The organism is Peptoniphilus sp. BV3C26, assembly GCF_000478985.1.
In the GTDB taxonomy this organism is placed as follows: Bacteria; Bacillota; Clostridia; order Tissierellales; family Peptoniphilaceae; genus Peptoniphilus_B; species Peptoniphilus_B koenoeneniae.
Genome location: NZ_AWXB01000041.1, coordinates 1 through 57,671 on the forward strand (window position 1 = coordinate 1; position 57,671 = coordinate 57,671).

Genomic DNA, 57,671 nt, shown 5'->3' on the forward strand with positions numbered 1-57,671 from the left:
TATTTTTTAATCTTCATTTGCTTCTATTTTATCCAGTTTATTTATAATATATTTTTTATATTCTATAAATTTTTTATTTTCAAAATAATTCTGTCCGAAGCCCTCTTCAATTTTAAGCTCCTCAATAATTTTCCCGGGATTTTTTCCCAAGATATAAATTCTGTTTGAAAGTTTTATGGCTTCTTCTATATCGTGAGTTATAAAAATTGTAGAAAGTCCTATATCTTTTATAATATTTTTATACCATTTATGAATCGATGATTTTGTTATGGCATCTAAGGCACTGAAAGGCTCATCAAGAAGGGCAACCTCATTGCTGAAGACATAGGTCCTTAAAAGTGCTGCACGCTGTGCCATGCCCCCAGAAAGCTCTGAGGGATAAAAATTTTCTGTGCCTTCAAGTCCGAATTCCTTAAAAAATTTTTTTACTTCTTCTCTTGCTTCTTTTTTATTTTTTCCCCTAAGTACAAGAGGAAGTCCTACATTGTCAATTATTGACATGTAAGGCAAAAGAAGGTCTTTTTGTAGCATATAAGAAACTTTTCCTGAAATACCCGTTATATCTTGTCCCTTTAAAAAAACTTTTCCCTTATCTGGTTTTAAAAGACCTGCAATAATATTAAATAAAGTTGTTTTTCCGCTTCCGGAAACTCCTACAAGGGAGATAAGCTCTCCCTTGTTTAAATATATATCTATATCTTCAAGAACTTTTTTCTCATCAAAAGACTTATCTACATTTTCAACCTTTAAAATTATATTTTCTTCACTCATTTTAATTTTTCAGGATTTACAAAATCATTTGTATAACCGAAATCTTTAGGAATTTCTTTATCAATTAATTTATTTTCCCAAAGCCAAGCATAAAAATTATTCCATCTTTGTCCGTTAATTTGTCCAAAATATTCAGCGTCTGCTTGATACTTATCAGCTATATATTCCATACCTTTTTTTGTAAGTTCTTTATCAAGTTCCGGATTTTGTTTTACAAGAATTTCTGCTGCTTCATCAGGATTTTTAATTGCAAATTCATATCCTTTTATTAAGGCACGCATAAATCTTTTAGCCACATCTTCTTTATTCTTTAAAAAGTCGTTATTGGCAATTAGAATAGGTGTATAGTAGTCAAATACTGGATTTATATCTTTAAAGGCAAAATAATTTATAGGGATATTGTTAACTTCAGCTGCTACACCGTCAACGGGATAAAAAATCCAAACGGTATCAATGTCTTTTCCTTGAATTGCTGCAAGAGTATTTGTTACATCTCCTGGAACTAAGTTTACTTTTGAAAAATCTCCTCCGTCATCTTCCACAACTTGTTTTAAAATTGCTTGTTCCACAGGAAGTCCCCAAGTTGAATGATTGTGATTTTCCATATCTTTAGGTGATTTTATGTTTTTATCTTTTACAGAAACAATTCCTGAAGTATTATGATTAATTATTGCAGCAACTGCTGTAACAGGAAGAGGTTTATCGCTGGCAAATGCCGGTGCTATTGTATCTTGAAAAGATATACCGAAGTCAGCTTTTCCTGAAGCTATTAAAGCTTCTGCTCCATTTGCAGGAGGTTGGTTAACTTCAACTTCAATTCCTTCTTCTGCAAAAAATCCCTTATCTATTGCTGCATAAAGTCCTGCATGATTTACATTAGGTTGCCAATCAAGAAGAAAGCTTACCTTTTCAACTTTTTGTTCTTGATTTTTTTCTCCTTCTTTTTTATTTTCTTGGGGTTTTGTGTTTGAACACCCCATTAAAGTAATTCCTGCTAAAGCAATTATTAATGCTTTTTTTAAATTTTTCATTTTTCCTCCTTAATCCAGGGCATCATTTTCTTTTGAAGTATACTTACAAGTTTCATAAGTATTAAAGAGATGCCTGATATCAAAAAAATAACCGCAAACATTTTGTCAAAAGAATAGTTTTTTTGAACTCTTATCATATAAACGCCAAGGCCCTTAAAGCCTCCAAGCCATTCAGCGATTACAGCTCCAACTACAGAATAAGAAACTGCAATTTTAAAAGCACTGAAAAAGTTTCCCATGCTTTCAGGAAGCTTAATATACCTGTAAATTTTAAATTTATCCGCTCCCATAGCCTTTAAAAGTTTTATTTTATCCACGTCAACTTGCTTAAATCCTTCAAGCAAGCTTATAGCAACTGGAAAAAATGTTACTATTACAATTAAAACAATTTTAGGCAAAATACCGTATCCCATCCAAAGAACCAAAAGAGGTGCAATGGCAACCGTAGGAACAGTTTGAGTAAGAACCAATATAGGATAAAGAGCATGATAGATTCCATCTGAAAAATCCATCATTAAAGCAGCTATAAATCCTAACAAAACTCCCAAAAAAAGTCCTAAAAAAGCTTCTGATAGAGTTGTCAAAAGATGAGATGAAATTGTAGGCATATCATAAATAAATGCCTTAACCACATCCAAGGGTTTAGGAAGTAAAAATGGACCTACAAGACCTGTTTGGGTTACAATTTGCCAAATTATTAAAATTACTATTATCAGAGAAGCAGCAGATAAATTATCCTTGATATTTGCCGATTTTTTCATCAATTGTCAGGATTCCTTGTTCAGAATAAAATATTTTGCTATAACATGCCACTTGCTCCGATAAATCTCCTGCAAGTTTTACGCAATTTTTTAAAATTTCAAAAGCTTTATTAAAATCATCTAATTCTATTACCGTTTCAAAAGGTGTTACTATATGATTTACTTTTTGACTTTCAATGTATTCAATGACTTTATCTACAACTTCAACAACAGATTTTGAGCTTGCTTCTTTAGTTGTAGGCAAAACTTGTATCGCAATAGAAATTTTCATAAAATTACCTCCTTATAAAATTACATAAAAAAAACCTCTACAAATAGAGGCAGACTTTTCCCAAACAGCATTACCTGTTCAGGTCCAAAGGGTTTAAGGAAATCCTAATCTCAGCAAAAGCTCCCCTGACACATTAATTATAGAGGTAAAAAAAATAATATACAAGAAAATATTTTTAAAGAGTTTTTATATTTTTTTAATAAAAATTTACAATTTAATTTTTATGTTTTTAAATAAAAAAATACCGCAAAATCACGGTATTTTTTATAAGTTATATTACTTAACTTCTACAGTTGCTCCAACTTCTTCAAGTTTAGCTTTAATTTGATCAGCTTCATCAGAAGAAACGCCTTCTTTTACAGCCTTAGGTGCTCCGTCTACAAGAGCTTTTGCTTCTTTAAGTCCAAGTCCTGTAATATCTTTAACTACTTTAATAACTTTAACTTTTTCTTGTCCTGCTTCTGTAATAACTACATCAAAGCTTGATTTTTCTTCTGCTGCTGGTGCTGCTGCTCCGCCTGCTGGTGCTGCTGCTGCAACTGCTACAGGTGCTGCTGCTGATACACCAAATTCTTCTTCTAATGCTTTTACTAGTTCTGATAATTCAAGAACTGTAAGTCCTTTAACTTCTTCAATTAATTTTTCTACTTTTTCTGACATTTTATTTCCTCCAATTTAATTAATAATTATGCTGCTTCAGATTCTTTCTTATCTCTGATAGCACCAAGGACTACTGCAAGTCCCTTTAAGTTTGCGTTTAATACGTTAGCAAATCCTTGTAGTGGAGCATTTAATCCACCAAGTACTTGTGCAATTAATACTTCCTTAGCTGGAAGTTTTGCAAGGGATTCAACTTCTTTAACATCGATAATCTTACCGTCTACATAACCTGACTTAATTTCCAGTGCTTCATGGCTTTCTGCAAATTTTGATGCAATTTTTGCTCCCGGAACCGGATCTTCCATTGAAAAAGCAATTGATGATGGTCCTTTTAAAAATTCATCAAATCCTGTGATTCCAAGATCATTAAAAGCTCTTCTCATCATAGTGTTTTTGTAAACCTTGTAATCTACATTAGATTCTCTAAATTGAGCTCTAAGTTCAGTTACTTCTTCTACATTAAGTCCATGATAATTCATAAGTACAATACTTTGTGCACCTTGAATCTTTTCTTTAATTTCGTCAACTAGGGCTTGTTTACCTTGAAGTTTCTCTTCTTTCATTGTTTCACCCCCATAAAATAAAAAATCCCACTAAAGCCAGTGAGATAGAATTTTCGTTTCTTTAATTCTTACCTCGGTAGGATATTTAAACATAAGTCCCTACTGTCTTTGGCTTTAACATGGATATTATACATAAGCCCTTTTAATTAGTCAAGACTTTTTTTATAAAAAAAGCAGGCAAAGCCTGCTAATTTAATTTCTTTTATTTTTTGCCTATTTAATCTCTTTCTTTTAAGAATTTAATTATTTTCGGACTTACTTCTCTTTGACTTCTTCCTGAAACGAAAAGTCCTATATGCCCTGTATCTATTTCCACAAGTTCACAATCTTTAGAACCTATAAGTTTAGGTATAGGTCTTGTAGCATCAGGCGGTACTTGATTATCTTTTTTACCTAACATAACAAGAACTGGGCAAGTTACATTTTTAAGGTCAACTTTTTTGCCTTCAAGAACAAGTTCACCCTTAGCTAAAGAATTGTTATGATACATTTCATTTTGGAATTCTTTATAGGCTTGTCCAACTTGGTCAGGTGAATCAAATATCCATTGTTCCATTCTAAGGAAGTTTGCCATCTTTTCTTCATCATCTAAAATATCAATAAGGCTTACATATTTATCAACCATTAAATCAAAAGGCTTTAATAATACAAATCCTGCATTCATAAAATCTCCTGGAACATTTCCAAAGGCTTCAACAATTTTATCTGCATTTAAATATGGACCCCATTTAAACAAAAGTCCGTCGTCAGTTGAAAAATCTATTGGAGTTACTAAAGATACAAGGTTCTTTACCTTTTCTTGATGAAGTGAAGTGTATATAAAGCTAAAAGTTCCGCCTTGGCAAATTCCCATTATATTGACTTTTTGAATTTTATGTTTTCTTCTTACAAATTCTACAGCTTCATCAATATATCCGTTAATATAATCTCCTAAAGTAAGATATCTGTCATCAGCTGTTGGATAACCCCAGTCTATAATATAAACATCTATTCCACCGTCAAGAAGTTTTCTCATCATAGATTTATCAGGTTGCAAATCCATCATATATTCCTTGTTGACAAGGGCATACACTACAATTAAAGGTGTTTTTGTTATGTCTTTAACTCTTGGCTCATAATGATAAAGTTTCATCTTATCCATTTGAAATACAAGTTCTTTTGGAGTTTGATTAGCTCCTGAATAGTCTACATTCATTAAAGTTTCCAAACCCTTTGCCATCTTTTTTTGAGTCTCCATCATTTGGGATAAGTTTTGAGCATAATCCATTTTAAACATATTGTCCATTAATAGCCTCCTTATTTATCAGCTTTTGGCTCTTTGTCAAGTTCACTTTCGTCTTTATGCTCTCTAAATTCTCTTCTCATTTTTCTAATTTCGGTTTTAAGTTCATGCACCGTTTTATAAAGTGAGTCCATATCCTTATTTGTAGGTACTGGCATATATTTTAAAGAATCTTCAATTACTTTATCCATTTGAATTTTAAGAGTTAAAACTGAATCTACAAAGTTTCCTAAAAATTTTGAAAATTCCGTTGAATAAAATACTTTGTCAAAATTATTTGAAAGAGAAGTTTTCCAAAAATCATAAAATTCATCAAAAGTCTTTGGAGCTTGTCCTTCTTCAAGAAGCTTAAAAGAATCCTTAATTACATTTTGAGTTGTTTCGTTTACAATTGTTTGAAGTTTTACTGTAAGTTCAGCTGTATAAGTTATAAATCTTATATATTTATCTAAAGTTTGAAGCCTTTCTTCTTGAGTTTTTCTTGAAATACCTACCATGGGCATATTCAAAAGTTTTCCGAAAGTTTTGTTATAGTTTTCTTTCCATTCATCAAAATATTTTAAAAATCCTTCAGGATCCTTAAAAGTACCTTCAACATAAGAATCTGTCATTTTTTTAATAGTGTCAGCCCAAGGTCCGTAAAAACTTGTCATAGTTTTTTCATAAGCATCTTTTATTTCATAGGCATTGTCAAACATTTCTTGAACTTCTTTAGGAAGATAAGCAGAAACGTAAGTTCCCATATAGTTTCTTACATTTTTTTCATAATCATTCAAAATTTTTTTCATTCTTTCTTGGGTGGGCTTAAAATTTTTGTCATAAATTTCTTTGTAAAGGTCATATATCTTATAGTAAACTTCAGATCCTTGTTTTATTTTATTTAAAACTTCTGACGGATCTCCCCTATAAGAAAAAAACGGACTGTCTTTCATAGAGCCGATAAACTTTTCATAGGTTTCCATAGGATTTTTTACATTAAAAGGAACTCCATAACTTCCCCCAAAATCCTGTAAAGTTTTAGACCAGCTATCAATCATTTCTTTTTGAGAAGCATATAATTGATCAAAAAAATTATAATCTTTTTCCATTTTATCTTCCTCCTTTTTTTTCTAAAACTTCTTCCATTTACATTATACCCCTATAAATTACTAAATTAAACTTTTTAAATAAAATTTTTTAAATTATTGTACTAAATTAGTAAAAAATAAAAAAATTTTTAATTTCGTATATTTTCCTTAATTTAAAAAGACTTATTTTTGTGTTAACATAAAAAAAGAATAATTGGAGGTAAATATGAAATTTAAAGAAATGCCCTATGAAAGACCGAACATTGATGAATATAAAAAAGTCTTTCATGAAAATTTTGATGATTTTAATAATTTAGATGTAAAAGAACAGTATAAAAGAATTTTAAATTTTGAAAAATATAAAGATGATTTTTCTACTAATTGCACTCTTGTTTCCATAAGACATTCCATTGATACAAGGGATAAGTTTTATGATGCAGAAAAGGAATTTATAGATGATTTATATCCCTTAGTTGCAAATATAGATGTGGAAGTCGCAAAAATTATTTTAAGTTCAAAAAATCTTAATGAACTTAAAAAACTTACTGGTGAACAATTTTTAAATTTATTGGATTGTTCTTTGGTTATGAAGGAAGAAGCTATTCCCTTTATGCAAGAGGAAAATAAACTTATTACAAAATATGATAAGCTTATAGCTTCCGCACAAATTGAATTTGATGGTAAGGTATTAAATCTTGCGCAAATGAAACCCTATCTTGAAAGTAAAGACAGGGATATAAGAATAGATGCCTATAAAAAACAAAATGAATTTTTTAAAGACCATGAAGAAGAATTTGATAAAATTTATGATGATTTAGTAAAAGTTCGTAACAATATGGCTAAGGCTTTAGGCTTTAAAAATTATGTTGATTTACAATATAAATTTTTATACAGAACTGATTACAATTCAAAAGATGTAAAAAAATATCGTGACTATATTTTAAAAACTTTTACCCCCTTTGGAGTTGAACTTAGAAAAATTCAAAAAGAAAGAATCGGAATAAAAGATTTTAAATATTATGATTGGACTATTGATTTTAACGAAGGAAATGCAAATCCCATTGGTGATGAAGGGTTTATTGTTGAAAATGCTAAAAAAATGTACAATGAGCTTTCTAAAGAAACCGGCGAATTTTTTAATCTTATGACCTCTATGGAACTTATGGATCTTGTGGCAAAGCCTGGAAAAGAAGCTGGCGGATATTGTACTGGCCTTGATAAGTATAAAGTGCCTTTCATTTTTTCAAATTTTAATGGCACTCAAGGTGATATTGAAGTTATAACTCATGAAGCTGGACATGCTTTTCAAATGTATATGTCAAGGGATTATGAAATTTCTCAATATAGATTTCCAACTTATGAAGCTTGTGAAATTCATTCTATGAGCATGGAATTTTTCACTTGGCCCTGGATGGAATTATTTTTCGGTAAGGGAGTAAATAGATTTAAATACAGACATTTAAAGGGTGCCATAGAGTTCTTGCCCTATGGTGCTACTGTTGATGAGTTTCAACATTTTGTCTATGAAAACCCTGATGTAAGTCCTGAAGAAAGAAAGAAAAAATATCATGAAATAGAAATGAAATATAGACCTGATCTTGATTATGATGATGAGTTTTTAAACAAGGGAACTTTCTGGTTTAGACAAGGTCATATTTTCGCAGTTCCTTTTTATTATATTGATTATACTCTTGCCCAAGTTTGTGCTTTTCAATATTTAATTAAGAATTTAGAGGATCACAAAAAAGCTTTTTCTGAATATTTAACTTTATGTAAAGCGGGAGGATCTCAATCTTTCTTTAAACTTATGGAAATTGGAAAAATTAAAAATCCTATGATTGATCGAACTCTTGAGGAAATTATTCCAAAGTTAAAAGAAATTTTAAATTCAATAGAATTTTTAAAAAAAATAAACCTGCAAATTTTAGCAGGTTTATTTTTTATTTATTTTTTAATGTTTAAGTCAAAGTGCATAGAAGTAAGAGCTTTTTTTATAGGATTTATTATTAAGGTTACAATAATTGATGCAAATAAAATTTGAACAATATTTCCAGGTATATTTGCAAGGGGTGCAGCCATACTCTTATACATAATGCATTCTCCTATATAATATCCACAAACTTTAATTATAAGAGCAAATATAAAGGCAGCCATTAGTTTCTTAAAAGAAAGTTTTTTATGAGTAATCTTTCCCATTCCTAGACCCATTATAATTCCTGTTATTATTGTTATAGGCGCCCAAGCTCCCCATCCTGATGTAATGTCAAAAAGTCCCATACCAACAGCTCCTGCTATGGCACCAGGTGTAGGTCCAAGTAAGATGCTTGTTATAAAAAATGGAACATTCCCAAGATGTACAAGACCTCCTGTAACAGGTCCTGGAACTCTAACTACCCAAGTAAATAAATAAGTAAGTGCAATGGAAATTGCACAAGTTGTTATAAAACGTGTATTTTTAGTATTCATTTTGTAATCCTCTTTAGTATATTTTTTAATTCTTCTTCTGTAAAATCATACTCCTTGTTGCAAAAATAACATTCAACATGAGCATGACCATCTTCTTCAATAATTTCCCTTAATTCTTTTTCTCCCAAAGACTCTAAAGAATCTTCAACTTTTTCTCTGGAGCAGTTGCATCTGTAACTTACTTCTTTTTCTTCTAAAATGGAATATTCAATTTCCCCGTAAATTTTATCTAAAATTTCTTTATGAGTAAAATTTTCCAATAAATAAGTAATATTGCCAAGAGATATAATTGAACTTTCAATTTTTTCTATAATTTCTTCTGGACAATCTGGCATAAGCTCGAGAATAAATCCTCCTGCATTTTTAACAGACAAGTCTTTATCTACTAAAACGCCAAGTCCAACAGCGGAAGGAATTTGCTGAGAGGTTAAAAGATAATTTGCAAAATCCTCTGCAATCTCTCCACTAACTAAGGGAACTTGTCCCACATAAGGTTCTTTCATCCCAAGGTCCATTGTAACTTTTAAAAGGCCCTTTCCCACAAAACCAGCAACATCAATTTTATTATCACTTTGTCTTATAGGTAAGTCAAAGTCAGGATTTTCCACATAACCTTTTACATAACCGTCATTTTGACAAGTTGCAACTATTCTTCCTCCCGGACCATCTCCTGCAATAATTACAGTAAGGGAATCTTCTTTGTTCTTTAAACCACTCACCATAATTGCTGCAGCAGTTAAAGTCCTACCAAGAGCTGCAGAAGCAGTTTTAGATAAATTATGAATTTTTCTTGCTTCTTCTACTAAATCTCCTGTATCTGCAAATTTTGCTTTTACAAGCCCATCTTTTGAAATTGTACTTATTATTTTTCCCATTTTTTACAAACAAAGGTCATCCTATGAGACCCTTTAACGTCACCCTCTCTATTGTAGTCATTATATTTTTTTATATCAAAGCCCGCTCTTTTTAAATAAGCTTCTATTTTTTTTAAATCGTGGGCTTTTTCAATATGTTCTTCAGTAACTCTCTTATACTTATCCTTATCCCTTATAAAAAAATTTACATAATAAGTATTGAGTCTTTTATCTTCATCATAGTAATCTTCCCAAACATAAAAAGCATTCTCCGATTCATCCACATAAATTTTTTCCATAGATAAAAACTTTTCATGGGTATTTAAATCAAAAATAAATTTGCCTTCATTGTTTAGGTGTTTATAAACATTTTTAAAAATATTTTCTAAGTCTTCTGTTTGTAAAATATAATTCAAACTGTCCGATAGACATAAAATTCCATCATAGGTCTTCATCATATTAAAATTCTTTATATCTAACTTATATAGGGGAGCTTTCACTTTATTTCTTGCAATAGCAAGCATATCTTCCGATAGATCAAAACCTTCCATCTCATACTTATCTTCAAGAAGCTCTATAATTGTTCCGGTTCCGCAAGCCATTTCAAGAATTGTCTTTCCCTCTATTTCTTCTTTAATAAAATTTGCAAGTTTTTTATAATCTAAGTCCCACATAAGTTCATCATAAACTTCAGCAAAAGAACCATAAATCATTTAAGAGCCTCTATAATTTTCTTTAAAGTTTTTCCCGCAGGTTCATGAATTACTACTTGTGCATAGGAATCAAAAGGCGTAGGATCATTGTTAATTATAATTAAATTTTTAACGTATCTGGGCAAATAATTTACAGGAGAAACTTGTAAGGACGATCCTATAACTATTAAAAGGTCTGCATCTTCCAAATCTTGTGCCGCCCTTGTAAAATCATCAGGCATCATGTCCCCAAACATTACAACATTTGGCCTTATTACTCCTCCACAATTACATTTAGGTGGAATTATATTTTTTTCCACTTGGTCTTTCATATAAGAAAAGGGATAAACTTTTCCACAAGACATGCATCTTACATCTCTTGTTTCACCATGAACTTCATAAATATTTGAGCTTCCTGCTTTTGTATGGAGATTATCTATGTTTTGTGTAATAATTCCCTGTAAATATCCAAGGTCTTCCAATTCTTTAAGAGCAATATGGCCTTGATTGGGAGATTTGTCATTTAAATCGGATAAAATAACATAGCCCTCAGAATAAAATCTTTTAGGATTTTTTAACAAAACATCCTTAGATAGAGCTGCCATAGGATCCATTTTTGAGTAATATCCTGTTTCAGATCTGAAATCAGGTATTCCAGATTCAGTGGATATTCCTGCTCCTGTCAAAGCAAAAATCTTTTTTGAATTTTTTATTAATTCAACTGCTTTTTCTATAGACATAACTACCTCCTAAAAATTTGAAAATTATAAACTAAATACAATATTATTTCAGCAAATATAGGAATAAAACTGAAAAGTTCAATGTTTCTAAGACTCCTGTATTTTTTACCTATTTCACTTACTTTTCTCTTTTTATTCATGTATTTAAAAATATATCTTATGGCAAAAAAACTTATAATACTTGCAAAAGTCAAAACAACTATTGTAAAAACTTCCACACTGCCTATTTCTCTTGAAAAATTAGTAGCAGATAAAAATTTAAAAAAGTAGTCATTCAAGTATTTTGCAAAGATAATTGCAATTATATTATTTGTAAAATGAGCAGTTATAGGAGCAAAAATTGAGCCTGTAAGCTCCATCATGTTTGAAAATAATATACCTAAAAGCAGGGGCGCAATAAAATTTTGTATGTCAAAATGGCTGATGGCAAAGACAAAAGAACTCATAAAAATAGCAAATTTTCTTCCGTAAATGTCATAAGAGCTTAAAACTGCCCCTCTGAAAAAAATTTCTTCACAAATAGAAGGTAAAAAACATACAAAAATAAAATATTTTTTAATTTCCGACTTGGTAAAAAGATCCATGGAAAAATTATTAAATTCCACAAACTTTGAAATTAAAGTCAAAAATATGCCGTTAAATAAAAGTATTATGGGGTAGGACAAAATAGTTACTAAGATAACTAAAAATAAATCTGTAAAGCTTATTTTGTTTATATTTAAAATACTTTTAGCCCTTCCACTTAAATTAACAACTATTAAAGAAGGGATAAGGAGGATAAAAACCTCAGTAATAAAAGTTCCCAGGAAAAAATTTTTGTCTTGTATAGAATTTCCTATGGTCAAAAAAAGTATGCCGAAGATAAGACAAAAGATATTAACGCTGAAAACATTAAGATATTTTCTATTTGTTCTCATAAGTAAAAATATAAGGAACGTTTCTCATATAGTCCCCGTAATTAAGACCATAGCCTACTATAAATACATCTTCAATGGTAAAAGCTACATAATCTGGTTCAACATCTACCTCTCTTCTTGAAGGTTTGTTTAAACAAACGCAAGATTTAAGACTTTTGGGACCCATCTTTTGAACTTTTTCTTTTACAGCCTTTAAAGTATTTCCTGAATCTACAATATCATCAACAATTAAAACATCTCTGTCTTTTACACTACTTCTAAGTCCACCTAGGAAATTTACAATACCGGAACTTTTTTCTTCATTTTCATAACTTGTAGTTGTTAAAAAATCAATTTCAAGTTTTAAATCAATATTTCTCACAAGATCAGCAGCAAAAATAAATGAACCTCTAAGAAGAGAAATAACTAAAAGATCCTTATCTTTATAGTCTTCAGTTAAAATCTTCCCAAGTTCAACTACTCTTTTATCTATGTCTTCCTTTGAAAAAAGAATAAGACGTTTTTTATTTTCCATGATTACCCCTTTTTATCTCCCTTATTTCTTTTTGTATGTCAATTAAACTCATTTGAATAGTAATTAAAATAATTATTATAATTATTAAGTAAATATCTCTCATAAATACCCCTTATAAAATTATAACATTAAAGACCACTTCTATAAATAAGCTATAAATAAGTTTAAAAAATACCGGCTCTTGCCGGCACTTAAATTTCTTGTCTATTGTTTAATGCAGTTGAAATAGTAACTTCATCATAATATTGAAGATCTCCTCCCACAGGAATGCCATATGCAATTCTTGTAGTTTTAATTCCAAGAGGACTTAAAAGTCTTTTTAAATACATAGCAGTAGTATCTCCGTCAGTTGTAGGATTAGTTGCAACAATAATTTCTTTAATTTCCGGATTAGATAATCTTTTTATAAGTTCACTTATAGTCAAATCATCTGGGGATACTCCCCTTAAAGGTTTTATGGTTCCGTGAAGAACATGATAAAGGCCATGATAAGCTCCGGTCCTTTCCATTGCTAAAACATCCTTTGGGTATTCTACAATACAAATAGTAGAAGAATCCCTATTTAAATCAGAGCATATGCTGCAAGGATCTCCATCAGTAAAATTACAACAAATTGAACATCTTTTTGTATTTAATTTTGCATTAATTATTGAATCCGATAATTTTTTTACATTTATTTCATCTAAATCCAAAATATAATAAGCAAGTCTTTGAGCTGTTTTTTCTCCAATACCTGGAAGACCTGAAAGCTCATTAATTAATTCTTCAATGGGTTTTTGACTCATAGGCCAAGACCCGGAATGTTTAAACCTCCGGTTAATTTTCCCATTTGTTTTGCAGCCTTTTCATCACTTTCCTTTAAAGCTCCATTTACAGCTGCAACAATTAAATCTTCAAGCATCTCTACATCATCTGGATCAACCACATCCTTATCAAGTTTAATACTTAAAAGTTCTTTTTGACCGTTAACTGTAGCTTCAACAGCTCCGCCACCTGATGTAAAACTTGTAGTTTCTTCTTTAAGGTTATCTTGCATTTCTTCCATTTGTTTTTGAAGCTTTTGCATTTGCTTCATCATGTTGTTCATGTTCCCACCACCGGGAAATCCTTGAAATTTTGCCATTTTTAATTCCTTTCTATATTTTCTTTTCCAAACAAATCATAAAGTTTGTCTATAGCTTTTTCCTTTTCAATATTTTTTTTAAGTTGAAATTTTATATTTATATCCCTATTAAATTCTTTTTTTAAAATTTTTTCAATAGCTTTAATATTATCTTCCCTATTAATAAGATCATACTGTAAGTTTTTTTCTTCCATAAAATCTATGGTAAGTCTATCCTTATCTAAATAGCAAGAAGAGGCTTCTTTTAAGTTTATGGACATTATAAGTAGATTGTTTTCTAATGCTAAACTTATGAGTTTATCTAAATCAAAATCTCCATCTTGTGTCAAAACTTCTTCCTGATTTTTTTCTTCCTTCAAATTCTCCTCGGATTCAATAAACATTCCCTCGGGAACTGAAATCTCGTCAAAATCTTCCTCTTGACCTTGAAAACTATCTTCTGCCATAGAATCAAGATAATCTTCATAAGATTTATCGTAAGATTTTTTTTGATTTTCAGTTTGAGCTTCAAAATTTGCACTTTGAACTTTTTTTAAATCTTTAGAAGACAAAAATTTTATCTTATTTTCCAAATTTTCAAGGCGACTTAAAAGAGAATCTCCACCGTTACAAAGCTCAATTAAAGAAAGCTCTAAAATAATTCTCTTATTAGTAGCAAATTTGCTTTTTTCCTTAGCTGTATTTAAAGAATTTATAATTTCAATAATAAAACCTAAAGAAAATTCTGAAGCTAAATTTAAATAACTTTCCAAATCGCTAACCCATAAAATTTCCTTGGGATCTTTAACTTCTTTTGCAATTAATATCCTTCTGAAAAAAGTGATAATTTCATCTAAAAGAACATTTAAATCCCTTCCCTCATCAGATAACTTTGCAACTTGCTTAATAATTTTATCAGAGTCCCTGTTTAAAATACCCCTTGCCAAAGCAAAAAGATTGTCCTCAGTTGTCATGCCTAAAATAGAAATGGCATCCTCATAGGAAATGTAATCTGGACTTGAAGCTACAAGTCTATCTAAAAGAGAAACCGCATCTCTCATGGAACCATCAGCAGCATTTGCAATAATCGTATAGACTCTTTCATCTATTTGTTTATTTTCCTTTTGTAAAATATCTTTTAAATTCTCAATTATTTTAGGAATAGAAATTCTAACAAAATTATATCTTTGAGTCCTTGATAAAATAGTTTGGGGAACTCTTTCCGGCTCCGTTGTAGCAAGAATAAAAATTAAATATTCCGGAGGTTCTTCCAAAACTTTTAAAAGAGCATTAAAAGCTCCCTTGCTCAGCATATGAACTTCATCAATAATATATACCTTATATTTTGATTGGGATGGGGGATAAACCACCTTTTCCTTTAATTCACGAATATCATCAACACCGTTATTACTTGCGGCATCCATTTCCACAACATCTAAGTTTGTTCCATTTAATATGGACTTGCAAACTTCACACTCATTACAAGGATTGCCATCAACAGGATGCAGACAATTTACAGCCCTTGATAAAATCTTTGCCATGGAAGTCTTTCCCGTTCCCCTTGTGCCTGAAAATAAATAAGCATGAGAAACTTCTTTATTTTTAACTTGATGCTTAATGGCATTTTTTATATGATCTTGACCTACAATTTCATCAAAATTTTTAGATCTGTATTTTCTATATAGTGCTTGATACATAATTCACCCTTTTTTAATTATAACATACGTATCTATGTATTAGGCACAAAGCTTCTCTCAAAAAATTTTTTAAAAAATTAAGATAATATTTTTTACGCTTCACGTGAAGCATTTTGTTTTTTGTTTTTTCTTATTTTTTCTTTATATTTTTCTTTTTCATTTTTTATCTTATTTAAGTCGCCTTACGGCGCCGGACCAATAAATTTGTTCCTACAAAACTTATGTAAGACTCTAGGGACCATTTTACCGGTCCGCGTGTATTGTGTGAGAAAACAAAATAAATTTTTTATAAAATATTTTTCAAATTAAAAAACCTTAACTTTTATTGTTAAGGTTTAATTTAAATATATAAAATTTTTAAATTACAAAATCGCCATTTTTAAAAATCTCTACTTCTTCTCCGTTTTCTTTTATACCTATAATTTCCGTTGATTCGTCTCCTACCATGAAGTCAACGTGAACTAAAGAGTCGTTTACTCCATTTTGTAAAAGTTCTTCTTCAGACATATTTTCACTTCCCTTTAAACAATTTGGATATGCTGCTCCAAGGGCAAAATGGCATGAAGCATTTTCATCATAAAGGGTGTTATAAAAAAGTACTCCCGTTTGAGAAATCGGTGAATGATATGGAACAAGGGCAACTTCTCCCAGCCTTTTTGCTCCTTCATCTGCTGTTAAAATATTTTCTAAGACTTCTTTTCCTTCTTTTGCTCCATATTCTACAACTTGACCATCTTTAAATTTAAACCAAAAATCTTTTACCAGGCTTCCGTTGTGATTTAAGGGTTTTGTTGCATATACTATTCCATCTACTCCTTGTCTATGAGGAAGGGAAAAAATTTCTTCTGTTGGAATATTTGCAACAAATTTTTGACCATCTTTATTTATTTCTTCTGCTCCTTCAAAAATATAATTTTCAGGAAGTTTTACTCTTAAATCTGTTCCAAGTTTTGATTTATAGTGAAGTTCTTTAAATTTACTTTGGGTCATATATTTTGCACGATTTTTTAAAGTTTTTATGTGTTCATTCCAATTTTCAATTGGATCTCCTTCTAAAACTCTTGCAGTTTTAAATATTAAATCCCAAAGTCTTTCTATTACCACATGATTTTCATATTCAGGAAATACAACTTTTCCCCATTTAAGAACTGGAGCTCCTATTACACACCAGGAAATATAGTCTGCCATCATTTTGTCATAATAATTTTTCATGGCTTTTGAAACTGCTATGTTTCTTATTTTTATTTTATTTTTATCTATATTTTCGAAGGCATAGGGGTCTTCTCCCGTTACTGAAAGTCTTTTCCATTTTTCTTTTATTTTAAGCTCAGATTTATCTATAAGATATTGAGGAACTTCAGCAAGACTTTCTTCATCTTGGTAAGTGTAGTCAAGCTTTGAAAGGTCTGTGTCCCTATAATCCACAAAAACTTTTTTTGCTCCCATTTCATAGGCTGTTTGACACAAAACTTTTGCAAAGTCTGCTCTTTCTACAGGAATATTTATTTCTAAAATATCACCTTTTTGAATATTCAAGCCCTTAACCATAACAAGTTTTGCATAAGCTTTTATTTTTTCTTTAAATTTCATTTAATCACCTCTAAAATATTATAGCATCTTGAAGATAAAGCTTCATTAATATAAAATACTCTTGAAAATAATATTAAAAGGAGTTTTTATGACTACACCACATATAAATGCAAAAGACAATGCTTTTGCAAAAACAGTTTTAATGCCGGGAGATCCTCTCAGGGCAAAATTTATTGCAGAAAACTTTTTGGAAAATGCTAAACTTGTTACTGATGTGAGAAATATGCTGGGCTTTACAGGTCTATATAAGGGCAAAAAAATTTCCGTTATGGGATCAGGCATGGGTATTCCTTCCATAGGTATTTATTCTTATGAGCTTATTAATTTTTATGGAGTTGAAAATATTATAAGAGTGGGATCTTGTGGAGCTATAAATGAAAATTTAAATTTATATGATATTGTCCTTGCACAGGGTGCCTGCACAAATTCAAATTTTGCAGATCAATATGATTTAAAGGGAACTTACAGTGCCATCTCTTCTTTTGATCTTTTGAAAAAAGCCTATGACCAATGTATTAATAAAAATTTACCTGTTCATGTGGGAAATGTTTTATCTGCGGATATTTTTTATAATGCCGATTCTCAAAATTGGAAAAAGTGGCAAGCCATGAATGTCCTTGCTATTGAAATGGAATCTTACGGCCTTTATTGCAACGCAAATAAAAATGGAGCAAAGGCTCTTTCTATCTTAACGGTTTCAGACAGCCTTGTGTCCGGAAAGGAAACTACAAGCGAAGAAAGAGAAAAGTCTTTTACAAATATGATGGAGATTGCACTTAATATAGGATGAAATTTTCAAAAGTTGAATTTATGATCTTGGGTCTGATAATTTTATTGACCCTTGGATTTTTTTATAAAAAATATGAAAATAAAAATTTAGAAATGTCACAGGATTCCGGAAAAGTTTTAAATTCCGGAACCTTTGACGAAAATAAAGATTCCTCAATTTATGTCCACATAAGCGGAAGAGTTAAAAATCCTGGTCTTTATGAAATTCAGGGAGATGAAAGACTAAAAGATTTGATTGAAAAAGCAGGAGGCCCTCTTGAAGATGCTGACCTTAATTCTTTAAATCTTGCTCAAAAACTTAAGGATGAAGAAAAAATTGTCGTCCCTTCTCTTATAAAAGAGGAAGGTGATGAAGGTGAAGAAAAGTTTATAGACATAAATAGGGCTGATGAGGAAGAGCTTCAAAACATTCCAGGCGTGGGGCCTAAGATGGCTAAAAAAATAATTAATTATAGAAAAAATAATTACTTCACAAAAATTGAAGACTTAAAAAATCTACCCGGTATAGGAGAAAAAAAGTTTGAAGAAATTAAGGCTTACATAATTGTAAAATAATCTTGAAAAAAACTTTTTCATTTGGTAAGATATAAAAGCATTCAAACTTTAGGGGTATAGTTCAGTTGGTAGAACATTGGTCTCCAAAACCAAGTGTCGTGGGTTCGAGTCCTGCTACCCCTGCCAATATAAAAACCGTTAGAAAAATCTAACGGTCTTTTTTTATTCTATTACTGTAATTCCTACAGGATCTAAAATTCTGAAATTTATTTTTCCTCCAAGTCCTCCATCTACATAAAGGAGGCTTTTATTTATTTTATATAGTCCCATGGAATATTTTGGAAAAAGTTTAAAGTTATTTCCTATTACTTGCCCTAATATGGGAAATCTCACCTGCCCTCCGTGGGTATGACCTGCTAATATTAAATTAAAATTTCTTCCGTCAATAGCCTTTTCTGGTGCGTGAGTTAATAAAATATTTTTCCCCTTTTCCAATTTTAAATTTTGGAAACTTTCAAAGTCTTCTCCATAAATTTTTACATTTTTATATTCTAAAGGATTTTTGTCTAATAGTATTATTTTATGTTTTCTTAAGATTTTTAAAAATTCTCCATATTTTCTATTGTCATATTCATGATTTCCCTTTACGAATAATATTTTTATATCTTCTCTTATTTTCAATGCTTTTATAAATTTTTCTGCCCTTTGAAAATTTTTTGTATCTCTTGAAATTATATCCCCTGTCAAAAATATTATTTGAGGATTTATTTTTTTTAATTTTTTATTTAAAAGCTTTAAATTTATAAAAGGGCTGTTGTGATAATCACTTATTTGCACAGCCCTAAATCCAAGTTTAATTTTTATTTTTTTTACTTTTATAAATGAAAGCTGATAAATTTCATAAATAAAAAATATAAGAATTAAAAAAAGAATTTTCATTCGAATCTTTTTCCCTCTACGAATACTCCCAGAAGAAGTCCTGTTAAAGCTCCTATTAAGGCTCCTAATTTTTTTTGTCCAAAAAGCCCGCCTATTAAGGTGCCTAATAGAATACAAATTAAAACACTTATTGTCAATTTATATTTGGGTTTTCTTGTAAAAATTTTCATATTCTTTTTCCTTTTGTTTTACTATTTTTTTTACTTTTTCTCTTAAATCTTCAAGGCTTCCTGAATTATCTATTATAAGGTCGCTAAGTTCTTTTTTCTTTTCTATGGACATTTGAGATCTTATTTTTTTAATGGCAAAATCCTTATCTATTTTATCTCTATTCATAAGTCTTTTTATTTGTATTTCTTCCGGTGTATAGGCAAGCCATATTTCATTAAATTTTAAACCGTAGCTTTTTCCTTCTTCATAAGTTTCAAATAAAAGAGGAATGTCCAAAAAATTTATGCCTGGAATTATGCTTTTTATTATTTCTTCATAAACTTTAGGGTGTATAATTCTATTTATTTTTTTAAATTTTCTTCGTTTCCGAAAACTTTCTTTCCTAAATATTCCCTGTTTATCTGTCCGTCTTTTATGGCTTCTTTTCCAAATTCTTTTTCAATTTGATCAAGTACTTCTTTTTTTTCCGATACCCTTCTTGCAATTTTATCTGAATCGATTATATAGTAGCCCAATTCTTTTAAGATTGATGTCAATGCTGATTTTCCCGTTGCTATTGACCCTGTAAGCCCTATTATTAAAGGTCCTTTATTATTTTGTGTCATACAAAGATTCTCCCACTTCCTGATCAACTGTTAAGGGAACTTTTAGTTCTTTCGCACTTTCCATAATTTCCACCATAAGTTTTTTTACTTGATCAAGTTCTTCTTTTTTTGCATCTACTACAAGTTCGTCATGGATTGTTAAAATTAATTTACTTTTCATTTTCTTGTCTTTTAAGGCTTTATAAACTTTTACCATGGCAATTTTTATTATGTCTGCTGCAGAGCCTTGTATAGGTGTATTTAGGGCTATTCTTTCTCCAAATTGTCTTATGTTGAAATTTTTTGCTTTTAGTTCTGGTATGTCACGTCTTCTGTTGAAAATTGTTTTTACAAAGCCCTTTTCTTTTCCATTTTTTATTTCTTCTTCCATATAGGCTTTTACTTTTGGAAACTTTTCCCAATAGCCGTCTATATATTCTTTAGCAAGATTTCTTGGAATATTTAATTGCCTTGAAAGTCCATAATCGGAAATTCCATAAACTATTCCGAAGTTTACAGCCTTTGCCCTTGAACGTTCTTCTCTTGTAACTTTTTCAATATCTACTCCAAAAACTTCAGAGGCGGTTTTACTGTGAATATCCATTCCATTTTTAAAAGCCTTTACCATGTTTTCATCTTCTGAAAGACTTGCAAGAATTCTAAGTTCTATTTGTGAATAGTCGCAGTCTACAAGAAGGCTATCCTTTGATGCTAAAAATGCCTTTCTTAAAAGTCTACCTTCTTCTGAACGTATTGGTATATTTTGTAAATTAGGTTCCGTTGATGAAAGTCTTCCTGTGGATGTTACTGTTTGATTAAAATGGGAATGAATTCTTCCAGTTTTTTTATTTATAAGCTCTATAAGGCCGTCGACATAAGTTGATTTTAATTTTGAAAGTTTTCTGTACTCTAAAACGTCTATTACAATATCCCCTTGGTCAACTAATTTTTCAAGAACTTCAGCTGATGTGGAATATCCTGTCTTGGTTTTTTTTATGACTGGAAATTTTAATTTATCAAACAAAATTTCTCCCAATTGTTTTGGAGAGTTTATATTAAATTCTTCTCCTGCTTCTTCATATATTTTTTCTTCAAGTTTTTTTAATTTTATCTCCAAATCTTTTCCGATTTCATTTAAAATGCTCTCTTCAGTTCTTATTCCTGTAAGCTCCATAGATGCAAGGACTTCTGTAAGGGGAAGCTCCATATTATAGTAAAGATCTGTCATTTTATAGTTTTCAATTTTTTCTATTTGAAGCTTATAGATTTTTTTTATGGTGTTTAAATAAAAGGCAAAATATTTTTCCAATTCTTCTAAGCTTAAATCTTCATATTTTTTTCTTAGTTTTCCCTTACCTAAAAGTTCTTCATCACTTTTATAGCCCTTTGAAAAATATTCCCCTGATATGGTGTTTATATCAAAATCTGTCTTGGTAGAATCTAAGATATATTCTGCTACAAGGCTGTCATGATAGATGTTTTTTATATCAATTTTGTTGTAAAGAAGGATTATTATGTCTTCTTTTATGTCGTAGCTTATTTTTTTAATTTTCCCATCTTCAAAAACTTTTTTTAAAAGATTTAAATTTTCTTTATTGTAGTCAATTATTATAGGCTTTAATTTTTCACTTCCTAAAACAAACTTAATTGGCTCTGTGCCTTCATATATTTTCCCGTCGGTGATTATCTTAAAGAATAAGATTTGCTCCTCTTGTGAAGCCTCTAGGAGCTTCTCAAGACCATAGTTTCCCCTTTCAAATATATCTTCATGAACAGTTTCAGTTTTTTCCTTTTGATATTCTTCCGGAAGTCTTTTTAAAAGAGTGTTAAAATCTAAATCCTTATAGAGTTTTAAAAGTTCTTCAAAATTGTAGTCTTTTTTTTCAAAATCTTCCAAATTTTTTTCAATAGGAACATTTCTTATAATTGTTCCCAATTTTTTGGACATAAAGGCTTGAGCTTTATTTTCTTCCAATTTTTCTTTTAATTTTTTTCCAGAAACTTGGTCTAAGTTTTCATATACTCCTTCAAGGTTTTCAAAGTCATATAAAAGTTTAAGGCCTGTTTTTTCTCCAACTCCTGGAACTCCAGGAATATTATCGGAACTGTCTCCCATAAGACCCTTTAAATCTATAAATTGATTTGCCCTTAAGTTATATTTTTCTTTTAAGTATTCTTCATCTACAATGTCAATATCACTTATGCCCTTTCTTGTTAAAAGGACTTTTGTATTTTTATCTACTAACTGAAAATAGTCCTTATCTCCTGTTAAAAGATAAACTTCAAAATTTTTTTCTGAAGCTTTTTGAGCAAGAGTGCCTGCAATATCATCAGCTTCATATACGGGAGAATCTATTGTAACTATGTTCATGTAATCTAAAATTTTTCTTACAAGGGGCCACTGTTGCTCTAGTTCTGAAGGAGTTTTTTGTCTTGTGCCCTTGTAATCTTTATAGATTTCATGGCGAAATGTCCTTCCTTTTTTATCAAAGCAAACTGCTATGTAAGCGGGATTTATTTTATCTATTGCATTTTCAACCATGGAAATAAATCCATAAATTGCATTTGTATACATTCCTTTTTTATTTTTTAAAAGGGGCAGAGCGTAAAAAGCTCTAAAAAATAAGGATGAACCATCTATTATTAATATTTTATTCAAACTAATCACCTCAAAACTTATTATATCATAGGAATATTTTTTAAATTATTTGCATTATTAAAAAAATATTGTTAAAATAAATCATAGTCTTGCCGGAGTGATGGAATTGGCAGACGTGCCAGACTCAAAATCTGGTGGTGGCAACACCGTGCGGGTTCGAGTCCCGCCTCCGGCACCATTTTTTTATAAGCAATTTAAAAGAGCCGAGATTTTATCTTGGCTCTTTCTTTGTATTTTTTTCTTTTTCTGCTTTTTCTTTTTTTTGGTCTATTACTTGTTTTTGCCCTTCTATTATTTTTTTAAGCCTTTTATCGTTTTTATAGTCCACTTTTTCTAATTCTTCTTTTGCTTTTTCAAATTCTTTTAAATTTAAAAGGGCTGTTGATAAATTAAAGTGATAGATATTTCTGCCATATTTTGTTTTAGGTTTGTTTTCTATGTTTAAAAGTTTATTATAAAAATCTTGAGGGTTTTTATTTTTTTTATATTTTCTTACATATTCATTTAATTCTTCAGTAATTTTTTTATCTTTTTGCATTTCTATAAGGGGCCTTATTATTAAAATAAATAATATTAAAAGTCCTATTATGCAAAGAAAAAATACTAAAGCGAAGGCTTCTTCATTTTTTTCTTTTAAAAATGATAAAAGTAAATATCCTATAAGACATAATAAAGCAAATAGAAATAGGGTAAAACCAACTGTTTTTTTATCTTTCATAATTTTTCACAAATAAAACCTGCTTAACTTATAAGCAGGTTTTTAATTTTAAATCTTTTATTTTTCTTCTTCCTTTAATTTTTTAGCTTCTTCAATTACCTTTTCAGCTATTTGTCCTGGAACTTCTTCATATCTTGCAAATTCCATTGAAAATGTTCCTCTTCCTTGAGTCATTGCACGAAGGTCTATTGAATATTCAAACATTTCTGCTTGAGGTGCTTCTGCGATTAAAAGTTGTGTTCCGTCTGCTTGTTGATCCATTCCAAGTATTCTTCCACGACGTTTGTTCATATCTCCCATTACATCTCCAAGATATGCATCTGGAATTGAAACTTCCACACTCATTATAGGTTCAAGAAGGGTTGGTTTTGCTTCTTGGATTCCCTTTTTGTATGCAAGGTTAGCTGCAAGTTTAAAACTCATTTCGTTTGAGTCTACATCGTGATAGGATCCATCGTATAAAGTTGCTTTGAAGTGGGTCATTGGATATCCTGCCAATACTCCATGTTCTTTTGATTCTATTATTCCTTTTTCAACTGCAGGGAAATAATTTTTAGGAACTGCTCCTCCAAATACTTCTTCTGCAAATACAAATTCTTCTTCTGAAGGTTCAAATCTAATCCAAACATCTCCATATTGTCCGGCGCCACCTGATTGTTTTTTATGTTTTCCTTGTACTGATGAAGTTCCTTTTATTGTTTCTCTGTAAGGGATAATAAATGGAACTATATTAACTTCAACTCCGAACATATTTTTAAGTTTTTGTAAAATTACATCTAATTGTACTTGGCCTTGTCCGCCAATGGTAAGTTGCTTTGTTTCTGTGTTTCTTTCAATAGTAAATGACGGATCTTCATCTCTAAGTCTTCTTAGGGAAGTTGAAAGTTTTTCTTCATCACCCTTTGTCTTTGGTTCTATTGCATAATATAAAACAGGATGTGGGTATTTCATTTCCTTGTATTTTACAGGATGATTTTTATCTATTAGAGCATCCCCTGTTTCAGTAAATTGTAATTTTGTTGTTGCTCCTATATCTCCTGCGTTAATTTCAGGAACTTCTATTTGAGTTTTTCCTCTCATAACAAAAAGTCCGCCTAATTTTTCATTTTCGCCTTTGTTTATGTTGAAAACAGGAGTGTCTTTTGTTATTTTTCCTGAAATTACTTTAAATATTGAAATTTTTCCAACAAATGGGTCTGTATTTGTTTTAAATACAACTGCTGAAAAAGGTTCTTTTGAGCTTACGCTACGTTTTTCCCCTTCTTCATATCTAAAGCCTATATGGGCTCTTTGATCGTTTGGAGCAGGCATATAATTAACTATGGTGTTTAATAAAATATCTATTCCTATTCCCTTTTCTGCACTTCCTACAAGTAAAGGAACGGCATCTCCTGAAAGTAAAGCTGATGTAACTCCCTTTAAAAGTTCTTCTCTTGTGAATTTTTCTCCACTGAAATATTTTTCCATTAAAACTTCATCAGATTCAGCAACTACTTCTGCAATTTCTTCATACATTCTTTCTGTTGCTTTTACTTGATCGTGAGTTAATTCTATTTCGGAAGGTCCTCCATTTGTGTATTTAAAACCCTTTTGGTAAATTACATCTGTAACTCCTATAAAATCTTCTCCGCTTCCAATAGGAACTGAGAATGGAATTACTTTTTTACCGAAATTTTCTTCCAGCTCTTCCATTAATTTTCTAAAGTTTACGTTTTCTCCATCAATTTTATTTATAAAAATAATTCTGGGCATTCCTATTTTTTCAGTGTATTTCCACATTCTTTCAGTGCCCACTTGGATTCCGCTTTGGCCATCAATAACCATAAGTACTGCCTCAGATGCTCTTAAGGCCCCTTGTGCTTCTCCTATAAAATCAAGATATCCGGGAGTGTCTATTATATTTACTTTATAATTTCTCCATTCAACGGGTATTATTGATGTACCAATAGAAGAACCTCTTTCTATTTCTTCTTTAGAAAAATCACTTACAGTATTTTTGTCAGAAACAGATCCCAATTTTTTAGTTGCTCCTGACTGAAACAGCATAGCTTCCGTAAGATTTGTCTTTCCACTTCCACTATGCCCAACCAGGGCTAAATTTCTCACCTGTTCAGTATTATAAACTTTCATATTAAATCCTCCTAAGTATTGAAATCGTTTGTAACAGTTTCATTATAACATTAAAATAAATTTTATACTATCTTGCCTTTACTCTTTAAATAATTAATTTTTGAACTTTTTTAAATTCAGGAGTTCCTGAAACTTCACAAAGATCAAATAAAATGCTTTCAATGTTTGTTACAACGCAGCCCAAGTCATTTAATTGCCTAAGGGCATTTTCTCTATTCTTTTTATTTCTTGAACCCACTGCATCTGATAGAATAAATACATTAAGGCCTGAATCAACCATATCTCTTGCCGTTTGGAAAACGCAAATGTGAGCTTCAATTCCGGCAATTACAACTTGTCTTTTCCCAAATTTTTTTATTTCTTCTAAAAATTTTTCATCTCTCATACAAGAAAAATATGCCTTGTCAATTTGAGGTGCATTTTTTATAAATTCATGGATTTCTTTATTTACTCCCCCAAGTCCCTTAGGATATTGAAGGGTTATTATTGAATCAATATTTAAAATTTCTGCAGTTTTTGCTAGGATTACTGAATTTTTTAAAATTTCATCCCTATTTTCAATAGCTTTTAAAAGAGAATCCTGTAAATCTAAAAATACAAAAAGGGTATCATCTCTGTTTATCTTATAATTTTTCATTTTAATCTCCTAATTTTTATGTCACTTGATAAGATTTTTATGTCGCTCATTTCAATTTCATAAATGGATTTTTTACTTAAAGAAATGGCAAGAGAAGTTGTGAGCATAAGTTGGTCTTTATAATTTCTGTTTAGAGAAAGAGCAAGCCCTCCCAAAAATCTATTCTTATCAATTTTTTTATCTTTAAAATCAAACTCTGCCTTGTAGGAATTTTCACCATCTGAATACAAAACTCCTCCATCACTTATTATGAAGGCTTTTTCTGCAAGTTTTTCAGTCATTGCCTTTGCAAGCTTTACTCCTTCACTTTCAAAATTTATTTTTAAATCAAAAAATTCTTCAACTTGGTTTTTGCTTGCAACAAGACCTGTAACCCTATCTTCTCTTAACAAAATTTTATCCTTAAAACTTGCCAAAACTTTTATTTTATTATTCCTACAAAGTTTTATTAAATTTAAAATAACTTCATCGGAAATATTTTTTTGATCATTGTCTGTAACTACAAAATAGTCCTCTTGCTTTAAATCTTTAGTGAGCATATACAAATCTCTTTCAGTTTGCCCTGTTATCCTGGGTAAATTTCCAAAAATTTTTGTAAGCCCCTCCTTATTTAAAATTCTAATTTCTTCCCTTGGATTGTCATTGATTTCCACATGGGAAAAATCTATTTTATTGTTTTCTAAAATTGAAGTTATGGTTTTTTTGTTTGCTCCGCCTAAAATTGTAAATAATTTTGAATCTTCTCCCAATTTTTTTAATAAAAGGGCATTTTCTATGCCATATCCATCTGCATATTCAAAAGAGGACTTGGCAAAATTATCTCTATTCTTTTCAAAATCATCAATTTCAAATTCTTTAACATATCTTGGATTTAGATCTGTAAAATAAATCATCCTACACCTACTTTACGGAATTTAACTTTTCTTCAATATCTTCTTTCAGTTTACTTAAAGTTTCTTCAGCAAGTTTTTCATTTTCATTTTTTGTATAAATATAAAATTTTATTTTCGGTTCTGTTCCAGAAGGTCTTAAAGCAAACCATGAACCATCGCTTAATCTGTAAATTAATACATTTGCCTTTAAATTTTCATCTTTTAACAAATCTTCTTGACTTTTAACAGGAATACCTGCAAATTTTTCATAGGATTTTTCTCTAAAATCCTTCATCATTCTCTTGATTCTATCAGAGCCTTCTATTCCTTCGAGAACTAAACTTGTAAGATGCTCTTTATAGTATCCATACTCCTTATATATATCATTCAGAAGCTCTACAAGGCTCTTAGAACGCTTTTTATAGTATGCTGCCATCTCAACTATCATCATAGTAGAAACAACGGCGTCCTTGTCCCTTACGTGGTCTCCATAAACATATCCAATGCTTTCCTCATATCCAAAAATAAAATTATGTTCTTTTGTCTTATCCCAAATATTTGGTAAGTTACAAATATTTTTAAAACCTGTTAAAGTTTCAAAAGTTTGTATACCAAAATCCATGGCAATTCTTTGTCCAAGTTTACCTGTTACTATGGATTTTACAATTGCTCCGTTATCTGGTAAATCTTCCGCTTCCCTAAGGCCGTGTAAAATATAATAAATTAACATAGCTCCCGTTTGATTTCCGTTAAAGGCATAGTAGGTTCCGTCTTTTTTTCTTCCAAGCATTGCAACTCTGTCACAATCAGGGTCAGTTGCTATTATAAGATCTGAATTATATTTTTTGCCATATTCTTCTGCCAATTTAAAAGCCTTAACGTCTTCTGGGTTGGGATATCCAACAGTTGCAAAGGTTGGATCTGGATTTTCCTGTTCTTTAACCACTCTTATATTTTTAAAGCCTCTTTCCTTTAAAACGTGTCTTACAGGATAATTGCCTGTTCCGTTAAGGGGCGAGTAAACAACTTCTATATCCTTATCAATGTCATTGGAAATTTGCTTTTTTAAAGTTTCTTTATAGTAACTTTCATCCAGGTCCTTTGAAATTATTTCAATAAGTCCCTTTTTAACAGCTTCCTCATAAGTAATAAGATCTTTTAAATCATAACTAGATTCTTTTATATTTTCTAAAATTTCATCAGCTATATCTGAAAGAATTTGTGAACCCTTATCCCAGTAAACTTTATATCCGTTATAAATCTTTGGATTGTGAGAAGCTGTTATTACAATTCCTGCCTGAGTATTTAAATATCTCACTGCATATGAAAGCATGGGAGTCGGTCTTATATCATCAAAAAGATAGGTTTTTATTCCCCTACTTGCAAAAACTCTTGCGGCAATTATGCTAAATTCATGGGAATTAAATCTAACATCATGGGCGATTACTATTCCTTTTTTTACTGCTTCCTTGCCATGATTTATAATTGTACGAGCAAGACCTTCCGATGCCCTTTTTATAACATAGGGGTTCATCCTGTTTGTGCCCACACCCATTATTCCTCTTAAGCCTGCTGTTCCGAATTCCAAATCCTTATAAAATCTGTCTTTTATTTCTTCTTCATTTTTTTCTATTGATTTAAGTTCATTTTTTGAATCCTCATCTAAAAAATCACTCTTTAACCAATCTTCATAAATTTTTCTATAATCCATAACTTCTCCTAATATTAATTTATAATATCTGCAAATGTTCCATCCACGACACTTATTAAGTCTTGTGGATTTATTTCCAGCTGCATCCCAACTTTGCCTGCACTTACAAAAAATTTATCAAAATTTTTTGCACTTTCATGTATGAAGGTTTTAAATTGCTTTTTCATTCCCACAGGACTGCAACCTCCATGAATGTAGCCTGTAGTTGGCAAGAGTTCCTTTAAGGGCAACATTTCAATTTTCTTTACCTGTGCAACCTGAGCAGCTTTTTTTAAATTCAGTTCCTCTCCTACAGGTATAACAAAGACAAAGTGGTCATCTTTTGATTTTGTGACAAGAGTTTTGAAAACTTTATTTGGATCTTGACCCAATTTTTTTGCTGCATCAAGCCCTGTTATGTTTTCATCCGGCTCATACACATTTAGTTTATAATTAACCTTTTCCCTATCTAAAATTCTCATGGCATTAGTTTTTTTCATTTAACATAAACTCCTTAGACCTATTGACATAAAATTTCCAGGTAAAATCTATCATTTTTAAATTTTTATCAGACACTTTTCTTAAAACTTTTGCAGGACTGCCCACAACTAAAGAAAAGGGTGGTATTTCCATTTTCCCAGTTACAAGACTCCCTGCTGCAACAAGGCTGTGATGACCTATGTGAGCTCCATCAAGAATAATAGATCCCATTCCTATTAAAGTATCATGCTCAATCTTACAGCTATGAAGCATAACTTTATGACCTATAGTAACCCTATCTCCTATAATTATATCTTCATCAAAAGCATTTACATGGAGCATACACATATCTTCAATTACTGAATTTTCTCCAATAAGGATCCTGTTTGAATCCCCTCTTAAAACAGAATTAAAATATACACTTGAATTTTGTCCGAGGACTACATCTCCGATTAAGGTTGCATTTTCAGCTATAAAGTTGCTTTCATTAAATTGAGGCATTTTTTTATTGAATGCTATAATCACTTTAACACCCCTTATTATTTAATACCCATTTTTTTATACTTAAAATAATAAGAAGACTAATAATTCCCATAAGAACTATTGTGCCTCCAGGTTTTAAACCAAGGTAAAAGGAAATAAAAAGGCCTGAAATAGTAAAGAAAATTCCAAACAAAGATGATAAAAAAGTGGTTTTTAAGTATCCCTTTTCAAATTGCATGGCACAGGCAACGGGAATCACCATAAGTGATGAAATAATTAAAATTCCAACTGTCCTTGCAGATACTGAAATTGTTACTGCAATTAAAATAATGAAAATATAATTTATTCTATCTACTTTTACTCCACTAAGTCTTGCAGAACTTTCATCAAAAGAAACATACAAAAGATCTCTGTAAAAATAAATGAAGGTCAAAAAAACAATAATTGATACTGCAATTATTAAATAAAATTCTCCATCTGTAATTGCAACTATGGACCCAAAAAGATAAGATTCAAAATTTTGAGCTTTTTTTTACAAATCCTGCTAAAATTGATGCAGCTCCAATGCCGACTGACATTATAATGGCAGTGGAAATTTCTTCATATCCAGGAAAGTTTTTTCTTATTAGTTCCAGAACAATTCCTGCAATTACACAGGTAATTATAGATGTGTAAATAGGAGTTACACTTAACATAAGTCCCAACATAACTCCTGCAAGGGATACATGAGATAAGGCATCTCCTATAACGGATATTTTTTTGTTGACCACAACAATTCCCATAAATGGAATTATAATTGAAAGGAGAAATCCTACAATTAAGGCTCTTATCATGTAATCATAGGTAAAAATACTCATAATTTTTTTATCAAGCTCCCTTCTTTTAATTCATAAATTTTATTTACATAGTCTTTTACACTGCTTATATCGTGGGTTATCATCAAAATACTGGTATTGTGAAATTTATTTAAGTGATACAAAAGTTGATATAATTTTTTAACAGTTTTTTCATCCACTCCGTTAGTAGGCTCATCTAAAAGTAAAATATCAGGACTGTTTGAAAGTGCCTTTGCCAGTAAAACCCTCTGTCTTTGCCCCCCTGAAAGTTTTGAATAAAGTCTATCTTTATAATCTTCCATTCCCACAAGACTTAAAGCATCTAAAACAAAGTCACTATTGTCCTTGCCAATGAATCTAAATCCTTTTAAATCCCTATATTTTCCAAGACTTATAAGTTCACTTACAGTAATGGGGAAATTTTTTGAAGAAACATTTTGAATCTGCGGAACATAGGCTATAGCCTTATAAAATTCCTCATCACTTTTAAAATAGCTTATCTTCCCTTCTCTTGGTTTTAATTCTCTTAATATAAGTTTTATTAAAGTTGACTTACCTGCACCGTTACTACCTAAAAGAGCTATAAAATCTCCTTTAAAAACTTTTAAATTAATATTTTTTAAAATATCTTCTTTGGTATAGCCAAAAAATAAATTTTCTATTTGTAATAATTCCATAAAATAAATGGGAAGTCTTTGACTTCCCCTCCTTTTTTTAATATTAAAAATCTCAAATTTTTATTTTACCGGAGCTTTAGTTATTTATACCTAATTTCGCTTTATTTTAAAGCTTCAAGTAAGTTAGATAAATTAGCTTTCATAATAGAAAAATAATCATCTTGATTTTTAACTTGTTCTTCACTTAATCCTTCAAGAGGAGAAAGGGTAAGAACTTTTGCTCCTGTTTCCTTGGCAATAGTTTCTGCAACTTTAGGATCTATTAATTCTTCGGAAAAAATAACCTTAATTCCCTTATTTTTTACAAGATCAATAATATTTGCAATAGTTTTTGCATCCGGTTCAGACTCTGCATTTATGCCTTCAATTGCAATTTGTTTTAAATTATAATCACGACAAAGATATCCAAAAGCTTGATGAGAAACTACAATTTCTCTATTTTCAAGACCCTCAAGATCAGTTTTAAATTCATTATCAAGAGCATCTAATTCTTTCAAATAATTTTCTAAATTTTCCTTGTAGTAAGTTTCATTTTCAGGATCAAGTTTTATAAGAGCCTGACAGATGTTTTGCATTTCAATCTTTGCATTTTTAGGGCTTATCCAAACATGGGGATCCATTCCGCCTTCGTGTTCATGGTCATGTTCTTCCCCTTCATGTTCATGATCGTGGTTTTCTCCTTCGTGATCATGATTATGGTCTTCTCCTTCGTGTTCATGATCATGGTCATGGTCTTCTTCATCATGTTCTTCTTCATCGTCATGATGATGGTGATGCCCTTCCATAAGTTCAACCCCTTGACTCGCTTCACAAAATTCAACTTTTCCTTTTAAAGTTTCTTGTAATTTGTCTATAAAGCTTTCAAGACCTGCGCCGTTATAAATAAATAAATTTCCTTCTCCAATGTTTTTAACATCATCGCTTGATAATTCATATCCGTGAGGTTCACTTCCATTTGGTACAAGGAGTTTCACATCTAATTTATCTCCTGCGATTTTTTTTGTAAAGTCATATATAGGATATATACTTGTGTAAACAACTTTTTTATCTTCTTTATTTTCTTTATTTTCTTCTTTATTACTGCTATTTTTTTGTCCGCTTGAACAAGCTGTTAAAATCATTGCTAAAGATAGAAAAATAGCAACTAATGATTTTTTCATTTTTTTCCTCCTGAAATTTTTTTGCGAAGAGTAACATGGATTAATTGAAAATCCATATTAATAATATTAACAAAGTGATAAAAAAAATTCAATATTATAAATTTTATTTGCCATACTTTGCTTTCTTGTGTTATAATAATTCCTGCTATTTAATGAATAACAAGGAGGTGTCATTGTGGCTAAAAAATGTGATATTTGCGGAAAGACAAAAGTTTTTGGAAATACGGTTTCATTCTCACATAAAAGAGGAAACAGAAGCTGGGCTCCTAATATAAGAAGAGTAAAAGCTATGGTTGACGGACATCCAAAGAGAATTAATGTTTGTACCAGATGCCTAAGAAGTAAAAAAGTTGAAAGAGCAATCTAATTAAGGCTTCAATGAAGCCTTTTTTGTTTGCTCTTTTTTATGTAATTTTGGTGAAATTTTTTCATTTTATATTTCTATATTTTACAATGTGCTAAAATTAAATCAGCTGTTTAAATGTTAGGAGGTATTATGAAAAACAGAAAACTCATTTTTATTTTAGCTCTATCACTTTTATTTATGTTCGGTTGTCAAAACACAAATAAAAAGGTTGAGCAAAAAGAAGAAGAAAAGCAAGCTTTTACAAGCAGCTTAACTGAAGTAAGTCAAAATAGTTTTAAGGAAAGTCTCGATTCTATTTTAGGTCAAAGCGACGAAGAAATTCCCCAGTCTGATGATGAAAGAATAAACATAATTATTACAGCTTTAGACAGAGCAGGATTTTTAAACATTGCTGATACCTATAGTGATGAAAAACTTCAAGATGCAGTTAAGGGTTTAAAAATTGAAGAAGCTAAAGATTTTGGAAAATATCTTGCAGTTGCAAAAGATGTTTTTGGTCTTGATGACAATGGAATTAATAGTTTTTTAGAAAAAAAAGATGAAAAATCCGATTTAGCTTTTGTGCAAAATCTTGAAGGGCAAGTTTTAAAATATCAAAACAAATTAGAAAATTTTATAGGTTTAACAAGTGATAAGGATATTTATCAAAAATTAAATCAAGCTTATAATGAATTTACATTTTTTAAGGGCAATCCTCTTGAAAAATTGGGAATGGAAGCAATTTTAGACAGCACTACAACAGGCTATAACGTTAAATATAAAGGTTATAAATCAAATTTTGACCCAAATCTTACAATAGTATACTCTCATGACAACATTAGACACGCTCAACAACTTATAAAATTATTAGCCGATGAAAATATAAAAGCAAAAGTTCAATTGGAACCTAAGACAAGTTCTTTTGAATATATGATTGATTGGGGTCCAGTTCCGGAACCTACTGATAAATATGAAGTTGTAAAGATCGGCGAAAACAGATATCTTGCAAATGCACTGGAATATGATCTTTTATTTGAATTTGAAAATGAAGAAGATTTAAATAAATTTGATGGTCTTATTTTACAATATGCAAAGAAAAATGAAGGCAATGAAGAAGGAAAAGGACTTTTATACAGTTCTTGGTGGCAACCTTTATACCATACTGCTAAAGAAATGAAAGAAGGCTATGAAGCTGTTACTGAAAATATAATTTCAAAGGGCAATTTTGAAATGTACTCCATTACAAAAAATGAAGATGCAAAAAAATTCTCAGATGGCTTATTAAGTAAAGATAACACTTTAAAAATTGAAAGTAATTTAATTTCAGTTGATCAAGCATTTTATAGATATTTAAACGGCGATTTTAAATAATATTTAAAAAATTTAAAAAAGATAAGGATTTTATTTTCCTTATCTTTTTTTATTTATATTATTTAAAATTTTAATTGTGCAAAAAAAGTTATGGCAACTACATTTATTATGTCAAGAGCAAAAGCGCCAACCATAGGAACTATAAAATATGCCTTTCTTGATGACCCGTACTCGCTTGTTATAGAATCCATATTTGCCATTGCATTATAGGTTGCCCCCATTCCAAAGCCACAAAGTCCACCTGCCAATACTGCCGCATCATAATTTTTTCCCATAATTCTAAATACTATAAAATAGGCAAATAAAATTATGGCAAAAGTTTGAGCAAATAAAATTATAAGCATAGGACCAAAAACTGATTTTAATTGAGTTAAATCCAAAGTTATAAGAGCAACTACCAAAAATATATTAAGTCCTATATCTCCGCAAATATCATTTGCTCTCTTGTCGATTTTATAGATTTTATTTTTACCTAAGGTATTTACATAAAGTCCCGCTATTATCATTGAAACTACGTATTCCGGTAAATTTAATGGTGTGCCTTCAATAAATATATTTTTTGCAATAATTTTATTTACTATCACACCTATGGAAATTGCTATAAACATTATAAGTAAAGTTTTTAGAAAATCTTCTCCCTTTAATTCTGATGGAATTTGACCTCTTTTTTCTCCTAAGGGGATTCTTAAAACACCATTTTCTTCCAAATCAATTTGATCTTTTTTCAAATCATTGCTTTTTAAATTATATCGTCTTATAAGACTTGAACCTAAAGGTCCTCCTATTAAAGAGCCCATTATTACTCCGAAAGTTGCAGCCGCCATAGAGATAACTTGACCTGATACTAAACCTAAGCTTTCAAGAGTTGGACCCCATGCTCCTGCTGTTCCATGTCCTCCTGCCATTGTTATTGATCCACAGGCAAGACCAAAGAGTACATTTTGTTTTAAAATTTTTGCTAAAAACATTCCAAGAAAATTTTGTAAAATTATCAAAAGTCCTGTTACTGCAGTAAAGACAAAAAATCCTTTGCCGCCTTTTTTTAATGTTTCAATATCTGCTCCAAGACCTATACTCGTAAAAAATACCATCATAAAAGGATCTTTTAAAGTTGTGTCCATCTCAAAACTTGCTAGGTTTTGAGTCTTTAAAATTAAATGTATTAACGAAAATAAAAATCCTCCTATTACCGGTGCTGGTATACAAAATCTTTGGAAAAATTTCACTTTTGTTCTTAAAAATTTCCCCAGGTATAACATTACAAGTCCTATTGCAACAGTGCTCATCATATTAATTTTTATAACTTTTTCAAACATTTTTCTCTCCTAAATAAAAATTTAAAAAATATTATAGCACTAATGATTTAATTTGTTAATAAGGAAAATTTTGCAAATAAAAAAAAGATGAAAGTTTTTCATCTTTTTAAATTAAATTTATTTAACAAAATTTGTAAGCTCACCTATATTTTCTATAAAACAAGTTACCTTATCGTTTTTCTTTAAATATTTAGGCGGATTAAAGCCTCCTCCAACACCCTTAGGGGTTCCTGTAAAAATTATGTCTCCGGCTTTTATGGTCATGCCCTTTGATAAATCTATTAATATTCTTTTTATATTAAAAATTAAATTTTTTGTGTTTGAATTTTGCCTAAGCTCTCCATTTACAAAACTTTTTATTTCTAAATTTTCAACTTGCAAATCTTTTGCGTCTACAATGTAGGGCCCAATTGCACAAAAATCATCTAAGCTCTTTCCCTTCATCCATTGGGAATAATCTTTTTGTAAATCTCTTGCTGAAAAATCATTTGCTATGGAATACCCGAAAATTACACTCTCAGCATTTTCTTCAGTTAAATTTTTACAATCACGTCCAATTATTAAGGCAAGTTCCGCTTCATAGTCTGGGCAAGTGCTGGGAGAATCACTTACATTTATGTAATCTCCGTCCCCTAAAATTCTGTTCATGTTTTTTGTAAAAAACACAGGATATTCAGGCTCTTTTTCCATCTGTAAATCTTTTATTTCACTAAGATGCTCTCTATAATTCATACCTACACAAAAAATTCCTCTTTGAGGAACTTCTATAGGGCTTATTATTCTAACATCGTTTTTTAATCTTGCCTTTGAATTTAAGATAACATTATTAGAAAGCCTAGGACCCTTAATATATTCTATTAGGGTCCCAGGCATATCATTAAAATTTTCTCTAATATCAAAAACATATTCTTCATTTAAAATGCCATAAGACTTTATGCCTTTTCTTTCAAAGCTGATATATTTAATCATATTTTCTTAAAATCTCCATAAATTCTTCCCCTGTTATAGTTTCTCTTGTAAGAAGATAGTTGGCAATTTCATGAAGAGCTTCATTGTTTTCTTTTAAAATATTTATAGCTTTTTCATGAGCTTTTTCAATTAAGTTTCTTACAGCAATGTCTATTTCATGGGCAGTTTTATCTGAAACTGTAAGATTTGCATCTGAGCCTAAATAACGATTATTAACTTCAGCCATTGCTACAAAACCAAAATCGTCGCTCATTCCATATCTTGTAATCATTGCCTTTGCAATTTTTGTCGCCTGTTCAATATCGTTACTTGCACCAGATGTTTTTGTTCCGAAAATTAATTCTTCAGCACTCCTTCCACCTGTTAAGGTAACTATTTTATTAAAGGCTTCATCTTTTGACATTAAGAATTTTTCTTCTTCGTCAACTTGCATTGTATAGCCAAGGGCACCTGAAGTTCTTGGAACTATAGTTATCTTATGAACTGGCGCTGAGTTTGTTTGTCTCGCAGCAACAAGGGCGTGACCAACTTCATGATATGCAATAATTTCTTTTTCTATTGGAGAAATAACTGCATTTTTTCTCTCATATCCTGCAAGAACAACTTCAACTGATTCTTCAATATCCCTTTGATTCATGGCATTTCTGCCTTCTCTTACTGCACGAAGAGCAGCTTCATTTATCATGTTTGCAAGATCTGCTCCACTGGCTCCTGCTGTGGCAAGGGCTATTGCCTTATAATCTATAGTAGCTTCACGTCTTATCTTTTTTGCATGGACTTTTAAAATTGCTTCACGTCCTGCTAAATCAGGAAGTTCTACTGGAATTCTTCTATCAAATCTTCCTGGCCTTAAAAGAGCAGGATCAAGAGAATCGGGTCTATTTGTTGCTGCTAAAATAACAACCCCTAATTTTGAATCAAAACCGTCCATTTCACTTAAAAGTTGGTTAAGAGTTTGCTCTCTTTCATCGTTTCCACTAAAGCCTGAACCATCTCTTTTTTTACCTATTGTATCAATTTCATCTATAAAAACTATACAGGGCGCTTTTTCTTGAGCTTGTTTAAATAAATCTCTCACTTTTGCAGCTCCAAGTCCTACAAACATTTCAACAAATTCTGAACCTGAAATTGAAAAGAAAGGCACATTTGCTTCTCCTGCAACTGCTTGGGCAAGAAGAGTTTTTCCTGTTCCAGGAGGTCCTACTAAAAGTGCTCCCTTGGGAAGTTTTGCACCTATATCCGTATATTTTTCCGGAGAGTGTAAAAAATTTACTATTTCTGTTAATTGGTCCTTAGCTTCATCTTGTCCAGCTACATTTTTAAATGTTATTCCATCAGTGCTTTTTACATAAATTTTGGCATTACTTTTGCCAAAACTCATGGGACCTACTCCGCCTTCGCCAAATTTTTTAAATACAGTTCTTGATAAAATCTGGCCTATAATTATAAACATGAGTATCATAGAAATCATGTAAATAATATTACTTGCTATGGGGTTTAGCTGACTTGGAAAAATTCTATCGGTTTTTACTCCTGAATCAATTAGCCTTTGAGCTAAAAAACCGTCTTCCATCCTGTAGGTCTTATAAACTACATTTTTTTCTCCCTTTAAAGTAAAGTTAATTTCCCTATCTTTTACTTGAACTTCCTCAGCTTCTTTTTTATTAAGATGCTTAATAAAAGTTACATAGTCCACATCTTTTATATTCGACTCAGGTTTTGAGAGAAAATATGGCTTAAAAATTAAAGGGATTGCTATTATAACAAGAATTCCTATTATATAATAAGCAATCTTTATATTTTTAATCTTATTTTTATTTTTATTGTCCTTATTTATTTCAATCACCTCTAAATAAAATTATACCCATTATAGACTAAAAACTCACTCTTCTTCATTAAGATTTGACAAGTATCTGTATATGGTTGGTTCTGATATTTTAAGTCTTTCTGCAACAAATTGAAGAGATTGCCTTATGGCAAAAATTTTTTTATCATTAAGTTCTTTTACAATTTGTATTTTTTCTTTTTTCGATAGATTTTCAGGACTGGGATATTTATCAACAACATCATCAATTATATGTTTTGCATAATCTATAATTGAAATTGTTACATTCTCCGACTGTTTTGCAAGATGATCTTTATCTATTCTTTGAAAATAATTTTGATTTACAAGCTCATCAGGATGACAAAGTCCGAGAATTGTTTCAGCAACTTTTTCAAACCTTTTTCCATCAAAATTTATACACATTATACCCTTTAAATTTTCTTCGTCATCTTTTATAAAAAAAGTGGAGCAACGTAAAAATTTATTTCCCTTTGCAATGCCTCTATAATTTGGCCTGAAATCCATATTTTTATAAATTTTTTCTTCCAAACTCTTTTTTGTAAATTCAGTTAGAGGATCTCCTATATTTCGCCCTGATATAACTCCATTGTATATAGCTATTATTTTACCCTGATCCTCGTTTATTTCATATAAAACCACTTCATAATCAGGTCCCAAGGTGACTCCTAAAAATTCAACCAATTTAATATATTCTTCCATAAAACTGCCTTTCTTAAATTTATATTTCTAATAAAATTTTATCACAAAAATAAAAATATAAATCTTGTTTAATAAAATATTTGTTAAATCTTAATTTTTTATTTAGATATTCCATAAAAAAACTGCTGAAATAATGATTTCAACAGTTCTTTTAATTTTATTTTATGCTGTTTGTATATTTTTTATTTTGGCCTTTTTTCTTGTCTTTTTGTCTTTAACTTTTTTCAATCTGAAAAAGTCTTCTCTTTCCTTTTCGCCTAAAATATTTTCAATGTTTTTTACTATTTGCGTATATTCGGGAATTAATTTTTTTATCAAGAGCATTTGCTCTTCGACCTGTTTTTTTTATTTCCGTAGCAAGCCTAAAAACTGCATTTTCAACTTCCGCCAATTGGTAAATCAAATATTTTACATTATTTAAATCAAAGGATGCCATATCAAAAGCCGTCGTAGTTTTGTGAATTGAGTAGCCTCCCTTGTTTTTTTTCTTCTCGTATTTTATAAGGGGGATTTCAACTCCCATTACAGACCTTGACAAAATTTCATAGTTTTCTTCAAGGGGAACTGATTTTGATATTTCATAAACTTGTTGGGTGCCCATTGTTATTGTTGCATCTTCAAGGGCGTCATAAGATTCTTTAAAAGCTGTCACAATTGTTTCTTGAAGTTTTGCCGCTTGTTTATTTAAATCCATCATTTCTTTTATTAAAACGGTTCTCTTTTTATCTAAAAGCTCATAACCTTTTTTTGCGAAGGTAAGTTGACCCTTGATTTCCATCAAGTTTGCCTTTGTAGGGACTATATTTTTATTCATCTAATCACCTAAATATTTTTCTTTTAATTCCGGGCTTATTCTGTCTAAAGATTCTTTTGGTAAAATTTTTAATAAGTCCCAACCAAGGTCCAGAGTTTGTTCAATGGATCTGTTTTCATTGAATCCCTGGGTTAAAAATCTTTTTTCAAAAGCTTCTTGAAATTCCAGAAATTTTTTATCTGATTCTGAAAGTTCTTCGCTTCCTATTATTTGTGAAAGGGCTCTTACTTCCACTGCGTTTGAATAAGATGCAAAAAGTTGTGACGAAACATCTGCGTGGTCTTCTCTTGTATATCCATCTCCTATACCGTCTTTCATAAGTCTCGATAGAGATGGTAATATATTCACAGGAGGATAAACTCCGCTTGCATTTAATTCCCTTGAAAGAACTATCTGTCCTTCAGTAATATAACCTGTAAGGTCAGGAATAGGATGAGTAATATCATCATTAGGCATTGTTAAGATTGGTATTAAAGTTACAGATCCTTCTAAACCTCTAATCATTCCAGCTCTTTCGTAAAGCATGGCAAGGTCTGAATAAAGATGACCAGGATATCCTTTACGGGAAGGCACTTCTTCTCTTGATGATGAAACTTCACGAAGGGCTTCTCCATAACTTGTTAAATCACTCATTATTACAAGGACATGCATATTTTTTTCAAAAGCCAAATATTCTGCTGCCGTTAAGGCACATTTCGGTACTATAAGTCTTTCCATAATGGGATCGTCTGCATAGTTAATATACATTACTACTTTTTCGGAAACTCCTGCACTTTTAAATTGTTCTATAAAATAATTTGCTTCATCATGTTTTACACCAATGGCAGCAAAAACAATGGCAAAGTTATCTTGACCTTTAGAACTTATTTTTGCCTGTCTTACTATTTGAGCTGCAAGTTTATTGTGAGGAAGTCCTGAGCCAGAAAAAATTGGAAGTTTTTGTCCTCTTATTAAAGTCATAAGACCATCTATTGAAGATATTCCCGTTTGTATAAAATTCCTTGGATAAAGTCTTGCAACAGGATTTATAGGTCTTCCATTTACATTTAAAAAGGTTTCTGAATAAATATCCGTTCCCTTATCTATAGGTCTTCCCAATCCATCAAAAACCCTTCCTAATATTTCTTTTGACATAGGTAGGGTAAAGGGTTTTGCTTCAAATTCAACTTTCATGTTTTTTGTGGAAATACCCAGGCTTTCTCCGAAAACTTGTACTGTGGCCTTGTCATCATCAATTTTTATAACTTGACCTATCATTTGACGGGAATTATCCGCTGAGGAAATTTTTACAACTTCATCAAAGGAAACATCATGAAGATTTGAAAGCTCAATAATTGAACCTTCAACTTTATCTAATAGTAAATATTCTTTTTTCATCTAATCACCTACATAAGTTGAAATAAGATTTGAATAATAGTCTCTTATCTCATTGTTAATCTTCACTATATTTTCCAAATTGTCGTTTTCTACAGTGTATTTCATATTTATTACACTTTCATATAGCTCATCATTTTTTACTTTTGAAATTGGGATTCCTCTTTTTACAGCTTCCATTCCTTCAGTGTAAAGAAGATCTATGGTCCTTAACATTTCAAATTGTTTCTTTAAAGGCACATAAGTGTCCGTAGCATTAAAGGCATTTTGTTGTAAAAAGGCAACTTTTATAACTTTGCAAATTGCCAGTATAAGTCTTTGATCGTCAGGAAGTACATCTTCTCCTACAAGCATTACTATTTCATTAAGCTTTGCTTCTTGATGAAGTAAATCCAAAAACTTAGTCCTAAGTCCCGGCAAATCTCCGTCTAAATTTATATCATAATAATTTTTAAGCATTTCAGTATAGCCTGAATAAGAATTCATCCAATTTATGGCTGGATAGTGCCTTGCGTATGCAAGATTTTTATCCAAAGCTAAAAACACATTTACAAATCTTTTTGTGTTTTCAGTTACAGGTTCTGAAAAATCTCCTCCTGCAGGAGAAACTGCTCCTATTAAAGTTACAGATCCTTCCTGACCGCATAGACTGTTTACATAACCTCCTCTTTCATAAAAACCTGCTATTCTTGAAGGAAGATATGCTGGATATCCTTCTTCTGCTGGCATTTCTTCAAGACGTCCTGATATTTCACGAAGAGCTTCTGCCCAACGAGATGTTGAGTCCCCCATTAATGCCACATGATAGCCTTGATCTCTAAAGTACTCGGCAATAGTTATACCTGTATAAATTGATGCTTCACGAGCTGCTACTGGCATATTTGAAGTATTTGCAATTAAAATTGTTCTATCCATTAAAGGTTTTTGAGTGTGAGGGTCTATTAGCTTAGGAAAATCTTCAAGAACTTCTGTCATTTCATTTCCTCTTTCGCCACAACCTATATAGACAATTATGTCTGCATCACAATACTTGGCAATTTGGTGTTGAGTCATTGTTTTTCCAGTTCCGAATCCTCCTGGAAGAGCTGCAGTTCCACCTTTTGCTATGGGAAAGAAAACATCAAAGATTCTTTGACCAGTTACAAGAAGTTTATCAATTTTTAATCTTTCTTTAACAGGTCTTGGAATCCTTACAGGCCAGTTTTGATACATCTTAACATCTATTACTATGCCTTCTTCATTTTTGACCCTTAGAAGTACCTTCTCGATGTTGTAGGACCCATCCTGAACTATATCAACTATCTCTCCATTTACATCTACAGGAATTAAAAGTCTGTGGGTTATGATTTCAGTTTCTTCTACTTCCCCAAAAATTTGTCCTCCCTTGACTTTTTCTCCTTTTTTTACAAGAAATTTAACATCCCAAAGTTTTTCTTCATCAAGAGATATAAGGCCTATTCCTTCAGGCATAAAGTTTCCATATTCATCTTTTATTTTATTTAAGGGACGTTCAATTCCGTCAAACATATTTGATAAAAGTCCTGGCCCAAGTTTAAGACTTAAGGGTGCTCCTGTAGAAGTAATCTCCTCATTTCTTTTTAAGCCTGTAGTATCTTCATAAACTTGAACGGTTCCCAAATCCCCTTCAATTGAAATTACTTCTCCAATTAATTTTTTTTCTCCAACAACGACCATTTCACGCATTTTAAATTTTGACATGTCTCTTCCAACTATTACAGGGCCGTTTATTGATTTAATATGACCTATATTCAATTTCCCACCTCTTCAAGTTCAAAGTAGAACATTTTTCCTATTTCATATTTTGAATCTTCTATTTTAGTTTTAAGAGAACAATCAATTTTATAAGTTTTTTCAATATCTGAAATTTTAAAGCCTCCTATTTGGCTTTTATCCATATCTATTAAAATTATTTGCATATTATTTTTTTTGGCAATTGCCATTAATTGGTCTTTTGCCGAATCATATGCCATAATTTCCAAATAATATGTGCCTTTTTTCAATCCTGCTATAACTTTTTCAAATAAATTTTTTTGTAAATCAAAATAAGAATCGGTTTTTGTAAATTCTTCCCCTGCTTTAAACAAATCATCAATAAATCTTGCCAGTAAATTTTCATTTTTTTCAAGTCTTAAAATTCTTTGACTTTCATTTGCTTGAGCAATCATTTCATATTTTTTTTCTTTTGCAAGGGATACTCTTCTGTCAATTAAATCTTGAGATTTTTTTTGAAATTCAATTTCTTTTTCTTTTTAAAAGCTTTTGGCTTTTTAAAATTTCATTTTGAATTTTTTCTTGGCACTCCTTTTCTCTTTCTTTAAAGACGAGTTTATTAAAAAGCACCATTTTGTTTTCAAGTAATATCATATGCCCTCCAAAATTAAATTTTAAGTCCGATAGAGTCCTTAATATATTTAAGAATAAAATTCTTGTCTTCCAAGCCGTTTATTCCAGGAATTGTAACTATTAAGGGTAAGGAGTTTTTTATTTTAACCTTAGTGACTTCTTCTTCAATTTCATTAAAATCAGGTTCAGTCAATATAATTAGACCTATATTTTTCTTTTCTTTTGTCTCTAAAAAATTTGTTTTAAGATCGTTTTTATCCTTACAAAAAACACCGTCAATCCCACTTAATCTAAGTCCTCTTAAAACATCTCTATTTCTTGAAATCGCAAAGGAAATCATTATAATCTACCTAAAATCATAATAGAAATAATAAGTCCGTAGATTGCAATTCCTTCAGCCAAGCCTAAGAAAAGCATGGACTTTCCTAAAATCTTAGGATCTTCACTTACAGCACCTATTGCTGATGAACCTACATTGGCAACGGCAACTCCAGCTCCTAAAGCTGCAAGACCTGTTGAAAGTCCTGCTGCAATATAACCTAAACCTGTTCCCCCATTTCCTTCAGCTTGAGCTTGTACAAAACCAGGAACGATTGTCACTGCAACAAAAAATAAAATTGGTAAAAATCCCAAAAGATTAAATCTTAAAATTTTTCTCATCTTAACTTCATCGGCACTTGTTCCCTTATAAATGTAATAAATACCTGTTGTGATTATAGAAAGAACAAAAAGTGTAGAAACAACTAAAACTAATTCCATTTATTTTTCCTCCAATTCAATAGTGGTTGGTATAAATTCATAACCATCCCCATAATAAAATTTACTGAACATTTCATAATATTCAAGTCTTAAACTTTGTATAAATACAATTAGGCCTTCAAGACCTATGATTACTATATTTCCTATAACAAGAGAAAGTATATTTAAACCTTCATTGTTTAACATCTTTCCTATTGTTTCAAAAGCTAAAAACAAACCTACATGGTTTATGGCAAAAGCTCCAACTCTTATAAAAGAAATAATATTTGAAACAATACTCAAAACTCCTTCAAGGAGAGAGAAAACCGCTTCAATATAGTAGCCTTCTTCAATTTTATGAGGTTTTTTCGTTATAAGAGATAGGATTTGCCTTTTAAATACCATTGATAAAAGTGATAAAACAATTATTATCACCGCTATTTTTGTTGGTATTAAAGTTTTTTTCAATAGGGGACCACAGGCCAAATTAATTACCATTAAAAAAACTATAAAACCTGCTAGGCCTTCTTTTCCAAAAATAGCTTCTTCCAAATCATTAAAATTAAACTTGTTTATAAAACCTACAAAATATGAGATTAAAAGAAATATAAGGCCTACAAGTATGGCACTCATAAGACTTGTATTTATATTACTGAAAGGTCTCATAAATATTGCTGGTATAATACTTTCCATTCCGAAAACGGATCCGTATAAAAATCCGAAAATTGTAGATGCAATTCCAAGTCTTTTTAAAAGTCCGCCAAAGTCTTTATTTTTTATTAAAAATCCCACCATGAAAAATACAAGCCCCTGACCTACATCTCCGAACATGGCTCCGAATAAAAACATATATGTTACTGCAAATAAAAAAGTTGGATCTTTTTCTTTATAATTTGGTACTCCGTACATTTTAATCAGTAGCTCAAAGGGCCTTGCGAAAAAAGAATTTTTAAGCTTTGTAGGTGGTGTAACATTATCTTCTTCCGGAGATCTTACTTTTATAACAATGTCTTTATAAGTTCTTAAAATTTCTTTTAGCTTTGGAATATCTCTTTCTGCTATCCACCCGGACATATAAAAATATTTGTTACTCCTTGCCATAAAGTGTTTTACTTCTTCAATTCTGTCTTTTAAAAACATAGAAACAATATAGCTTTCAATTTTACCTTTGTTTTCTCTTAAAAAATTATCTCTTTTTTCTAAAATTTCTTTTTTTCTTTTGGTTAAATCTTCTTCCTGTTTGTCAAGATCTCCTAAAATCTCTTTGGCAGTACCCTTGCTCTTCCCAAGAATTTCAACATCTTGCCAATTTAAGCTTTTTAAAATTCTGTCAATTTCATTTGTAACTTCTTTTGGATAAATCGCAAGATAAACTTCACCCTCATCGCTTGTTGCAGTATGAAAAATTACAGCAAGAATATTTCCATAATTTTTCTTTAAACGAAACCTTGCTTCCTTATCTAAAATTCCAAACCTTACATTGAAAAAATCTAAATTTGATAAATCCGAGAGGTCAATTTGAACATTCTTAAACAAATCGTAATTATTTTTTATTCCTCTCACTCTTTTTAAATCTCCATCAATCTTTTGAATTTCATCAATATCTCTATTTATATCTTCAAAAAAACTGTCGGTATCTTCTAAAAGTTCTCCCTTATCATAATAATCACTTAAATCTTTTATTTTGAAAAAATCCATAAGCTTTTCAGCTTGTTTTGAACGAATTTCAGAATTTTCATCTCTTTCAAAAGAACTTATATGACTAAGTTCTATAGTCCTTTCCAGGTTTTGTTCATTTTCCAAGCTGTAATTAAAAGCGTTATTTTCTATTTCCAATTGCGCATTTATTATATTAACCATTTTAGACTTTAAAATCTGAGCGATAACCTGATCCATTTCGGATAAGTCTCCCGCCAGATTTATAATTTTCATTTTTTCTACAGCCAAATTTGTTCACTTCCTTTGTAACTTCTAACAAGATAGTTAAGAGATCTATCCAGACTCATATTAAATCTTCTACTTTCCATAACTGAAGTTAAATCTTTAATTTCATAATTTAAAAGCAAAATAAAAGCCATAAATTTTGAAAAATCACTATTCTTCAAAAAATCACTCTTAGCTAAATAATAAATATACCTGTTATTTCTTCTGTCCATATATATGTCGGTATAAGTTCCATCAAACAAAAATTTATAGGGTCCTGATTTTATTTTTTCTACAAATTTATCAAGACTTGAGTATGAAAGATCTTTTAAATCGTCAAAGCTTAAATAATGACCTCCCAAAACTGTAAAGTTAATAAGTTCTTCTGGAGAAAGATCATAATATTTAAGACCTCTGTAAATCCAAATAATGTTTAAAAGATCTATCCTGATTCCAAGAAGCTCCAAGGCTGGTTTTTTATTTTGCCTGTCAAAATTTTTTACCAAATTGAATAATTTTGTATAAAAAAACTTGTCCAAATTCATTTCCATATAAAAAAGAACAATGTCATCTTTTTCATCGGCATAGGGTTTTAAAATCTTTACAAATTCTTTATTTTTTATTTTTCCTATAAAATCTGCAATTGAAGAATTATTTTTTATATCATAATCCCTATAATTAAGAGTAATTAGCCTTGATTCCAGTGTTCTTGCTCCATCGCCTATTTTTAAAGTTCTGAGAATTTTCTTTATATCCATAATGGTAAACTCATTTAAAAGTTCCAGAGCAAATTCCCTATAGACTCCTTTAAAATATTTGCTTAATTTTTTTATTGTATTTATTCTATAGACCTGAAGTTTTTTTTCGGCTTCAAAAGAGTCTTCGTCTCCATCAAAAATAAAAGATAAACTTGTATTTTTTAAATATTCAATGATTTGACTTACACTGTTAAGCCTTGCCATATTTATATAATCTTCATCCTTTAAAAATTTTGATGCCATGGCGCTCATTTTTGCATTAACTGCATTAAATTCACCTATAATCATTTTTCCACCGATAAGATAAATTTATTAAAGGCCTCTTTTAAAAGCTTTTCTTTTTTTTCTTCATAAATAGTGTCTATTTCATCTATTTTCTTTTTATTTTCACTAAGTCTTTTATTCGCCTCTTCCTGTCCATTTTTAATTATTTCATCGTACTTTTCATTGGCCTCTTTTGTTGCTTCTTCATTAATTTTAGATTCCATTTCAATTAAATTTTTTTTGCTTTCTTCCCTTATGCTTTTAATTTTTTCTTCGGTTTCTTTAATTAACTGAGAAGTTTTCTTGTCTATACTTATAATGCTTTCAATTGTTTCTTTCATCTAATCCCTTCTTTCCCCTAAGTATTTAAAAATTAGATTACAGTTTTATTTTACCCAATTTTTATAAAACTTTATAAGGGTTCAATGAATATCATTATAAACTTAAAAATAAAAAAGTAAAATTTAAAAAAACTGACAAGAAATATTCTTGTCAGTTTATAAAATTTATTTTATTTTTAAAGCTCTGAGAGAATTTAAAATGGCTATTAAAGTAACTCCCGTATCTGCAAAAACGCCTGCCCACATTGTAGCAAAACCTAAAGCTCCAAGAATCAAAACTATTAATTTTACTACAATAGCAAAAATTATATTTTGATTTACTATTTTTGAAGTTCCTTTAGAAATTTTAATTCCCTTTGTTATTTTATTTAATTCATCAGTCATTATTACAACGTCTGATGCTTCAATAGCAATGTCACTTCCTATCTTACCCATGGAAATTCCCACATCACTTAAAGCAAGAACAGGACTATCGTTAACTCCATCTCCTACAAAGGAAACATTTCCATTATTAGATTTTTTAATTTTTTCAAACTCCTTAACCTTGTCTAAGGGAAGGAGTCCCCCTTTTACAAAATCTATTCCTACAAGTTTTCCGAATTCTTGTGCGCTTTCTTCCGTGTCTCCTGAAAGCATATAAGTTTTTATTTTTAATTTTTTCAATTTTTCAATAAAACTTTTTGCTTCAGGTTTTACTATGTCAGATACGAGAATCATACCTATCACATTACCATCAACGGAAATATAAACCTGAGTTCCACTTCCTTCAGCTTTTTTATTAACTAAAGAGGCATTTCCAACTAAAACTTTTTTACCTTTGTAGGTGTAACTTATTCCCTTGCCTGAAATTTCTTTAAAATTTTCAGGTACTTCATTTATTTCTCCATATTTATTTTTAATAGCCTTTGCTATAGGGTGGTTTGAACCTTGTTCCCCAAGGGCTGCAAGTTCCAAAACTTCTTCTTCAGAATAATTTTCAAAAGTTTTTATTTGTGAAACTTCAAAAACTCCCTTTGTAATTGTTCCTGTTTTATCAAAAACCATTACTTCAATATTTTTTAAAGCTTCAAGATAATTTCCACCTTTAACAAATATCCCTGATCTTGATGCTGCTCCTATTCCCCCAAAAATTCCAAGAGGAACTGAAATAATAAAAGCACAAGGACAAGATAAAACTAAAAATAATGCTCCACGATAAACCGCTTCCTTAAATTCAATGTTAAAAATTTTCGGTCCTAACAAAAGCATTAGTAAAGATATTAAACATACAATTGGAGTATAAACCCTTGAAAATTTTGTAATTGTTTTTTCAACGGAAGCTTTTTTTGAGCCTGCATTCTCTACTAAATCAATTATTTTTGCTATACTTCCTTCTGCATAAGCTTTTGTAACTTCTATTTGCAAAATGCTTCCTGTATTTATTGAACCGGAATGGATTTCATCTCCAACATTAACTTTTACAGGAAGGGATTCTCCTGTTAAGTTTGAAGTGTCTATAAAAGATTGTCCTTCTCTTACTATCCCTTCAAGGGCAACTTTTTCACCAGGCTTTACAATAATTATTTCTCCAGGCTTTACTTCTTCAGGTGCAACTTTTATAAAGTTTTCTCCTCTTAACACATTGGCAAAATCAGGTTTTAGTTCAAGCATTGCCTTAATATTTTTTCTGCTTTTTTCAAGAGCCATATCTTCAAAAAGTTCACCTATGTTGTAAAATAACATAACTGCTAAAGCTTCAGGATATTCGCCGATTAAAATTGCAGCAATTGTTGCAAGACTCATTAGAAAATTTTCATCAAAGATTTCTCCACGTCCTATATTTTTTATTGCTTTTAAAAGAACATGATATCCTAAGGCAAAATAAAGGCCTATAATTATATAATTTTCATAAGAAAGAGGCTCCATAAAAAATCCCTTTAATAAAAATAAAAAAGAAACTATATAGATTCCAATTTTATAGGGGCTTATTTTTTCTTCCTCGTCTTCTTCTATTTGATCTTTATCTATTTTTTCTATATCTTCGATTACTTCAACATCTCTTTCAAATTTTTTTTACAGAGGCTTCAACGGCATTTTTTAAACTTTCTTGTCCCCTATGTAAAAGAGATAATTTCTGATTTGAAAAATTATAGTCTAAATCCACAACTCTTTGATTCTTTTTTATATCATCTATGATTTTTGCAGTGCAGTTAGGGCAATTTAAGCCCTTTAAAATGAAAGAGGATTTAAAAATTTCTTCATTGTTTTGAGTTTTTAAGTTTTCTAAATTTTTTTCACTAATATCCGAGCTTCTTTTACTCAGCTTTTTTATATTTTTATTATTAATTGTTTTAATCATTTTAATAATTTCCTCCTTTTTTAATATGAACGATTATTCATACATTCATATTAAGTCCTAGTTTTTTATTTGTCAATGCTTTTCCTGAAAAGTTTTTTATTTTGGGTTAGAATCTTTATAGAGGTGATATATTTGTGCAAAAAATTTGGTAATAAAAAATTAGGATTTGGACTTATGAGGCTTCCTCAAAATAAAACTGATAAAAAAGATTTATCGGAAGACAAGGTAAGTTTTGAAGAAGTTTCAAAAATGGTGGATTATTTTTTAGAAAATGGTTTTAATTATTTCGACACTGCCCATGGATATCACTGCGGACTAAGTGAAATTGCAGTTAAAAATTGCTTAACTTCTCGTCATAAACGTGAAGAGTATATTCTTACAAATAAACTTACAGCCCCTTATTTTAATAATCAGGAAGAAATTTATAAATTTTTTAATGAACAACTTAAAATTTGTGGTGTAGAATATTTTGACAATTATTTAATACATTCTGTTTCTAAAAATAATTACAAAAAATTTTTAGACTGCAAGGCCTTTGAAAGTCTTGTAGATTTAAAAAATAAAGGTCTTATAAAACATATAGGTATGTCTTTTCACGACTCCCCTGAACTTTTAGATGAAATTTTAAAAGCTCATCCAGAGCTGGAAATGGTACAAATTCAATTTAATTATATTGATTTTGAAGACGAAAAAATTAAAGCAAAAGAAAATTACGAAGTTATAAGAAAATATAATAAAGATATTATCGTTATGGAACCTGTTAAAGGTGGAAAACTTGCAAATCTACCTAAGGAAGCTGAAAATATTTTTTCTGAACTTTCCAATTTTTCACCGGCAAGTTATGCTATAAGATATGCAGCAAGCTTTGATGGGGTTAAAATGGTTCTTTCAGGCATGAGCAGCTTTGAACAAATGAAAGACAATATGACTTTTATGACAAACTTTGAAAATCTCGAAGAAAAAGATTATAAAGCAATTGAAAAAGTTGTAAAAATCTTAAAAAATATTGATCAAGTTCCCTGTACATTTTGTGAATATTGTCTTGAAGGATGCCCAAAAAATATTTTTATTCCTAAATTAACTGAGCTTTATAATTCTCACTTAATTTATCCTGAAGCAGACTATTCTCACGATTATGAACTTGCAACAAGAAGTTCTGGACATGCTGGAGATTGCATTAAGTGTAAAAAATGCGAAAAAATTTGTCCTCAACAAATTTATATAACTCAGGTCCTTGAAAAAATAAGTTCTGAATTTGAAAACTAAAAAAATAAAAAAAAGAGGAAGTTTAAAAACTTCCTTTTTTTACTTAAATTTAATTTTTCTTTTTTTCTTTTCTTGTTTTATCACTTTGCCTTCTATTTTTTCCAAATTTTTATTTGCCATGGAAAGCATAAGTTTGATTCTGTTAAATTGATTTACTTCGCTTGCTGATGCATCAAAGTCTATGGGAACTATATTTACATCACTGTAGTTATTTCTTATTGCCTTTATTACGCCTTTTCCTGTTATATGGTTTGGAAGACATCCAAAGGGTTGAACACAAACAATATTTTTTACTCCATGTTCAATTAAATCAACCATTTCTCCCGTTAGAAGCCATCCTTCTCCATATTGATTTGAAAGACTTACATATTCATTTGCATAGGACATTATTGTTTGAATTTTTTCAGGAACTGGGTAACGGGAATCTTTTAAAAATTCTCTTACTATATTTCTGTAAATGTCTATATATTTTACTCCCAGGTTTCCTAAAAATCCCGCAAATCTTGATTTTGAAAGCTCTTTCGCTTTTATTTGAGAGTTTTTAAATCCATATAAAATAAAATCCGTTAAGTCTGATATTACCGCTTCTGCTCCTTCTTCTTCAAGTTTATCTATTAGATGATTATTTGCAGCTGGTAAATATTTTACAAGTATCTCTCCCACAATGCCAACTTTTGGTTTAACTTCATCATTAATTTCAAGTCTTGAAAAATCTCTTATCATTGAACTTACATTGGCTCTAAATCTGTTTATGTCAAAGGATTTTTCCTTTTGAATTTTTTCAATCCAATTTTCCAGTAAGATATTTGATGAGCCTTTTATCATTTCATAAGGTCTTGTTGCGTGAAGAAGTCTGCTTAAAAGGTCTCCGTACTGCATTGTAATTATTAATTTTCTAAAAAGTTTTATTATATGGCTTTTAGGAAGTTTTATTCCTGGATGATTTTCTATTCCTTGGAAGGATAGGGCTAAAACCGGAACATGTCCATAACCTGCATCTTTTAATGCTTTTCTTATTAAACCTACATAGTTTGATGCTCTACAAGCTCCTCCTGTTTGAGATATTAACAAAGTTAAATTATCTGTATCGTATTTTCCACTTTTTACTGCATCCATAAATTGACCTACAACAAATGTTGTGGGATAACAAGCATCGTTATTTACATATTTAAGCCCTTCATTCACAACTTTGCTGTCAACTCTTTCAAGAAGTTCTAAATTAAAACCTTCTTCTTTGAGAATGGATGCAAATAACTTAAAGTGAATAGGTGCCATTTGCGGCATTAAAATCGTATGATTTTTTTTGTTTTCTTGAGTAAATAAGACCGGTTCAAATTTATATTTTTTGTTTACTTTTACTAGTTTTCTGTTTTCAACTGTTTCAAGCAAAGATCTTATTCTTATTTTTATTGCCCCTAAATTACTTACTTCATCAATTTTTAAAACAGTATGAATTTTATTGTAGGATTTTAAAATTTCATTAACTTGATCTGTTGTTATGGCATCTATGCCGCAGCCGAAACTATTAAGTTGAACCATTTCAAGGTTTTCACTTTTCCCTACAAATTTTGCTGCCCTATATAATCTTGCATGGTAGGTCCATTGATCAAGGACTCTTAAGGATCCGTCAGTATCCGTAAGACCTGCTATGCTGTCCTCAGATAAAACTGCAAGTCCAAGAGATGTTATAAGTTCAGGTATTCCGTGATTTATTTCAGGATCGATGTGATAGGGTCTTCCCGCAAGAACTATTCCTCTTTTTTTGTTTTTCTTAAGATATTTAAGGGCATTTATTCCTTGAAGTTCAACATCATATCTATATAAGTCCTGTGCCTTATATCCCGCTCTTACAGCTTCTCTTATTTCATTTACAGGTATATTTGTAAAAACATCTACCATTCTTTTTTCAAGTTTTTTTCTGTCTGCAAAGGATATAAAAGGATTTAAAAATTTTACATTTTCATTTTTTATATTTTCAACATTATTTTTTATTACTTCACTATAGCCTGCAACGACAGGACAATTTAAATTGTTGTTTTGATTGTGAAATTCCTTTTCTTCATAAAAAACTCCAGGATAAAAAATAAATTTTATTCCTTTTTTTATTAAATTTTCAATGTGACCATGACTTATTTTAGCAGGATAACAAGCTGTTTCTGATGTTATTGATTCAATACCTTCTTCATAAGTTTTTCTTGTAGACTCATCGGATAAAACAACATTAAATCCCAAGGTTTCAAAGAAATCATGCCAGAAAGGATAATTTTCATACATGTTTAAAACTCGAGGTATGCCTACTTTTCCCCTTCTTCCGTCACTAAATTCTTTTAAATTAAAAAGTCTTTCGTATTTATACTTATATAAGTTTGGAATTTCTACATCTGATTTTATAGAAAGACCTGAGCCTCTTTCACATCTGTTGCCTGAAATATATCTCTTATTATTTGGAAATATGTTAACTCTTAAAGCACAATTATTTGTACATCTTCCGCATTTTGCATCCATAGTTTTGTAAGTAAATTTTTTCAAATCTTCAAAAGATATAATTGTCGATTTTTCTTTTGCTCTTTCCTTGGATATAAGGGCCATTCCAAAAGCACCCATCAACCCTGAAATAGATGGTCTCGTAGCATTTCTTCCCGTTATTATTTCAAAAGCTCTTAAAACTGCATCACTTAAAAATGTTCCCCCTTGAACCACAATATGTTTTCCAAGTTCTTTAGGGTCTCTGATTTTTATTACTTTTTGAATTGCATTTCTTATTACAGAAAATGCTAGACCTGCGGAAATATCTTCCAGGTTTGCCCCTTCTTTTTGTGCCTGTTTTACATTTGAATTCATAAATACTGTACAGCGGCTTCCTAAGTCTACAGGATTTTTAGATTTTAAAGCTTCTTTAGAAAATTCTTCAGCATTCATATTTACGCTTCTTGCAAAAGTTTCAAGAAAAGATCCACAACCTGAGGAACATGCTTCATTTAATAAAATTGATTCTATTATTCCATTTTCAATTTTCATGCTCTTCATATCTTGTCCACCAATATCAATTACAAAATCAACATCAGGTTCAAAGAATTTTGCAGCCTTAAAATGAGCAATAGTTTCAACTTCTCCAAAGTCCAAATTAAAAGCAGCTTTTAAAAATTCCTCTCCATAACCTGTGGAGCCACTGGATTTAATTATGGATTTTGGGTTTTTGTTTTCATAGATATAAAGGAGTTGATCTAAAATAATTTTTAGTGGATCTCCCTTGTTTGAACTGTAATATGAATATAAAAGCTCATTGTCTTCGCTTATAAGCACAAGTTTTGAAGTTGTTGATCCTGAATCAATTCCAAGGTACATATTTCCTTCATAACTTTTAAAATCTCTTGATTTTATCCTTTTTATGCTATGACTTTTTCTAAAGTTTTCTAAATCTTCTTCATCTTTAAAAAGAGGCTTTAATTTATTTTCCTTGCTGACAATATTTTCTCTTTCTTCATTAACTTTTTTATAAAGTTCTTTGAAAGTTATGATTTCAGAATCAATACCCGAAAGAGCTGCCCCTATTGCAACAAAAATTTCTGAATTTTCAGGAATAATTATTTCATCATCTTTTAAATTTAAAGTTTCAATAAATCTTTCTCTAAGCATGGGCAGAAAATGAAGAGGTCCTCCTAAAAAGGCGATATGTCCTCTTATAGGCCTGCCACAGGCAAGATTTGAAATTGTTTGATTTACAACTGATTGAAAAACTGAAACTGCTATATCTTCTTTGCTTGCCCCTTGATTAATCAGAGCTTGAATATCTGTTTTTGCAAAAACACCACACCTGGAGGCTATGGGATAAATTTTTTTATAATTTTTTGCAAGCTCATTAAGTCCAGAGCTGTCTGTTCTTAGAAGTGTTGCCATTTGATCTATAAATGCACCAGTTCCTCCCGCGCAAATAGAATTCATTCTCTGCTCAAGGCTTCCTCTTAAATATGTTATTTTTGAATCTTCTCCACCTAATTCAATTGCAATATCTGTTTTAGGTATAAATTTTGAAATTGCTAGAGTTCCCGCAACAACTTCCTGAATAAATTCAATATCGAAAATTTGATTGACCCAAAGCCCTCCTGAACCTGTTACATTTATAGTTACATAGTCCTTTGAAAATAATTTATATGCATCAGTAATTACTTGTCTTACGGTTAATTTTACATCAGAAAAATGACGCCTGTAAGTTGAGTATAAAATGTTTAGGTTTTCATCTAAAGCCACTAATTTAACAGTTGTTGAACCTACATCAAGTCCAAGATTTATAATCATCCTTTTATTCCTCCTGTATATTTAACATTATACCCAAAAAAAGAACTTCAATTAAATGAAGTTCAAAATTTTAATATTCCAAAAGTTCTCCAGAAATATATTCTTTTTCTTTTTCAGTCCCTAAATTTTTGTCGTTGCTATTTTGAACTTGAGCTTCTGTATTTTTATCAACAAATTCAAAATATTGGGCAATTCCCCAACTGTTAAGTTCCTCATCGGTTCCTAAATATACCGGCATACCTACTTTTGAATTTGGAAAAATATAATTTTCTATGTCATAATTAAACATTCTTACACAACCATTTGAAACATATCTTCCTATTTCATGAGGTTTTATAGTTCCATGTATGCCATATCCGCTAAAGTTTTGTAAATTTAAACCCATCCATCTTTCTCCAAGGGGATTTTTAGGATCATCAGAACTTGTAGGTTTATATTTTCCTCCCATTCCTCCCCATGCAGGATTCATGTGCTTATTTTTAATTTTACCAATCGCTGAAGGGGTTGGAGTTTTACTTGTTCCAACTGCCACCGGAAATTTATATTTAACTTTATCTCCTGTATACATGGTTAAAATTCTTTTTGATTTGTTTACAACTATCCAGTTCCCATCAGTTGGTGCTTTTACATAATCTCTTACTCTTACATTTTCATTGTATAGAACTTTTTTTGTATTATCATCTATTCTTCCTGTTACAGGAACATTTAAAGTTGCCTGAAATTTTTTTATTTCGGCAATTCGGCTTGCCCCTTTTAAATTCATAAAATTATTAGGTCTTGTATAAGCAAATATTGTGCCTGGCAAAAGAGAAACAACAAGTCCCAATATTAAAAATTTATTTTTCATTACTTTCACCTAAAACTTTCTTTAAAAACTTTCCTGTCCATGAATTTTTATTTTTTGCGATTTCTTCCGGTCTTCCTTGGGCGACAATTTGTCCTCCCCCATCTCCACCTTCAGGACCTAAATCTATAATGTGGTCTGCTGTTTTTATAACATCAAGATTGTGTTCAATAACAACAACTGTGTTTCCTCTTTCTACAAGCTTTTCTAAAACTTTAATAAGCATATGAATATCTGCTGTGTGAAGTCCTGTTGTAGGTTCATCTAAAATATATATTGTTTTTCCTGTAGCTTGTTTAGATAATTCCGTAGCAAGTTTTACCCTTTGAGCCTCTCCTCCGGAAAGTTGAGTTGAAGGTTGACCTAATTTTATATAACCAAGACCTACATCTTTTAAAGTTTTTAATTTTTTTACAAGTCTGGGATGATTTTCAAAAAATTCCAAAGCTTCTTCAACAGTCATATCTAAAACTTGGGAAATATTTTTCCCCTTATATTCAACTTGTAAGGTTTCTCTATTATACCTCATTCCCTTGCAAACTTCACATGGAACATATACATCTGGTAAAAAATGCATTTCAACTTTTATAATTCCATCACCCTTACAGGCTTCGCAACGGCCTCCCTTAACATTAAAAGAAAATCTGCCTTTTTTATATCCTCGCATTTTTGCTTCATTTGTCATGGCAAAAATATCTCTTATTATGTCAAAAGTTCCTGTATAAGTTGCAGGATTTGAACGCGGTGTCCTTCCAATAGGACTTTGATCTATATTTACAACCTTATCAATAAATTGAAGACCTTCTATTTTCTCATATTTTCCCGGCTTTATCCTTGATTTGTTTATATTTTGAGCAAGGGCCTTATATAAAATTTCATTAATGAGAGAAGATTTTCCACTTCCGGAAACTCCCGTAACGCATAAAAATTGTCCCAAGGGAAATTCAACATCAATATTTTTTAAATTATTTTCCTTAGCTCCAATTATTTTTAAACTTTCCTCTTTGTAGGGTCTTCTTTCTTTAGGCACCTCAATTTTTTTCTTTCCTGATAAATATTGACCAGTAATAGAATCTTCCACTTTTTCAATATCTTCTATGGAACCCTGAGCGACTATATGACCGCCGTTAATTCCTGCCCCTGGTCCAATATCAACTATCATGTCAGCAGCCCTCATAGTGTCCTCGTCGTGCTCTACAACTATTAATGTGTTGCCTAGGTCCGTTAAATCTCTAAGGGCAGATAAAAGTTTATCATTATCCCTTTGATGAAGTCCTATAGAAGGTTCGTCAAGAACATATAAAACTCCAACTAAATGAGAGCCTATTTGAGTTGCCAGTCTTATTCTCTGTGCTTCACCACCAGAAAGAGTACCTGCCATTCTTGAGAGGGTTAAATATTCAAGACCCACTTTTTGTAAAAAGCCAAGCCTTTCTTTAATTTCTTTAACTAATTGTCTTGCTATTATTTGTTCTTTTTCAGAAAGTTTTATTTCATCAAAAAATT

Annotated in this window: 54 protein-coding genes, 2 tRNA genes, 3 pseudogenes, 1 riboswitch and 1 other annotated feature (1 of these 61 running past the window's edge); of the genes and pseudogenes, 8 read left to right on the plus strand and 51 right to left on the minus strand. The window is 30.6% G+C overall.

Annotated features, from left to right (window positions below; translation table 11 throughout):
- Positions 1–6: 6 nt before the first annotated feature.
- From HMPREF1253_RS03960 to HMPREF1253_RS03995, 8 genes are all read right to left on the minus strand, one after another.
- Positions 7–771, minus strand: coding sequence for an ABC transporter ATP-binding protein (locus tag HMPREF1253_RS03960; RefSeq protein WP_023055489.1), 765 nt, complete (start codon positions 769–771; stop codon positions 7–9).
- Positions 768–1,802 (minus strand): ABC transporter substrate-binding protein, encoded by a 1,035-nt coding sequence (locus HMPREF1253_RS03965; RefSeq protein ID WP_023055550.1) that lies wholly within the window; start codon positions 1,800–1,802, stop codon positions 768–770. Before HMPREF1253_RS03965 ends, HMPREF1253_RS03960 begins: the two co-directional genes overlap by 4 nt.
- Positions 1,799–2,563: an ABC transporter permease gene (locus tag HMPREF1253_RS03970; protein ID WP_023055534.1), complete on the minus strand. Its 765-nt coding sequence runs from the start codon at positions 2,561–2,563 to the stop codon at positions 1,799–1,801. Before HMPREF1253_RS03970 ends, HMPREF1253_RS03965 begins: the two co-directional genes overlap by 4 nt.
- Positions 2,535–2,834, minus strand: a complete 300-nt coding sequence (locus HMPREF1253_RS03975) for a thiamine-binding protein (RefSeq protein ID WP_023055561.1) — start codon at positions 2,832–2,834, stop codon at positions 2,535–2,537. The genes HMPREF1253_RS03970 and HMPREF1253_RS03975 overlap by 29 nt, the downstream gene beginning before the upstream one ends.
- Positions 2,835–2,875: 41 nt before the next feature.
- Positions 2,876–2,971: riboswitch (TPP riboswitch) on the minus strand.
- Between the two features lie 139 nt (positions 2,972–3,110).
- On the minus strand, positions 3,111–3,494 hold the full coding sequence (rplL, locus tag HMPREF1253_RS03980; protein ID WP_023055552.1) for a 50S ribosomal protein L7/L12: 384 nt from the start codon (positions 3,492–3,494) through the stop codon (positions 3,111–3,113).
- A 26-nt stretch (positions 3,495–3,520) separates the two neighbouring features.
- Positions 3,521–4,057: a 50S ribosomal protein L10 gene (gene rplJ, locus HMPREF1253_RS03985; RefSeq protein WP_023055570.1), complete on the minus strand. Its 537-nt coding sequence runs from the start codon at positions 4,055–4,057 to the stop codon at positions 3,521–3,523.
- Positions 4,058–4,066: 9 nt separating this feature from the next.
- Positions 4,067–4,187: a sequence feature (ribosomal protein L10 leader region), on the minus strand.
- 87 nt (positions 4,188–4,274) lie between these two features.
- A complete protein-coding gene (gene phaC, locus HMPREF1253_RS03990; RefSeq protein ID WP_023055556.1) occupies positions 4,275–5,342 on the minus strand; it encodes a class III poly(R)-hydroxyalkanoic acid synthase subunit PhaC in 1,068 nt (355 codons plus the stop codon).
- A gap of 11 nt (positions 5,343–5,353) precedes the next feature.
- Complete coding sequence (locus HMPREF1253_RS03995) at positions 5,354–6,427, minus strand: poly(R)-hydroxyalkanoic acid synthase subunit PhaE (RefSeq protein ID WP_023055513.1); 1,074 nt, start codon at positions 6,425–6,427, stop codon at positions 5,354–5,356.
- Positions 6,428–6,632: 205 nt separating this feature from the next.
- Between HMPREF1253_RS03995 and HMPREF1253_RS04000 the strand changes: the two genes are divergently transcribed.
- The gene (locus tag HMPREF1253_RS04000) at positions 6,633–8,447 is read left to right on the plus strand and encodes a M3 family oligoendopeptidase (protein WP_023055587.1); all 1,815 of its coding nucleotides are present in this window, start codon (positions 6,633–6,635) and stop codon (positions 8,445–8,447) included.
- Here the strand turns inward: HMPREF1253_RS04000 and HMPREF1253_RS04005 are convergent.
- From HMPREF1253_RS04005 to HMPREF1253_RS04050, 10 genes are all read right to left on the minus strand, one after another.
- Positions 8,351–8,872: an ECF transporter S component gene (locus HMPREF1253_RS04005; protein ID WP_036739401.1), complete on the minus strand. Its 522-nt coding sequence runs from the start codon at positions 8,870–8,872 to the stop codon at positions 8,351–8,353. The genes HMPREF1253_RS04000 and HMPREF1253_RS04005 overlap by 97 nt on opposite strands.
- Entirely contained in the window at positions 8,869–9,747 is an 879-nt protein-coding gene (gene hslO / locus HMPREF1253_RS04010) for an Hsp33 family molecular chaperone HslO (RefSeq protein ID WP_023055604.1), read from the minus strand. The genes HMPREF1253_RS04005 and hslO overlap by 4 nt, the downstream gene beginning before the upstream one ends.
- Complete coding sequence (locus HMPREF1253_RS04015) at positions 9,735–10,439, minus strand: class I SAM-dependent methyltransferase (protein ID WP_023055573.1); 705 nt, start codon at positions 10,437–10,439, stop codon at positions 9,735–9,737. The genes hslO and HMPREF1253_RS04015 overlap by 13 nt, the downstream gene beginning before the upstream one ends.
- A complete protein-coding gene (locus tag HMPREF1253_RS04020) occupies positions 10,436–11,158 on the minus strand; it encodes an NAD-dependent deacylase (RefSeq protein WP_023055543.1) in 723 nt (240 codons plus the stop codon). The genes HMPREF1253_RS04015 and HMPREF1253_RS04020 overlap by 4 nt, the downstream gene beginning before the upstream one ends.
- A 2-nt stretch (positions 11,159–11,160) precedes the next feature.
- Entirely contained in the window at positions 11,161–12,075 is a 915-nt protein-coding gene (locus tag HMPREF1253_RS04025) for a type II CAAX endopeptidase family protein (RefSeq protein WP_023055599.1), read from the minus strand.
- On the minus strand, positions 12,062–12,589 hold the full coding sequence (gene hpt / locus HMPREF1253_RS04030) for a hypoxanthine phosphoribosyltransferase (RefSeq protein WP_023055588.1): 528 nt from the start codon (positions 12,587–12,589) through the stop codon (positions 12,062–12,064). Before hpt ends, HMPREF1253_RS04025 begins: the two co-directional genes overlap by 14 nt.
- Before the next feature lie 191 nt (positions 12,590–12,780).
- Positions 12,781–13,374 carry a recombination mediator RecR gene (gene recR / locus HMPREF1253_RS04035; protein WP_023055512.1) on the minus strand — a complete coding sequence of 198 codons (594 nt, stop codon included), beginning with the start codon at positions 13,372–13,374 and terminating at the stop codon, positions 12,781–12,783.
- Positions 13,371–13,712 carry a YbaB/EbfC family nucleoid-associated protein gene (locus HMPREF1253_RS04040; protein WP_023055610.1) on the minus strand — a complete coding sequence of 114 codons (342 nt, stop codon included), beginning with the start codon at positions 13,710–13,712 and terminating at the stop codon, positions 13,371–13,373. The genes recR and HMPREF1253_RS04040 overlap by 4 nt, the downstream gene beginning before the upstream one ends.
- Positions 13,713–13,714: 2 nt before the next feature.
- Positions 13,715–15,388: a DNA polymerase III subunit gamma/tau gene (dnaX, locus tag HMPREF1253_RS04045; RefSeq protein ID WP_023055549.1), complete on the minus strand. Its 1,674-nt coding sequence runs from the start codon at positions 15,386–15,388 to the stop codon at positions 13,715–13,717.
- A 357-nt stretch (positions 15,389–15,745) separates the two neighbouring features.
- Positions 15,746–16,978, minus strand: a complete 1,233-nt coding sequence (locus tag HMPREF1253_RS04050; protein WP_023055505.1) for an aminopeptidase — start codon at positions 16,976–16,978, stop codon at positions 15,746–15,748.
- Positions 16,979–17,066: 88 nt separating this feature from the next.
- Here HMPREF1253_RS04050 and deoD point away from each other — a divergent pair, with 88 nt between their 5' ends.
- From deoD to HMPREF1253_RS04065, 3 genes are all read left to right on the plus strand, one after another.
- Entirely contained in the window at positions 17,067–17,768 is a 702-nt protein-coding gene (gene deoD, locus HMPREF1253_RS04055) for a purine-nucleoside phosphorylase (protein ID WP_023055568.1), read from the plus strand.
- On the plus strand, positions 17,765–18,322 hold the full coding sequence (locus tag HMPREF1253_RS04060) for a ComEA family DNA-binding protein (protein WP_023055617.1): 558 nt from the start codon (positions 17,765–17,767) through the stop codon (positions 18,320–18,322). The genes deoD and HMPREF1253_RS04060 overlap by 4 nt, the downstream gene beginning before the upstream one ends.
- A 50-nt stretch (positions 18,323–18,372) precedes the next feature.
- Positions 18,373–18,448 (plus strand) — tRNA-Trp (locus HMPREF1253_RS04065).
- 36 nt (positions 18,449–18,484) lie between these two features.
- On the opposite strand, the gene HMPREF1253_RS04070 is transcribed toward HMPREF1253_RS04065, so the two are convergent.
- The 4 genes and pseudogenes from HMPREF1253_RS04070 to polA form a co-directional block, all read right to left on the minus strand.
- Positions 18,485–19,201 carry a metallophosphoesterase gene (locus HMPREF1253_RS04070; RefSeq protein ID WP_023055521.1) on the minus strand — a complete coding sequence of 239 codons (717 nt, stop codon included), beginning with the start codon at positions 19,199–19,201 and terminating at the stop codon, positions 18,485–18,487.
- Positions 19,198–19,371: a glycine zipper gene (locus HMPREF1253_RS10090; protein WP_023055536.1), complete on the minus strand. Its 174-nt coding sequence runs from the start codon at positions 19,369–19,371 to the stop codon at positions 19,198–19,200. The genes HMPREF1253_RS04070 and HMPREF1253_RS10090 overlap by 4 nt, the downstream gene beginning before the upstream one ends.
- Positions 19,340–19,977, minus strand: a pseudogene (coaE, locus tag HMPREF1253_RS10735) (dephospho-CoA kinase). The gene HMPREF1253_RS10090 and the pseudogene coaE overlap by 32 nt, the downstream one beginning before the upstream one ends.
- On the minus strand, positions 19,964–22,621 hold the full coding sequence (gene polA / locus HMPREF1253_RS04080; RefSeq protein WP_036739436.1) for a DNA polymerase I: 2,658 nt from the start codon (positions 22,619–22,621) through the stop codon (positions 19,964–19,966). Before polA ends, coaE begins: the two are co-directional and overlap by 14 nt.
- An 85-nt stretch (positions 22,622–22,706) precedes the next feature.
- Here polA and HMPREF1253_RS04085 point away from each other — a divergent pair.
- Positions 22,707–22,793: transfer RNA gene (locus HMPREF1253_RS04085), tRNA-Leu, on the plus strand.
- A 33-nt stretch (positions 22,794–22,826) separates the two neighbouring features.
- Here HMPREF1253_RS04085 and HMPREF1253_RS04090 read toward each other — a convergent pair.
- From HMPREF1253_RS04090 to HMPREF1253_RS04135, 10 genes and pseudogenes are all read right to left on the minus strand, one after another.
- Positions 22,827–23,333, minus strand: coding sequence for a hypothetical protein (locus HMPREF1253_RS04090; protein WP_023055596.1), 507 nt, complete (start codon positions 23,331–23,333; stop codon positions 22,827–22,829).
- Between the two features lie 57 nt (positions 23,334–23,390).
- Positions 23,391–25,463, minus strand: a complete 2,073-nt coding sequence (gene fusA, locus HMPREF1253_RS04095) for an elongation factor G (RefSeq protein ID WP_023055532.1) — start codon at positions 25,461–25,463, stop codon at positions 23,391–23,393.
- Between the two features lie 85 nt (positions 25,464–25,548).
- Positions 25,549–26,100, minus strand: a complete 552-nt coding sequence (locus HMPREF1253_RS04100; RefSeq protein ID WP_023055574.1) for an isochorismatase family protein — start codon at positions 26,098–26,100, stop codon at positions 25,549–25,551.
- Entirely contained in the window at positions 26,097–26,993 is an 897-nt protein-coding gene (locus HMPREF1253_RS04105; protein WP_023055501.1) for a PfkB family carbohydrate kinase, read from the minus strand. The genes HMPREF1253_RS04100 and HMPREF1253_RS04105 overlap by 4 nt, the downstream gene beginning before the upstream one ends.
- A 7-nt stretch (positions 26,994–27,000) precedes the next feature.
- Positions 27,001–28,683, minus strand: coding sequence for a phospho-sugar mutase (locus HMPREF1253_RS04110; RefSeq protein WP_023055589.1), 1,683 nt, complete (start codon positions 28,681–28,683; stop codon positions 27,001–27,003).
- Between the two features lie 14 nt (positions 28,684–28,697).
- The gene (gene ybaK, locus HMPREF1253_RS04115; RefSeq protein WP_023055618.1) at positions 28,698–29,162 is read right to left on the minus strand and encodes a Cys-tRNA(Pro) deacylase; all 465 of its coding nucleotides are present in this window, start codon (positions 29,160–29,162) and stop codon (positions 28,698–28,700) included.
- A complete protein-coding gene (locus HMPREF1253_RS04120; protein WP_023055515.1) occupies positions 29,149–29,667 on the minus strand; it encodes a gamma carbonic anhydrase family protein in 519 nt (172 codons plus the stop codon). The genes ybaK and HMPREF1253_RS04120 overlap by 14 nt, the downstream gene beginning before the upstream one ends.
- 1 nt (position 29,668) lies before the next feature.
- A pseudogene (locus HMPREF1253_RS04125) lies at positions 29,669–30,482 on the minus strand (metal ABC transporter permease).
- Positions 30,479–31,138, minus strand: coding sequence for a metal ABC transporter ATP-binding protein (locus HMPREF1253_RS04130; RefSeq protein ID WP_023055485.1), 660 nt, complete (start codon positions 31,136–31,138; stop codon positions 30,479–30,481). Before HMPREF1253_RS04130 ends, HMPREF1253_RS04125 begins: the two are co-directional and overlap by 4 nt.
- A gap of 101 nt (positions 31,139–31,239) precedes the next feature.
- The gene (locus HMPREF1253_RS04135) at positions 31,240–32,298 is read right to left on the minus strand and encodes a metal ABC transporter solute-binding protein, Zn/Mn family (protein ID WP_023055622.1); all 1,059 of its coding nucleotides are present in this window, start codon (positions 32,296–32,298) and stop codon (positions 31,240–31,242) included.
- Positions 32,299–32,473: 175 nt separating this feature from the next.
- Between HMPREF1253_RS04135 and rpmB the strand changes: the two genes are divergently transcribed.
- Positions 32,474–32,665, plus strand: coding sequence for a 50S ribosomal protein L28 (rpmB, locus tag HMPREF1253_RS04140; protein ID WP_023055535.1), 192 nt, complete (start codon positions 32,474–32,476; stop codon positions 32,663–32,665).
- 129 nt (positions 32,666–32,794) lie between these two features.
- Complete coding sequence (locus HMPREF1253_RS04145) at positions 32,795–34,015, plus strand: hypothetical protein (RefSeq protein WP_023055590.1); 1,221 nt, start codon at positions 32,795–32,797, stop codon at positions 34,013–34,015.
- A 62-nt stretch (positions 34,016–34,077) separates the two neighbouring features.
- Here HMPREF1253_RS04145 and gltS read toward each other — a convergent pair whose 3' ends face one another.
- The 16 genes and pseudogenes from gltS to HMPREF1253_RS04220 form a co-directional block, all read right to left on the minus strand.
- Positions 34,078–35,331 (minus strand): sodium/glutamate symporter, encoded by a 1,254-nt coding sequence (gltS, locus tag HMPREF1253_RS04150; RefSeq protein WP_023055508.1) that lies wholly within the window; start codon positions 35,329–35,331, stop codon positions 34,078–34,080.
- A gap of 117 nt (positions 35,332–35,448) precedes the next feature.
- Positions 35,449–36,300: a fumarylacetoacetate hydrolase family protein gene (locus HMPREF1253_RS04155; RefSeq protein WP_023055614.1), complete on the minus strand. Its 852-nt coding sequence runs from the start codon at positions 36,298–36,300 to the stop codon at positions 35,449–35,451.
- Positions 36,293–38,146 (minus strand): ATP-dependent zinc metalloprotease FtsH, encoded by a 1,854-nt coding sequence (gene ftsH / locus HMPREF1253_RS04160; RefSeq protein WP_023055531.1) that lies wholly within the window; start codon positions 38,144–38,146, stop codon positions 36,293–36,295. Before ftsH ends, HMPREF1253_RS04155 begins: the two co-directional genes overlap by 8 nt.
- 36 nt (positions 38,147–38,182) lie before the next feature.
- Positions 38,183–38,845 carry a transcriptional regulator gene (locus HMPREF1253_RS04165; RefSeq protein WP_023055545.1) on the minus strand — a complete coding sequence of 221 codons (663 nt, stop codon included), beginning with the start codon at positions 38,843–38,845 and terminating at the stop codon, positions 38,183–38,185.
- Positions 38,846–39,007: 162 nt separating this feature from the next.
- Positions 39,008–39,659, minus strand: a pseudogene (locus HMPREF1253_RS04170) (V-type ATP synthase subunit D).
- Positions 39,660–41,036 carry a V-type ATP synthase subunit B gene (locus HMPREF1253_RS04175; RefSeq protein WP_023055592.1) on the minus strand — a complete coding sequence of 459 codons (1,377 nt, stop codon included), beginning with the start codon at positions 41,034–41,036 and terminating at the stop codon, positions 39,660–39,662. It abuts the pseudogene before it with no gap.
- Positions 41,037–42,806 (minus strand): V-type ATP synthase subunit A, encoded by a 1,770-nt coding sequence (locus tag HMPREF1253_RS04180; RefSeq protein WP_023055538.1) that lies wholly within the window; start codon positions 42,804–42,806, stop codon positions 41,037–41,039.
- Positions 42,803–43,219 (minus strand): hypothetical protein, encoded by a 417-nt coding sequence (locus HMPREF1253_RS04185; RefSeq protein ID WP_023055612.1) that lies wholly within the window; start codon positions 43,217–43,219, stop codon positions 42,803–42,805. The genes HMPREF1253_RS04180 and HMPREF1253_RS04185 overlap by 4 nt, the downstream gene beginning before the upstream one ends.
- 67 nt (positions 43,220–43,286) lie before the next feature.
- A complete protein-coding gene (locus tag HMPREF1253_RS10610) occupies positions 43,287–43,418 on the minus strand; it encodes a hypothetical protein (RefSeq protein WP_023055553.1) in 132 nt (43 codons plus the stop codon).
- Positions 43,419–43,431: 13 nt separating this feature from the next.
- Positions 43,432–43,737 (minus strand): V-type ATP synthase subunit F, encoded by a 306-nt coding sequence (locus tag HMPREF1253_RS04190; protein ID WP_023055551.1) that lies wholly within the window; start codon positions 43,735–43,737, stop codon positions 43,432–43,434.
- Positions 43,737–44,156: an ATP synthase subunit C gene (locus tag HMPREF1253_RS04195; protein WP_023055563.1), complete on the minus strand. Its 420-nt coding sequence runs from the start codon at positions 44,154–44,156 to the stop codon at positions 43,737–43,739. Before HMPREF1253_RS04195 ends, HMPREF1253_RS04190 begins: the two co-directional genes overlap by 1 nt.
- Complete coding sequence (locus tag HMPREF1253_RS04200) at positions 44,157–46,067, minus strand: V-type ATP synthase subunit I (protein WP_238318880.1); 1,911 nt, start codon at positions 46,065–46,067, stop codon at positions 44,157–44,159.
- A gap of 5 nt (positions 46,068–46,072) precedes the next feature.
- On the minus strand, positions 46,073–47,104 hold the full coding sequence (locus HMPREF1253_RS04205; protein ID WP_023055558.1) for a V-type ATPase subunit: 1,032 nt from the start codon (positions 47,102–47,104) through the stop codon (positions 46,073–46,075).
- The gene (locus HMPREF1253_RS04210; protein ID WP_023055597.1) at positions 47,101–47,421 is read right to left on the minus strand and encodes a hypothetical protein; all 321 of its coding nucleotides are present in this window, start codon (positions 47,419–47,421) and stop codon (positions 47,101–47,103) included. The genes HMPREF1253_RS04205 and HMPREF1253_RS04210 overlap by 4 nt, the downstream gene beginning before the upstream one ends.
- A gap of 165 nt (positions 47,422–47,586) precedes the next feature.
- Positions 47,587–49,326, minus strand: coding sequence for a heavy metal translocating P-type ATPase (locus HMPREF1253_RS04215; protein ID WP_023055494.1), 1,740 nt, complete (start codon positions 49,324–49,326; stop codon positions 47,587–47,589).
- Between the two features lie 136 nt (positions 49,327–49,462).
- Positions 49,463–49,759: a hypothetical protein gene (locus HMPREF1253_RS04220; RefSeq protein ID WP_036739406.1), complete on the minus strand. Its 297-nt coding sequence runs from the start codon at positions 49,757–49,759 to the stop codon at positions 49,463–49,465.
- Between the two features lie 132 nt (positions 49,760–49,891).
- Here HMPREF1253_RS04220 and HMPREF1253_RS04225 point away from each other — a divergent pair, with 132 nt between their 5' ends.
- Entirely contained in the window at positions 49,892–51,025 is a 1,134-nt protein-coding gene (locus HMPREF1253_RS04225) for an aldo/keto reductase (RefSeq protein ID WP_023055548.1), read from the plus strand.
- Positions 51,026–51,064: 39 nt separating this feature from the next.
- On the opposite strand, the gene HMPREF1253_RS04230 is transcribed toward HMPREF1253_RS04225, so the two are convergent.
- The 3 genes from HMPREF1253_RS04230 to uvrA form a co-directional block, all read right to left on the minus strand.
- Positions 51,065–55,321 (minus strand): acyl-CoA dehydratase activase-related protein, encoded by a 4,257-nt coding sequence (locus HMPREF1253_RS04230; RefSeq protein ID WP_023055594.1) that lies wholly within the window; start codon positions 55,319–55,321, stop codon positions 51,065–51,067.
- Positions 55,322–55,391: 70 nt separating this feature from the next.
- Positions 55,392–56,168, minus strand: coding sequence for a L,D-transpeptidase (locus HMPREF1253_RS04235; protein WP_023055517.1), 777 nt, complete (start codon positions 56,166–56,168; stop codon positions 55,392–55,394).
- A protein-coding gene (uvrA, locus tag HMPREF1253_RS04240; protein ID WP_023055598.1) for an excinuclease ABC subunit UvrA crosses the window boundary here: on the minus strand, positions 56,158–57,671 show its 3' portion. 1,315 nt of this gene lie beyond the right edge of the window; only the last 1,514 of its 2,829 coding nucleotides appear in the window; its start codon lies off the right edge, out of view — the gene reads right to left on this strand; the stop codon is at positions 56,158–56,160. The genes HMPREF1253_RS04235 and uvrA overlap by 11 nt, the downstream gene beginning before the upstream one ends.

Coding starts and splice junctions, on each gene's coding strand:
- HMPREF1253_RS04185 (WP_023055612.1), bottom strand. CDS start 43,219: ATGATTGCTCAAGCAAATGAAAGTCAAAGAATTTTAAGACTTGAAAAA.
- HMPREF1253_RS04090 (WP_023055596.1), bottom strand. CDS start 23,333: ATGAAAGATAAAAAAACAGTTGGTTTTACCCTATTTCTATTTGCTTTA.
- ybaK (WP_023055618.1), bottom strand. CDS start 29,162: ATGAAAAAAACTAATGCCATGAGAATTTTAGATAGGGAAAAGGTTAAT.
- HMPREF1253_RS04215 (WP_023055494.1), bottom strand. CDS start 49,326: ATGGAGCCTCTTTCTTATGAAAATTATATAATTATAGGCCTTTATTTT.
- HMPREF1253_RS04190 (WP_023055551.1), bottom strand. CDS start 43,737: ATGATTTCCTTTGCGATTTCAAGAAATAGAGATGTTTTAAGAGGACTT.
- HMPREF1253_RS10610 (WP_023055553.1), bottom strand. CDS start 43,418: ATGATATTACTTGAAAACAAAATGGTGCTTTTTAATAAACTCGTCTTT.
- HMPREF1253_RS04130 (WP_023055485.1), bottom strand. CDS start 31,138: ATGGAATTATTACAAATAGAAAATTTATTTTTTGGCTATACCAAAGAA.
- HMPREF1253_RS04105 (WP_023055501.1), bottom strand. CDS start 26,993: ATGATTTATTTTACAGATCTAAATCCAAGATATGTTAAAGAATTTGAA.
- HMPREF1253_RS04135 (WP_023055622.1), bottom strand. CDS start 32,298: ATGAAAAAATCATTAGTTGCTATTTTTCTATCTTTAGCAATGATTTTA.
- HMPREF1253_RS04235 (WP_023055517.1), bottom strand. CDS start 56,168: ATGAAAAATAAATTTTTAATATTGGGACTTGTTGTTTCTCTTTTGCCA.
- HMPREF1253_RS04210 (WP_023055597.1), bottom strand. CDS start 47,421: ATGAAAGAAACAATTGAAAGCATTATAAGTATAGACAAGAAAACTTCT.
- phaC (WP_023055556.1), bottom strand. CDS start 5,342: ATGGACAATATGTTTAAAATGGATTATGCTCAAAACTTATCCCAAATG.
- HMPREF1253_RS04020 (WP_023055543.1), bottom strand. CDS start 11,158: ATGTCTATAGAAAAAGCAGTTGAATTAATAAAAAATTCAAAAAAGATT.
- HMPREF1253_RS04040 (WP_023055610.1), bottom strand. CDS start 13,712: ATGGCAAAATTTCAAGGATTTCCCGGTGGTGGGAACATGAACAACATG.
- HMPREF1253_RS03995 (WP_023055513.1), bottom strand. CDS start 6,427: ATGGAAAAAGATTATAATTTTTTTGATCAATTATATGCTTCTCAAAAA.
- HMPREF1253_RS04195 (WP_023055563.1), bottom strand. CDS start 44,156: ATGGAATTAGTTTTAGTTGTTTCTACACTTTTTGTTCTTTCTATAATC.
- HMPREF1253_RS04025 (WP_023055599.1), bottom strand. CDS start 12,075: ATGAGAACAAATAGAAAATATCTTAATGTTTTCAGCGTTAATATCTTT.
- HMPREF1253_RS04200 (WP_238318880.1), bottom strand. CDS start 46,067: ATGAAAATTATAAATCTGGCGGGAGACTTATCCGAAATGGATCAGGTT.
- deoD (WP_023055568.1), top strand. CDS start 17,067: ATGACTACACCACATATAAATGCAAAAGACAATGCTTTTGCAAAAACA.
- HMPREF1253_RS03965 (WP_023055550.1), bottom strand. CDS start 1,802: ATGAAAAATTTAAAAAAAGCATTAATAATTGCTTTAGCAGGAATTACT.
- hslO (WP_023055604.1), bottom strand. CDS start 9,747: ATGGGAAAAATAATAAGTACAATTTCAAAAGATGGGCTTGTAAAAGCA.
- HMPREF1253_RS04000 (WP_023055587.1), top strand. CDS start 6,633: ATGAAATTTAAAGAAATGCCCTATGAAAGACCGAACATTGATGAATAT.
- hpt (WP_023055588.1), bottom strand. CDS start 12,589: ATGGAAAATAAAAAACGTCTTATTCTTTTTTCAAAGGAAGACATAGAT.
- HMPREF1253_RS04220 (WP_036739406.1), bottom strand. CDS start 49,759: ATGATTAAAACAATTAATAATAAAAATATAAAAAAGCTGAGTAAAAGA.
- HMPREF1253_RS04145 (WP_023055590.1), top strand. CDS start 32,795: ATGAAAAACAGAAAACTCATTTTTATTTTAGCTCTATCACTTTTATTT.
- HMPREF1253_RS04050 (WP_023055505.1), bottom strand. CDS start 16,978: ATGAAATTTAAAGAAAAAATAAAAGCTTATGCAAAACTTGTTATGGTT.
- gltS (WP_023055508.1), bottom strand. CDS start 35,331: ATGTTTGAAAAAGTTATAAAAATTAATATGATGAGCACTGTTGCAATA.
- dnaX (WP_023055549.1), bottom strand. CDS start 15,388: ATGTATCAAGCACTATATAGAAAATACAGATCTAAAAATTTTGATGAA.
- HMPREF1253_RS04175 (WP_023055592.1), bottom strand. CDS start 41,036: ATGAAAAAAGAATATTTACTATTAGATAAAGTTGAAGGTTCAATTATT.
- HMPREF1253_RS03970 (WP_023055534.1), bottom strand. CDS start 2,563: ATGAAAAAATCGGCAAATATCAAGGATAATTTATCTGCTGCTTCTCTG.
- rplL (WP_023055552.1), bottom strand. CDS start 3,494: ATGTCAGAAAAAGTAGAAAAATTAATTGAAGAAGTTAAAGGACTTACA.
- HMPREF1253_RS10090 (WP_023055536.1), bottom strand. CDS start 19,371: ATGAAAATTTTTACAAGAAAACCCAAATATAAATTGACAATAAGTGTT.
- HMPREF1253_RS04005 (WP_036739401.1), bottom strand. CDS start 8,872: ATGAATACTAAAAATACACGTTTTATAACAACTTGTGCAATTTCCATT.
- fusA (WP_023055532.1), bottom strand. CDS start 25,463: ATGAAAGTTTATAATACTGAACAGGTGAGAAATTTAGCCCTGGTTGGG.
- HMPREF1253_RS04155 (WP_023055614.1), bottom strand. CDS start 36,300: ATGATTAAATATATCAGCTTTGAAAGAAAAGGCATAAAGTCTTATGGC.
- HMPREF1253_RS04230 (WP_023055594.1), bottom strand. CDS start 55,321: ATGATTATAAATCTTGGACTTGATGTAGGTTCAACAACTGTTAAATTA.
- HMPREF1253_RS04100 (WP_023055574.1), bottom strand. CDS start 26,100: ATGAAAAATTATAAGATAAACAGAGATGATACCCTTTTTGTATTTTTA.
- HMPREF1253_RS04205 (WP_023055558.1), bottom strand. CDS start 47,104: ATGATTATAGGTGAATTTAATGCAGTTAATGCAAAAATGAGCGCCATG.
- HMPREF1253_RS04015 (WP_023055573.1), bottom strand. CDS start 10,439: ATGATTTATGGTTCTTTTGCTGAAGTTTATGATGAACTTATGTGGGAC.
- HMPREF1253_RS04110 (WP_023055589.1), bottom strand. CDS start 28,683: ATGGATTATAGAAAAATTTATGAAGATTGGTTAAAGAGTGATTTTTTA.
- recR (WP_023055512.1), bottom strand. CDS start 13,374: ATGAGTCAAAAACCCATTGAAGAATTAATTAATGAGCTTTCAGGTCTT.
- HMPREF1253_RS04165 (WP_023055545.1), bottom strand. CDS start 38,845: ATGGAAGAATATATTAAATTGGTTGAATTTTTAGGAGTCACCTTGGGA.
- HMPREF1253_RS03975 (WP_023055561.1), bottom strand. CDS start 2,834: ATGAAAATTTCTATTGCGATACAAGTTTTGCCTACAACTAAAGAAGCA.
- HMPREF1253_RS03960 (WP_023055489.1), bottom strand. CDS start 771: ATGAGTGAAGAAAATATAATTTTAAAGGTTGAAAATGTAGATAAGTCT.
- HMPREF1253_RS04070 (WP_023055521.1), bottom strand. CDS start 19,201: ATGAAAATTCTTTTTTTAATTCTTATATTTTTTATTTATGAAATTTAT.
- HMPREF1253_RS04060 (WP_023055617.1), top strand. CDS start 17,765: ATGAAATTTTCAAAAGTTGAATTTATGATCTTGGGTCTGATAATTTTA.
- rplJ (WP_023055570.1), bottom strand. CDS start 4,057: ATGAAAGAAGAGAAACTTCAAGGTAAACAAGCCCTAGTTGACGAAATT.